The 57,671-nt window shown below is 33.1% G+C and carries 58 protein-coding genes, 1 pseudogene and 1 riboswitch (1 of these 60 running past the window's edge); of the genes and pseudogenes, 18 read left to right on the top strand and 41 right to left on the bottom strand.

The window, feature by feature from the left end:
* The 5 genes from RH915_RS07330 to RH915_RS07310 form a co-directional block, all read right to left on the bottom strand.
* Positions 1-563, bottom strand: partial view of a ParA family protein gene (locus RH915_RS07330; RefSeq protein ID WP_310478972.1) — the 5' portion only. The gene continues 184 nt to the left of window position 1, outside the view; the window shows 563 of its 747 coding nt (coding positions 1-563); it begins with the start codon at positions 561-563; its stop codon lies off the left edge, out of view.
* A 129-nt stretch (positions 564-692) separates the two neighbouring features.
* Positions 693-1,397, bottom strand: coding sequence for an OmpA/MotB family protein (locus RH915_RS07325; RefSeq protein WP_310478970.1), 705 nt, complete (start codon positions 1,395-1,397; stop codon positions 693-695).
* A 4-nt stretch (positions 1,398-1,401) separates the two neighbouring features.
* Positions 1,402-2,241 (bottom strand): motility protein A, encoded by an 840-nt coding sequence (locus tag RH915_RS07320; RefSeq protein ID WP_310478968.1) that lies wholly within the window; start codon positions 2,239-2,241, stop codon positions 1,402-1,404.
* Between the two features lie 21 nt (positions 2,242-2,262).
* Positions 2,263-3,300: a PTS sugar transporter subunit IIC gene (locus RH915_RS07315; RefSeq protein ID WP_310478966.1), complete on the bottom strand. Its 1,038-nt coding sequence runs from the start codon at positions 3,298-3,300 to the stop codon at positions 2,263-2,265.
* A gap of 74 nt (positions 3,301-3,374) precedes the next feature.
* Positions 3,375-3,461: riboswitch (glycine riboswitch) on the bottom strand.
* Between the two features lie 204 nt (positions 3,462-3,665).
* Positions 3,666-4,292 (bottom strand): CYTH domain-containing protein, encoded by a 627-nt coding sequence (locus RH915_RS07310; protein WP_310478964.1) that lies wholly within the window; start codon positions 4,290-4,292, stop codon positions 3,666-3,668.
* A 187-nt stretch (positions 4,293-4,479) separates the two neighbouring features.
* On the opposite strand from RH915_RS07310, the gene RH915_RS07305 reads away from it, so the two are divergent.
* Positions 4,480-6,138: a GGDEF domain-containing response regulator gene (locus RH915_RS07305; protein WP_310478962.1), complete on the top strand. Its 1,659-nt coding sequence runs from the start codon at positions 4,480-4,482 to the stop codon at positions 6,136-6,138.
* A 53-nt stretch (positions 6,139-6,191) separates the two neighbouring features.
* Here RH915_RS07305 and RH915_RS07300 read toward each other — a convergent pair whose 3' ends face one another.
* The 10 genes from RH915_RS07300 to RH915_RS07255 all read right to left on the bottom strand — a co-directional run bounded on the left by RH915_RS07300 (position 6,192) and on the right by RH915_RS07255 (position 15,600).
* Entirely contained in the window at positions 6,192-6,572 is a 381-nt protein-coding gene (locus tag RH915_RS07300) for a hypothetical protein (RefSeq protein WP_310478960.1), read from the bottom strand.
* 141 nt (positions 6,573-6,713) lie between these two features.
* On the bottom strand, positions 6,714-6,890 hold the full coding sequence (locus RH915_RS07295; protein ID WP_310478958.1) for a MarR family transcriptional regulator: 177 nt from the start codon (positions 6,888-6,890) through the stop codon (positions 6,714-6,716).
* Between the two features lie 115 nt (positions 6,891-7,005).
* Entirely contained in the window at positions 7,006-8,157 is a 1,152-nt protein-coding gene (locus RH915_RS07290) for a YibE/F family protein (RefSeq protein ID WP_310478957.1), read from the bottom strand.
* A gap of 427 nt (positions 8,158-8,584) precedes the next feature.
* Complete coding sequence (locus RH915_RS07285; RefSeq protein WP_310478955.1) at positions 8,585-9,079, bottom strand: hypothetical protein; 495 nt, start codon at positions 9,077-9,079, stop codon at positions 8,585-8,587.
* Positions 9,080-9,176: 97 nt separating this feature from the next.
* The gene (locus RH915_RS07280) at positions 9,177-11,657 is read right to left on the bottom strand and encodes a heavy metal translocating P-type ATPase (RefSeq protein ID WP_310478953.1); all 2,481 of its coding nucleotides are present in this window, start codon (positions 11,655-11,657) and stop codon (positions 9,177-9,179) included.
* Between the two features lie 17 nt (positions 11,658-11,674).
* Positions 11,675-11,818 (bottom strand): hypothetical protein, encoded by a 144-nt coding sequence (locus tag RH915_RS07275; RefSeq protein ID WP_310478950.1) that lies wholly within the window; start codon positions 11,816-11,818, stop codon positions 11,675-11,677.
* A gap of 151 nt (positions 11,819-11,969) precedes the next feature.
* A complete protein-coding gene (locus RH915_RS07270; protein ID WP_310478948.1) occupies positions 11,970-13,415 on the bottom strand; it encodes a sensor histidine kinase in 1,446 nt (481 codons plus the stop codon).
* Position 13,416: 1 nt separating this feature from the next.
* Complete coding sequence (locus RH915_RS07265) at positions 13,417-14,106, bottom strand: response regulator transcription factor (protein ID WP_310478947.1); 690 nt, start codon at positions 14,104-14,106, stop codon at positions 13,417-13,419.
* 131 nt (positions 14,107-14,237) lie between these two features.
* On the bottom strand, positions 14,238-14,612 hold the full coding sequence (locus RH915_RS07260; RefSeq protein ID WP_310478945.1) for a hypothetical protein: 375 nt from the start codon (positions 14,610-14,612) through the stop codon (positions 14,238-14,240).
* Positions 14,613-15,033: 421 nt separating this feature from the next.
* On the bottom strand, positions 15,034-15,600 hold the full coding sequence (locus RH915_RS07255) for a class I SAM-dependent methyltransferase (protein ID WP_310478944.1): 567 nt from the start codon (positions 15,598-15,600) through the stop codon (positions 15,034-15,036).
* A gap of 224 nt (positions 15,601-15,824) precedes the next feature.
* On the opposite strand from RH915_RS07255, the gene RH915_RS07250 reads away from it, so the two are divergent.
* Positions 15,825-17,330 carry a GerMN domain-containing protein gene (locus RH915_RS07250; RefSeq protein ID WP_310478943.1) on the top strand — a complete coding sequence of 502 codons (1,506 nt, stop codon included), beginning with the start codon at positions 15,825-15,827 and terminating at the stop codon, positions 17,328-17,330.
* A gap of 42 nt (positions 17,331-17,372) precedes the next feature.
* Here RH915_RS07250 and RH915_RS07245 read toward each other — a convergent pair whose 3' ends face one another.
* Positions 17,373-17,747, bottom strand: a complete 375-nt coding sequence (locus RH915_RS07245) for a DUF2188 domain-containing protein (protein WP_310478942.1) — start codon at positions 17,745-17,747, stop codon at positions 17,373-17,375.
* Positions 17,748-17,963: 216 nt separating this feature from the next.
* Here RH915_RS07245 and RH915_RS07240 point away from each other — a divergent pair, with 216 nt between their 5' ends.
* Positions 17,964-18,788 (top strand): YihY/virulence factor BrkB family protein, encoded by an 825-nt coding sequence (locus RH915_RS07240; RefSeq protein WP_310478941.1) that lies wholly within the window; start codon positions 17,964-17,966, stop codon positions 18,786-18,788.
* A gap of 47 nt (positions 18,789-18,835) precedes the next feature.
* On the opposite strand, the gene RH915_RS07235 is transcribed toward RH915_RS07240, so the two are convergent.
* The 3 genes from RH915_RS07235 to RH915_RS07225 are packed head-to-tail and all read right to left on the bottom strand — an operon-like array spanning position 18,836 to position 21,034.
* Positions 18,836-19,342 carry an RDD family protein gene (locus tag RH915_RS07235; protein ID WP_310478940.1) on the bottom strand — a complete coding sequence of 169 codons (507 nt, stop codon included), beginning with the start codon at positions 19,340-19,342 and terminating at the stop codon, positions 18,836-18,838.
* The gene (sppA, locus tag RH915_RS07230; RefSeq protein WP_310478939.1) at positions 19,343-20,335 is read right to left on the bottom strand and encodes a signal peptide peptidase SppA; all 993 of its coding nucleotides are present in this window, start codon (positions 20,333-20,335) and stop codon (positions 19,343-19,345) included.
* Between the two features lie 18 nt (positions 20,336-20,353).
* On the bottom strand, positions 20,354-21,034 hold the full coding sequence (locus tag RH915_RS07225) for a hypothetical protein (protein WP_310478938.1): 681 nt from the start codon (positions 21,032-21,034) through the stop codon (positions 20,354-20,356).
* A 174-nt stretch (positions 21,035-21,208) separates the two neighbouring features.
* On the opposite strand from RH915_RS07225, the gene sigY reads away from it, so the two are divergent.
* The 3 genes from sigY to RH915_RS07210 are packed head-to-tail and all read left to right on the top strand — an operon-like array spanning position 21,209 to position 22,447.
* Complete coding sequence (sigY, locus tag RH915_RS07220) at positions 21,209-21,748, top strand: RNA polymerase sigma factor SigY (RefSeq protein WP_310478937.1); 540 nt, start codon at positions 21,209-21,211, stop codon at positions 21,746-21,748.
* Positions 21,745-22,170, top strand: a complete 426-nt coding sequence (locus RH915_RS07215; protein ID WP_310478935.1) for a hypothetical protein — start codon at positions 21,745-21,747, stop codon at positions 22,168-22,170. The genes sigY and RH915_RS07215 overlap by 4 nt, the downstream gene beginning before the upstream one ends.
* The gene (locus RH915_RS07210) at positions 22,163-22,447 is read left to right on the top strand and encodes a zinc-ribbon domain-containing protein (protein ID WP_310478933.1); all 285 of its coding nucleotides are present in this window, start codon (positions 22,163-22,165) and stop codon (positions 22,445-22,447) included. The genes RH915_RS07215 and RH915_RS07210 overlap by 8 nt, the downstream gene beginning before the upstream one ends.
* Positions 22,448-22,536: 89 nt before the next feature.
* On the opposite strand, the gene RH915_RS07205 is transcribed toward RH915_RS07210, so the two are convergent.
* From RH915_RS07205 to RH915_RS07195, 3 genes are read right to left on the bottom strand one after another with little or no spacing between them, the layout of a single operon-like run.
* A complete protein-coding gene (locus RH915_RS07205; protein ID WP_310478931.1) occupies positions 22,537-23,307 on the bottom strand; it encodes a hypothetical protein in 771 nt (256 codons plus the stop codon).
* The gene (locus RH915_RS07200; protein WP_310478929.1) at positions 23,294-24,220 is read right to left on the bottom strand and encodes an ABC transporter ATP-binding protein; all 927 of its coding nucleotides are present in this window, start codon (positions 24,218-24,220) and stop codon (positions 23,294-23,296) included. Before RH915_RS07200 ends, RH915_RS07205 begins: the two co-directional genes overlap by 14 nt.
* 34 nt (positions 24,221-24,254) lie before the next feature.
* The gene (locus RH915_RS07195) at positions 24,255-24,461 is read right to left on the bottom strand and encodes a PLDc N-terminal domain-containing protein (RefSeq protein ID WP_310478927.1); all 207 of its coding nucleotides are present in this window, start codon (positions 24,459-24,461) and stop codon (positions 24,255-24,257) included.
* 159 nt (positions 24,462-24,620) lie between these two features.
* Between RH915_RS07195 and RH915_RS07190 the strand changes: the two genes are divergently transcribed.
* Genes RH915_RS07190 through RH915_RS07180 form a run of 3 tightly spaced genes read left to right on the top strand, consistent with a single transcriptional unit; the run spans position 24,621 to position 27,309 of the window.
* Positions 24,621-25,166, top strand: a complete 546-nt coding sequence (locus tag RH915_RS07190) for an RNA polymerase sigma factor (protein ID WP_310478926.1) — start codon at positions 24,621-24,623, stop codon at positions 25,164-25,166.
* Position 25,167: 1 nt separating this feature from the next.
* Complete coding sequence (locus RH915_RS07185; protein WP_310478925.1) at positions 25,168-25,512, top strand: hypothetical protein; 345 nt, start codon at positions 25,168-25,170, stop codon at positions 25,510-25,512.
* Between the two features lie 15 nt (positions 25,513-25,527).
* Complete coding sequence (locus RH915_RS07180) at positions 25,528-27,309, top strand: carboxypeptidase-like regulatory domain-containing protein (protein ID WP_310478924.1); 1,782 nt, start codon at positions 25,528-25,530, stop codon at positions 27,307-27,309.
* A gap of 729 nt (positions 27,310-28,038) precedes the next feature.
* On the opposite strand, the gene RH915_RS07175 is transcribed toward RH915_RS07180, so the two are convergent.
* Complete coding sequence (locus tag RH915_RS07175; protein ID WP_310478923.1) at positions 28,039-28,665, bottom strand: response regulator transcription factor; 627 nt, start codon at positions 28,663-28,665, stop codon at positions 28,039-28,041.
* A gap of 30 nt (positions 28,666-28,695) precedes the next feature.
* Positions 28,696-29,760: a sensor histidine kinase gene (locus RH915_RS07170; protein ID WP_310478922.1), complete on the bottom strand. Its 1,065-nt coding sequence runs from the start codon at positions 29,758-29,760 to the stop codon at positions 28,696-28,698.
* Positions 29,761-29,922: 162 nt separating this feature from the next.
* Here RH915_RS07170 and RH915_RS07165 point away from each other — a divergent pair, with 162 nt between their 5' ends.
* The 3 genes from RH915_RS07165 to RH915_RS07155 are packed head-to-tail and all read left to right on the top strand — an operon-like array spanning position 29,923 to position 33,135.
* Complete coding sequence (locus tag RH915_RS07165; protein ID WP_310478920.1) at positions 29,923-30,855, top strand: ABC transporter ATP-binding protein; 933 nt, start codon at positions 29,923-29,925, stop codon at positions 30,853-30,855.
* 11 nt (positions 30,856-30,866) lie between these two features.
* The gene (locus tag RH915_RS07160; RefSeq protein WP_310478918.1) at positions 30,867-31,982 is read left to right on the top strand and encodes an ABC transporter permease; all 1,116 of its coding nucleotides are present in this window, start codon (positions 30,867-30,869) and stop codon (positions 31,980-31,982) included.
* Positions 31,969-33,135, top strand: a complete 1,167-nt coding sequence (locus tag RH915_RS07155; RefSeq protein WP_310478916.1) for an ABC transporter permease — start codon at positions 31,969-31,971, stop codon at positions 33,133-33,135. Before RH915_RS07160 ends, RH915_RS07155 begins: the two co-directional genes overlap by 14 nt.
* 81 nt (positions 33,136-33,216) lie before the next feature.
* Here RH915_RS07155 and RH915_RS07150 read toward each other — a convergent pair whose 3' ends face one another.
* The 3 genes from RH915_RS07150 to RH915_RS07140 all read right to left on the bottom strand — a co-directional run bounded on the left by RH915_RS07150 (position 33,217) and on the right by RH915_RS07140 (position 35,721).
* Positions 33,217-33,894, bottom strand: a complete 678-nt coding sequence (locus RH915_RS07150) for a hypothetical protein (RefSeq protein ID WP_310478915.1) — start codon at positions 33,892-33,894, stop codon at positions 33,217-33,219.
* Positions 33,891-34,880 carry an alpha/beta fold hydrolase gene (locus tag RH915_RS07145; protein ID WP_310478913.1) on the bottom strand — a complete coding sequence of 330 codons (990 nt, stop codon included), beginning with the start codon at positions 34,878-34,880 and terminating at the stop codon, positions 33,891-33,893. Before RH915_RS07145 ends, RH915_RS07150 begins: the two co-directional genes overlap by 4 nt.
* Positions 34,881-35,034: 154 nt before the next feature.
* Positions 35,035-35,721 carry a hydrolase gene (locus tag RH915_RS07140; RefSeq protein WP_310478912.1) on the bottom strand — a complete coding sequence of 229 codons (687 nt, stop codon included), beginning with the start codon at positions 35,719-35,721 and terminating at the stop codon, positions 35,035-35,037.
* A 189-nt stretch (positions 35,722-35,910) separates the two neighbouring features.
* Here RH915_RS07140 and RH915_RS07135 point away from each other — a divergent pair, with 189 nt between their 5' ends.
* Positions 35,911-36,570: a TraX family protein gene (locus RH915_RS07135; protein WP_310478911.1), complete on the top strand. Its 660-nt coding sequence runs from the start codon at positions 35,911-35,913 to the stop codon at positions 36,568-36,570.
* Between the two features lie 26 nt (positions 36,571-36,596).
* Here RH915_RS07135 and RH915_RS07130 read toward each other — a convergent pair whose 3' ends face one another.
* The gene (locus RH915_RS07130) at positions 36,597-37,646 is read right to left on the bottom strand and encodes an HD-GYP domain-containing protein (protein WP_310478909.1); all 1,050 of its coding nucleotides are present in this window, start codon (positions 37,644-37,646) and stop codon (positions 36,597-36,599) included.
* A 368-nt stretch (positions 37,647-38,014) separates the two neighbouring features.
* On the opposite strand from RH915_RS07130, the gene RH915_RS07125 reads away from it, so the two are divergent.
* The 3 genes from RH915_RS07125 to RH915_RS07115 all read left to right on the top strand — a co-directional run bounded on the left by RH915_RS07125 (position 38,015) and on the right by RH915_RS07115 (position 40,200).
* Positions 38,015-38,257 (top strand): helix-turn-helix domain-containing protein, encoded by a 243-nt coding sequence (locus RH915_RS07125; RefSeq protein WP_310478907.1) that lies wholly within the window; start codon positions 38,015-38,017, stop codon positions 38,255-38,257.
* 137 nt (positions 38,258-38,394) lie between these two features.
* A complete protein-coding gene (locus RH915_RS07120; RefSeq protein WP_310478905.1) occupies positions 38,395-38,550 on the top strand; it encodes a helix-turn-helix domain-containing protein in 156 nt (51 codons plus the stop codon).
* 39 nt (positions 38,551-38,589) lie between these two features.
* The gene (locus RH915_RS07115; protein WP_310478903.1) at positions 38,590-40,200 is read left to right on the top strand and encodes a hypothetical protein; all 1,611 of its coding nucleotides are present in this window, start codon (positions 38,590-38,592) and stop codon (positions 40,198-40,200) included.
* A gap of 69 nt (positions 40,201-40,269) precedes the next feature.
* Here RH915_RS07115 and dcm read toward each other — a convergent pair whose 3' ends face one another.
* Positions 40,270-42,339, bottom strand: a complete 2,070-nt coding sequence (gene dcm / locus RH915_RS07110) for a DNA (cytosine-5-)-methyltransferase (RefSeq protein WP_310478901.1) — start codon at positions 42,337-42,339, stop codon at positions 40,270-40,272.
* 1 nt (position 42,340) lies between these two features.
* A complete protein-coding gene (locus RH915_RS07105) occupies positions 42,341-42,559 on the bottom strand; it encodes a helix-turn-helix domain-containing protein (RefSeq protein ID WP_310478900.1) in 219 nt (72 codons plus the stop codon).
* Positions 42,560-43,023: 464 nt separating this feature from the next.
* Between RH915_RS07105 and RH915_RS07100 the strand changes: the two genes are divergently transcribed.
* Positions 43,024-43,641 (top strand): DUF3267 domain-containing protein, encoded by a 618-nt coding sequence (locus RH915_RS07100; RefSeq protein ID WP_310478899.1) that lies wholly within the window; start codon positions 43,024-43,026, stop codon positions 43,639-43,641.
* A 234-nt stretch (positions 43,642-43,875) separates the two neighbouring features.
* On the opposite strand, the pseudogene RH915_RS07095 reads toward RH915_RS07100, so the two are convergent.
* The 7 genes and pseudogenes from RH915_RS07095 to RH915_RS07065 all read right to left on the bottom strand — a co-directional run.
* Positions 43,876-43,995 (bottom strand): annotated as a pseudogene (locus RH915_RS07095) (phosphorothioated DNA-binding restriction endonuclease); the annotation flags it as partial.
* Between the two features lie 138 nt (positions 43,996-44,133).
* Positions 44,134-44,451, bottom strand: coding sequence for a nucleoside triphosphate pyrophosphohydrolase (locus RH915_RS07090; RefSeq protein ID WP_310478897.1), 318 nt, complete (start codon positions 44,449-44,451; stop codon positions 44,134-44,136).
* Between the two features lie 205 nt (positions 44,452-44,656).
* Positions 44,657-45,346, bottom strand: a complete 690-nt coding sequence (locus RH915_RS07085) for a protein kinase domain-containing protein (RefSeq protein ID WP_310478895.1) — start codon at positions 45,344-45,346, stop codon at positions 44,657-44,659.
* A 150-nt stretch (positions 45,347-45,496) separates the two neighbouring features.
* Positions 45,497-46,282: a hypothetical protein gene (locus tag RH915_RS07080; RefSeq protein ID WP_310478894.1), complete on the bottom strand. Its 786-nt coding sequence runs from the start codon at positions 46,280-46,282 to the stop codon at positions 45,497-45,499.
* Positions 46,283-46,750: 468 nt separating this feature from the next.
* Positions 46,751-49,291, bottom strand: a complete 2,541-nt coding sequence (locus RH915_RS07075) for a PAS domain S-box protein (protein ID WP_310478892.1) — start codon at positions 49,289-49,291, stop codon at positions 46,751-46,753.
* 131 nt (positions 49,292-49,422) lie between these two features.
* Positions 49,423-50,496, bottom strand: coding sequence for a diguanylate cyclase (locus RH915_RS07070; protein WP_310478890.1), 1,074 nt, complete (start codon positions 50,494-50,496; stop codon positions 49,423-49,425).
* Positions 50,497-50,569: 73 nt separating this feature from the next.
* A complete protein-coding gene (locus RH915_RS07065) occupies positions 50,570-50,998 on the bottom strand; it encodes a chemotaxis protein CheW (protein ID WP_310478889.1) in 429 nt (142 codons plus the stop codon).
* A 163-nt stretch (positions 50,999-51,161) separates the two neighbouring features.
* On the opposite strand from RH915_RS07065, the gene RH915_RS07060 reads away from it, so the two are divergent.
* Positions 51,162-52,853, top strand: coding sequence for a methyl-accepting chemotaxis protein (locus RH915_RS07060; RefSeq protein ID WP_310478888.1), 1,692 nt, complete (start codon positions 51,162-51,164; stop codon positions 52,851-52,853).
* 163 nt (positions 52,854-53,016) lie between these two features.
* Here RH915_RS07060 and RH915_RS07055 read toward each other — a convergent pair whose 3' ends face one another.
* From RH915_RS07055 to RH915_RS07040, 4 genes are all read right to left on the bottom strand, one after another.
* Positions 53,017-54,804 carry a diguanylate cyclase gene (locus RH915_RS07055; protein WP_310478887.1) on the bottom strand — a complete coding sequence of 596 codons (1,788 nt, stop codon included), beginning with the start codon at positions 54,802-54,804 and terminating at the stop codon, positions 53,017-53,019.
* A gap of 157 nt (positions 54,805-54,961) precedes the next feature.
* Positions 54,962-55,873 carry a cysteine synthase A gene (cysK, locus tag RH915_RS07050; RefSeq protein ID WP_310478886.1) on the bottom strand — a complete coding sequence of 304 codons (912 nt, stop codon included), beginning with the start codon at positions 55,871-55,873 and terminating at the stop codon, positions 54,962-54,964.
* Between the two features lie 11 nt (positions 55,874-55,884).
* Positions 55,885-56,868, bottom strand: coding sequence for an ABC transporter substrate-binding protein (locus tag RH915_RS07045; protein WP_310478885.1), 984 nt, complete (start codon positions 56,866-56,868; stop codon positions 55,885-55,887).
* Positions 56,869-57,283: 415 nt separating this feature from the next.
* Positions 57,284-57,671: transposase (locus tag RH915_RS07040; protein WP_310478884.1), on the bottom strand; the 388-nt coding region annotated here is incomplete at its 5' end.

Below are 57,671 nucleotides of genomic sequence, written 5' to 3'. Positions count from 1 at the left end.
ATAACTTTTGCATTTGTTTCAAATTGTGTTAACAAAACACCTAATATTTTTAAACTTGGATTATGTTTTTCTTGTATGTCTGAGATTGTATCAAGTAGATAGGAAAATCCATCAAGGGCATATTTATCAATACGTATTGGTATAATTATATCGTTACTTGCAACTAGTGCATTCGTCGTTATTATATTAATTGCAGGGTCGTTATCTATTAAGCAATAATCATAGTTATCCTTAACTTTGTCTAGGGCTTGGGCTAACAGCGTTGGATTTTCTCCAATTTTTGTTTCTGCTGTAATATACCTTATATTACTAGGTACAATATGTACGTTTTTAACATTTGTTTCTAGTATAACATCTTCTATTTCAGCTTCTTTCAACATAACCTCTTGAATACAAGGGGACTCAGTGGCATATAGACCAAATCCACTAGTGGCATTTGCCTGTGGTGCATTATCTACTAATAACACCCGTTTTTCCTTAGAAGCTAGTATCGCTGCCAAACTGACAGTTGTTGTGGTTTTTGCAACTCCACCCTTTATATTATAGATACTTATTGTTCTCATTTAATCTACCCCCATGACAAATTAGTTAAGACAATACCCCGATTCTATAATTAATTTAACGTTTAATTGCATAGTCCTAATTGTATATATTTTAAAATTAATAGAAAATATTATATAGTGGAATTAACACTAGTTTACTATTGTTATTTCTATTCTTCTATTTCTAGATCTACCTTCCGGTGTCTTATTTGTATCTATTGGATTTTGCTCCCCATAACCACTAATAGATAGTCTATTTTCAGACACATCTTTATGCTCTATAAAGTATCTAGCAACATTTATGGCTCTTGCAGCAGAAAGTTCCCAATTCGACGGATATATAGGTGTATTCATTGGAATATTATCTGTGTACCCTTCAATAATCACGTTATTATCTATCTTATTAAGCTTATCCCCAATTTTATCTAATACCTTTAAGCCCTCATTAGAAATATATGCTTTTCCACTTGAAAAAAGTATATTATCTTCAAATCGAATTAAAAGGCCTCTTTCATTTTGTTCTATTTTCACACTATCTATTAAATCATTCTCTCTTAGAAAAAGAATAAACTCCTCGCTTGACTGATTCATATCTTCTTCAATATTTGTTAAACCGAATAACTTCTGCGATAGTTCTTCATTCTCCGAACTTAATTCATCAACTTTATCCGATAAGTCATCAACTTCATTTGCTAAAGTATTCTTCACTTGGGACAGCACACTATTTTCTTCTGCTGTTAAGACAAAGAATATAATAAAAAAACATAAAACTATAGTAATCATATCACTATAAGTAATAATCCAATTATTTGATAACTCTAGCTTATAATTTTTTTTATCTTTTTTCTGCTCCATATCATTAACCCCTTAAAAAGTCACCAAATGTTTCTGATTCTATTGTCTCAATCGTCCCTCTTTTTTTACCTGGATATAATAATCGCTCTTCTTCCTTTAACATAACATTCATTTTGTCAAAAACATTCCGTGCTGTATCATTTTTTGCAATTAATAATACACCTTCCGTTATAATTTCGTACTGTAACAAAATTTTATCTATATAATTTTGCATTCTTACCATTAGTGGCATAGCAACAAAACTTGCAATCATACTACCATACAGTGTACTTACTAAAGCTGATGCCATATTATCCATTATTAAATATGGTTGATCGATGCTGCCGAGCAGGCCAATTAACCCCACTAGTGTGCCTATTAGCCCTAGGGATGGTGCTACGTAGGCAATCATTTTTATCACATTGTATGATTTATACAAATTTGCTTTTCTAGCTTCCATATCTTTATCTAGTATATCTGAAATAACTTCAGGCTTTTTATAATCATTTAATAGAACCATTGCATCTCTTAGAAAAATATTCTTTTCGTTTTGAATATCCCCTTCAATCGAGAGTACACCTTCCCGCTTTACTTTGACCGCTAAGTTGTATACCCTAAAAACAACAGCGCTATAGTCCATTTTTTTTGTTAGACTTGCTTTTATCATTTTAAAAGTATCGATCAATACTTCTAATGGGAATCCTATAAGACATGCAATAAAAAGTCCCGTAAAAATAATTTGTAGCGCTGTTACATTCAATAGTGCTTTTAAGGATATGCCTCCGATTAATCCATGTATCAGTACAATAACACACAAAATAATAATAGATATTTTTATTTTTTCACGATTAAAATTAAGTTTCATTTTTGTTGCCTCCGTTAGAATTTACTTTGGCATAATTGTATCATATTCTAAAGGCTTATTGTTATCCTTCTTTAGTTTATTGTTTCCAAATACGTAACTCCCAATTAAACCACCTATTATTCCTCCTGCAACTGCAAAAACAATTGCCCCCAACACATTTAATGGCGGATTAAAACCAAAAGGCGCTAACATTCCTGGAATAGGTGATGCTGTTCCAGGTGCATTATTAATAATTCCAAAGTATGCTGCCGCAATGCCAGCTAACCCACCACCTAAGAAGTTGCTAGAATAAACCGGAACAGGATTGGCAGTAATAATGTCTGCTTGTGTTAAAGGTTCTAACATTACAGCGATTACATTACTAGAATCCCCAAGTTTTAATCTTTTGAAAAGAATCCCATTTGTAAAAGACCCACCAACACAAGCTATAGCAGCTATACCCATAGCAGGTCCTTGTAAAGCTAGCATAGCTGTTAAAGCCATTGAGCTAAGCGGCGAAGTACACATGACTTTAATTATTCCTCCAAGAAGAAATCCCATTAAATATGGTGACTGCTCTGCAGCTAATGAAATCATTCCACCGATATTAACTAGCGTCGCATTAACCAAAGGATCTATTGTAAAAGCCACTAATCTTGCAAATGGAGCAATTAAAAGCGCACCAACAATTATATCTAACCCCTTTGGCAGTTTTTTTTCTAAAATTGGACTGATTAATCCAACAAAGTACCCCGCAATAAATCCTGGTAATATTCCAAATCCACCTAATGCAGCCCCAGCAGTTACTGCAAATATCGGGTTAGTTCCCATGTTTAATGCTACTAGAATAGTTGCCGCTACGCCTCCCATACTACCTGCTACGTTTCCTACCTCACCTAAAAAAGTTAAGTTTAAAAAGTCACCATTTATATACTTATGGATGGCTTCTATTAAAAATGTCGCTACGGCTGCCCCAGCCAATCCCGACATTGCTTTACTACCCTTTGGTGCCTTAAGACTAAATCCAGAAAATAATATCAATATTAGTACAAGCAGACTCATTCCTTTTAAAATTTCCACTTTAAATTCCCCCTTTTATTATTCATTTTAAAAACCAAAAAGGACAAGGAGTAAAAAGCATCATTAACAAATGCTTTTTACTCCCTGTCCTTTTTATCTGAAAGTTTCCCATTATTGGTTGCTTCGTCGATGTCCTTACGGATCTCTCCAGGGTTGTGTTGGACCATTGTACTGGAACCTGAAAGCTTCAAAAACTAGTTGAGCGTACTAGTTTTTTTTCTTCTACGGTAATCCTTAAAAGGATTTCTCCAATGATCTTCATCCACCAATATTAAGTTATAAATTTAATTATATTAGCCAGTAAATCAATTTAATTAATCAGTTTATTTAATTATAAAATATAACTTCTTCATTTTCAATCACTACTATATATTACCTGTTAACAGAAGTCCTCTATAAAATTTGCTTTTATCTTCTTTAACCAGACCATATTTATTAATTAATCGCTCACTCACCTTAAGCAAATCTTCTATCTCACCAGACTTAAGTTCTAACTCTACTTCTGCAATGGGTTCTCTTTTATCCCCTGCTACTATTTCTCCGATATCTATTGCAAGCTCAATAAGTGTTTTTCCTATATTTAAATCTATTGTTTTTCTTGTAAATATCGTACGAAACAATTCAATTAAACTATGATCACCTAAAGCATTCTTCAGATCTATATCAATTCCATGATCCACAAAATAATCTAGTCGTGGTATCGGCTCGTTAATATTAACATTATACTCTCGTCTTTCATGCAAACCGTCCTTAGATACCCCTCTTGTTTTTACAGTAGCAACCCAACGTTGGTCTTCTTTTCTTATGCGGTAAGCATACCCTGATTTTTGAAGTTTTCCATGTACTGAATCTAAATATATTGCTTCAAAATCCTGTTCTTGTACTAAATTTGATTCCGCATAATATAATACAAAAGAATCTTTTAAAATTAATTCTACTAAACTCATTTTTGGCAATGTTAACTTTATTTCCACTTCATTTTCTTGTTTCATTTACATAACCTCTCTTCCTTATACTTTCTAAAATATAAAAAACAACTGATTGTTAAGCCTGTACTGCAATTAATATAAATTATTGCCATAAAAATTATTTTTTTGTAAATATAACATTTTTCTAATGAAATTAAAATCGTTTTATAGTATGATTAAATAAAATATTTTTATTGGTGGATGATAGAATATGAACACAACGAATACAACGAAGAATAATACATACAATAGTGACGTTCATGAGGTTTTTTCGGAAATTTTGTCAAACCTTCTTGATTTCACTCTTTATGGTGATGTAAACTTTTTGAACGAAATAAAACAACAATTAAATACAATATATAAAACAGCATCTGGACTAGGAATCGCAAGGTTAACTAACCTTTGTGATGAACTTATTAGTTTAGTAGATACCCTCGATACAAACTTTAATAGAAATAGTCCTATGGCCTACGACCTATTATTAACACTTTCAAAAATCAATAAAGAGATTAATGAGACCATGCATTACTCATCACGAAAATTCCATGATTTTCCTCAGCCTACAAATGGTGATTGGGAAAAATCCAGTTGGGTTCAAGAGTATACAAATATGACATATTCAGGAACGATTTTATTAGTAGATGATGATTTATTATTATTAGCTATCCTAGAAAAAATCTTTAGAAAAGAAGGCTACCATGTCCTTGTTTCTTCAAAATCTACTGAGGTTCTTGAAATTATTAAAGAAAATGCAATAGATATCGTGCTTTTAGATTTGATTATGCCCGAGAAAAATGGTTTTGAAGTTTATAGTGAAATTAAAAGTGAAAAACCAGATATTGCAGTTATCTTCTTAACTGCTAATACTAAAATGGAGGACAAAATTAAAGCTTTAAAAGCAGGCGTAGATGGTTATATCACGAAACCATTCCAAGAACAAGAAGTTATCGCCAATGTTGAAAGTATTCTTAAAAAAGGGAATTTGCAAAAGTCAGTTATAGAAGATTCTTTGACCGGCGCATACACTCGTAAGTTTTTTAAACGTCGATTCGAGGAAGAACGTAAACGATTCGTGGAAAAGGGTTCTCATTTCTCTATTGCATTTTTAGACATTGACCATTTTAAAAAAGTAAATGATACTTTTGGCCATATTATAGGAGACTATGTTCTAAAAGGCTTTGCACAAGAGATTAAAGACCGAATTAGAGATTCGGATGAACTTTATCGTTTTGGTGGCGATGAGTTTTTAATCCTTTTTAAAGATACCCTTCAAGAGGACGCATATATGGTACTTGAAAGAATTCGAGAGCATATTGAAAATAAAACCTTCACCTTTGATAACAAAGATCTTTCTATAAATATCTCCTTTAGCGCTGGCATTAGTATGATTCAGGAGAACAATGATGATATGGAAACCATTCTTGACAAAGCGGACAAAGCACTTTATAAATCAAAGGAGTCCGGCAGAGGCCAAACAACCCTAAATCAATCTGACACCAAACCTATTGGAAATAATAAAAAAGTACTAATTGCTGAAGAAACTAGCATAGTGGGCAATTTAGTGAAGTCCCGATTATCTACATTAGGTTACCATGTACAATTTGCTCCGGATAAAGAAAAACTATTTGGGAAACTTGAACAATATAATCCTGACCTATTACTTTTCGATGTTTCCCACTCAGATTTTGAAAATAAAGATCTTTTAGGAGATATACTTCGTGAAAATGATGATATGAAAGTAATCATTTCTTCATCTAAAATAGATGATCAAGAAATAAATCAATATCTTAATTTAGGTATTAATGACTTTGTTAAAAAACCATTTTCGTTACAGGATCTTGAACAGCGAGTAAGACGACTATTACAATAGTTTTATATTTTAAATCTAAAGGGAATGCTACGCATTCCCTTTAACATTATCTTCTATTCTTTTTCATCTTCTGTACTTTCAAAAACATCTTCATTTTTTAGTATAGTGTATAAATAGTCAAAAATTACAATAGCAGAAAGAATGGTAATACCAACATTTAATAATTTAAAGTCATAATAAATATTAAAGAACCCCAAACCGCATATGAAAGGAATAGCAAAAGAAATTTTTGTTTCTCTTTGGGTTAAATATTTAATTAAAATAAGTAAAAAAGTAATAGCAAAAAATAATGCACCTAGTATCCCTGCCACCTGTTTAGTATTTGTAAATTCAGGGTTAATTACTTTGAAGTCCATAAGTCCAAATAAAACAAGTAATAAAGCAGTCACTCCTAAAATTGCAATAGAAACATATTTAATGTATTTATTAACCATATTCATTCTCCTTTCTTCAATATATTTAATATATTCCCTCTTGTCTAACTAGCAAAACAAAATTCTACATAGATTTATATATTATTTCTAAACGAATACAAAAATACCCTTTTAAAATTTGAAGGGTATTTAGTATTTCATCTAGTTTTCCTTATAATAACACCTTTTTGGAGAAAATACTTTCTCCTCTTTTTTTAGTTTCTTTATTGCTTTATCAACCTCAGCTTTTTCTATCCCTGCTTTTTCTGCAATCTCAGCAGATTTCATCGGATCAGCTGACTCACTTAATGTCTTTAAAACCAATTCCTCATTATTCAAAAATGACCATCCTCTCTGATACGTACTTTAAGTTCTAGCAGCTAATAAAAGCCACAATAATTTTATATCCACAAAATTAAATTTTAGACAGTCATTTATTCACATTTTTTGTGTTTTATTCCACATCTGCATTTATTTTGTCTTTAGCTTTATTTTTATTGATTAACAAACCTGTAAGCACAGCTGTAATCGGTACGCATAGTACCAAACCAATACTTCCGGCTAAAGCTCGTATAATCTCTGTAGCAATTAAATCCATATTTATAATACTCATTAAAGATTCTTGATAGGCTGTGAATAATAATAATAGTGGGATTGTACTACCAGCATAAGCTAAAATTAGTGTATTTGCCATTGTCCCCATAATATCTTTTCCTACATTCATCCCTGATAAAACCAATTCTTTTGTAGTCAATGTAGGATTTGCAGATCTTACCTCTTCAATTGCAGAAGCAATTGACATACCAACATCCATGATTGCTCCTAAAGCACCCATAATAATACCAGCAAATAGTAGTCCATTAAAGTTAAACTCAACTTCTTGTGGGATATACATTAGCATCATCGCTTCTTGAGAAGATAATCCTGTTAATCTTGCATTTGTTCCCACTACATACGCAATTATTCCAGAAACTAAAACACTACAAAAAACACCTATAATAGCAGCTAAACTTTTGCGGTTCAACCCACCTACTACAGTAATTGTAATAACCGTTATTACGATAGATATACCAACAGTTAATAAAATTGGACTGTAACCAGCAAGTAACCCTGGTAGTAACACCTTCAAAATAAGACCGACGGTTAGTGCAAGTGTCAGTAGGGTCTTTAACCCTTTCAAACCACCAATTATCAATAATAGGGCTACAAAAATTGCTAATACAATTTTTATATAGCCTTCTCTAGCATATTCTGCTATATGAGCATCTATTTCATTACCGCCACGCTCGTCAATTGCTACTAGAACATTGTTTCCTGCTTCAACAGGTACATCGTAGCCGATATCACCGGTAAGGGCATGTACCGTTTCTACCTGTCTTCCTTTATATTCACCGGATAAAATTTCAACTGTAACAATCATTGTTTCTTGAAAAAAGTCACTACCTAAAATATCTAAATCTGTATCTCCTGAGGTTGGCTGCACACTCAAGACTTTCGCCTTTTCTATAACCTGTTCATAATCTACATCCTGCCCCATAGCAGTATAAGACATAGCCAAGCTCATTAATATTGTTAGTATAAGAAATAATCCAATTCTTTTCCTCATTAGTTGACTCCTTTCTAGTGACCATAAATATATTACAGTAATATTTGCACATATAAATATATTATACACTACTCTGTTCCCTATTTACAGTCATTAAGATAGGTTTTTGTCCAATAATGTCGATGAAAAGTTTTACAATATCCAATAATAATAACAAGTCAAAAGTCAAAACCGAGATCCTTCGCGAACTCAGGATGACATTGCTTGTCATTCCCCTCTGTGTAAGCGACTGACACGAAACTTCTCTTCGGTCATCTGCTTGCACTCTGCGTAAGCGACTGACACGAAACTTCTCTTCGGTCATCTGCTTATGAACGGCAGTGAAGAATCTCGATTTTAAACGTTTCTTCCACAGGCTCAGGATGACAATTCATCGTGTCTCACTACATAAAAAGACCATGGTTATAAACCATGGTCTAAGTAAAATCTATTTTTTTATTTTTGTAAATAATATGGCTCCTAAAATAACAATCGCTCCTATAACAATGTATAATGTATATCCCCCAGCCTCAGAGTCCTCTTCTTCCTCTTCTTCAGGCATTGAGATGATACTAGCTTCGTCTTCACCAGTCTCAATATCATCACCCACGACATTTTCTTCAGTATCAACTGAAACAATTTTTGCTTCACCCTCACCAATTTCTATATCCTCTCCAACCACTTCATCGGTGGATATAATATTGTATTCTCCATCATCTACAATAGCGTCTTCTTGTGGATTTTCACGCTCAATGATATCTTTTTCTCTTCCTTCTACCACATTCTCATCATCTTCAGGTAAAATTAGTAGTTCTCCTTCTTTTACTTCATCACTAGATACAGGAGTGTCTCGTTCATCTGCATAAGCAACGGTTTGAAACATCATTAACACTAGCGCAAATACAATAAATATAACACTGAATTTCGATTTTTTTAATATCATATAATCATCCCTTTCTTATAAATTTGTTTCTTTATTATTTTAGACGGGAATAATTTAATAAAGTTCCATAAAAACTTTGTTTTTATGGAACTTTATACTATGACTTATACTGAGGCTCTATATTCACTTTCTTTAATCTTAAGGAATTATAAACAACGTTTAATGAACTAATTGACATGGCTGCAGCACCAATCATTGGATGTAGCAACCCTAGCATTGCCACTGGTATTGCAATGGCATTGTAAAACCATGCCCAGAAATAATTTTCTTTAATTTTTCTAAAGGTTGCTTTAGAAAGCTTAATCGCTGAAATAATACCTCCTAAATCTCCTCTAACTAAGGTTACGTCAGCGGCTTCAATTGCAATATCCGTTCCTGTACCAATAGCAATCCCTACATTTGACTGTTTAAGCGCTGGTGCATCGTTTATACCATCTCCAACCATTGCAACGGTATCATATTGGTTTTGGAGTCTTACAACCTCATCTACCTTACCATCTGGAAGGACCTCTGATATAACGTGACTAATTCCAACTTTTTTACCAATTGCTAGGGCAGTTCGTTTATTGTCCCCTGTGATCATTGCAGTTTTAATTCCCATTTTTTCAAGCTCAAGAATTGCTTCTATCGACTCTTCTTTAATTGGATCTGCTACTGCAATAATCCCTATTAACACATCATCCTTAGCAACCATCATAGCGGTTTTTGCTTCTTCTTCAAGATTAACTAAAGATTTCTCAAAGGATGCATAATCCACTTGATTTTCTTCCATTAATTTTCGATTACCAACAAGCACTTTATGGCCATCAATGTTACCAATAACACCTTTCCCTACAATTGCATTAAATTCTTTTACCTCACCAAATTTAATCCCTACACTTTTTGCTTTTTCAATAATGGAGTGGGCCAATGGATGCTCCGATGCTTCCTCAATTGTCCCAGCAAAGTATAATAAAGTTTTTTCATCTACTTCATCCCCAAGGGAAATGTCAGTGACTTCAGGTTTTCCTTTAGTAATTGTACCTGTTTTATCAAAGGCAATTGCTTTGATATCTTTAAAGGTTTGAACCGCTTCACCATTTCTAATCAAAATTCCTTTTTCTGCACCAATACCACTACCAACCATAAGTGCTGTAGGTGTTCCTAACCCAAGTGCACATGGACAAGCAATAACTAGTACTGCTGTTGCTGTAACAAAAGCTGTTGTTAGGGGTGTCATGTCTGGATTAACCCAAGGAAGATAATTGGCTCCCCAAGCCATAATACTATGATGAAAATCTGGAAAGACATTAAAAGATATAAATGTACCTAAGGTAAGGACCATAATAATTGGTACAAAGTATCCAGTTATACGATCTGCAAACTCCTGTATTGGAACCTTTGACCCTTGACATTCTTCTACCATCTTTATAACCTGAGATAAGAAGGTATCTTTACCTACCTTCGATACTTTAATTTTTAATAATCCTTGCTTGTTTAATGTGGCACCTATTACCTCATGGTCTTTTTCTCGTTTAACCGGCATAGACTCCCCAGTAGCCATTGATTCATCAACCAAACTTGATCCATCAACAACCACACCATCTGTAGGAATCTTTTCCCCAGGCCTTACAACCATAATATCTCCCACCTGTAGATCTTTTACAGGTACTTCAACTTCTTCTCCGTCAATTATAATTTTAGCCGTTTTTGCTCCCATTTGAATCAACTTTTTAATTGCTTGAGATGCTCTTCCTTTTGCTTTTACCTCTAAATACTTACCAACTAAATGGAATGACATAATAGTCGTTGCCATCTCTATAAAAGTTTGGATTGGTAAAAACAATCCTAATAAACCAATTAAGTATGGCGGTAATGAGCCTAAAGAAACCAACACATCCATATTCGGACTCTTGTTTTTTAGCGCTTTAAAACTCGCTTTATGCACTGGCAACCCAGTACCAAATATAATCGGAATACCTAGCACCGCAACAATTGGTAAATAAAATGGAACTGGTGTTATGAACATATGCACAATCATTAATCCCATAATTGCAGTAGTGAATGCTACGGATGTTAGCATCGTTTTCTTTGCCTTTTGTACCTTTACTTCATCTTCGTCAACCTCTTGTTGATCCGATTCCTCATCTATCATTAAGTCAAATCCGATTCCTGAAACTTTTCTTTTCATATCAATTAACCTAATTTTTGCAGGATCATATTCTACGCTCACTTTTTCTACGGCTAAATTAACGTTGGCTTGTACAATACCCTCCATTTTGTTTAAGGTTTTCTCAACATTGTTTGCACAGGAACTACAAGTCATCCCCTTTAACTTTAATGTAACCTTTTCTATTTTATTTGCTTCACTTTCTACCTTTGCACCATATCCTAAATCCTGTAAGATATCTGTTAACTGATCAAGGTTTACTTTATCTTTATCATATTCAACTTGTGCTTTCTCTGCAGCGAAATTGATATTTGCTTGTTTCACACCTTCGGTTTTGTTTAGCTTCTTTTCAATATTTAAAGCACAACTGCTACAGGACATACCCTCTATATTAAAAGTCGTTTTATTTGTTTTGTTTTCGTTACCCACTAGTCTCCCTCCGTTCGTTAGTTATCTTTTTTATTTTGATCCTCTATTGAACAACAACTTGAATTGTTAGCGTCACTGGATGATTTACCACAACAACCGCCTCTTCGCATTAAAAACATAATCCAAGCTGCTACAAATACAACAAACAGAATATCAGTCATCATTTTTCCTCCTCACTTATATTTACCCTTTTAAGAGGAATTATAATCTTTTATATACCCCTATGTAGTATATGATACCCCCTATAGGTATAATTGTCAAGGAACGAAATAAAGCAGCTATTGTACTATTCACCCAATAGCTGCTTTATGCTTAAGATTTATTTTTAGGTAAAATCACCTTAAATGTGGTTCCTTTTCTATGGGTACTAGTCACTGATATACTACCTCCATGGGCCTCTACAAGACGCTTGGAAATTGATAACCCTATACCAGTCCCCCCTGTTTTCCTATTTCTTGATAGATCCCCTCTGTACATCCGTTCAAAAATATAAGGGATATCCTTTTGTTCTATTCCAATACCTGTATCTTTAATTGTTATAATTATATTTTCTTTTGCTTCTTGTAATTCAATATCTATCTTGCCCTTTTCCGGTGTATATTTTAATGCATTAGAAAGGAGATTAATAACAATTTGCCTAACTTTATTTCGATCTGCTTGAATTGTAATATCACTTCTAATATCTACTTTCAATTCTAGGGATTTTTCCTTTATTTGACTTTGAAATCCTTGCATAACCTCGTTTAAATCCTTTGATAAATTATAATGTTCTAAATCTAGTTTTAGTTCATGACTTTCAATATGATTTAAGTGCTTTAACTCATCAACTAACTTAATTAAACGAACCACCTCATTTTTACAAACATCTAACTTTTCTTTTGATGGCTCCCATACCCCATCCCGCATTGCTTCAACATGGCTTTGTAAAATAGTTAAGGGTGTTCTCAGTTCATGGGATATATCAGAAGTCAACCGTTTTCTAAGTTGCTCTTGCTCTCTTAAAGAACTTGACAGATGATTAATGGATTGGGATAACTGTTGAAGCTCTAAAGTATTGTTGGATGTTGCAACTTTCTTATCCCATTTACCTTTTTTCATGTCATTAGCAACTTCAGTCATTTCTATAATAGGCCTTGAAAAACGATTTGTTATTCCAAATCCTATTAGAATGGCTACAAATATGGATATAACAGCTGCATAAAAAATTGTATAGTTAATCCCGCTGGTAAATGCAAGCTCTCTTTCAGTTATTGCAAAGGGTCCTATATGCCCTAACTCAAGTCTGCCAATAATCTGATCATCAGCTATAAGTGCATATTGATCAATAACATAATTTTCTTCCCGCAATTGTTCTGGTCTTAAATGATGGTGAGGATGCCTTCTTCTATGCCAATTTCCAAAGAACCTATGTCTTCCTATTCGCCCCATCATCCATTGATGCTCTCTAAGGGTATCAGTGGGCATATTTTTCTCCATTAAAACATTTTCATTCCGGTCTCTTATTGTAATATCAAATTCATCAATATAGGCTGATAACTCAATATTTTTAAGTGCACCAGCTTCCCATCCGTCATTAACTTTATAAACCTGTTCTATCATCTCAATTAAATGCTGTACTTTATTGTCATGTTCTTGAATCATATACTGATCAAATTCTGTAAATAACCTCATATTAATCAAAACACTAATTAATACGATTGTTATAATCGCACCACCAACAATAAATAAAACCAATCGAGTTCTTAATTTTAATAACAATTTATTCACCTACAAACTTATATCCTGCACCATATACAGTTACAATATATTTTCTTTCTTTACTCTCCGTTTTTTGTCTAATGTTTTTAATATGGGTATCAATCGTACGCTCATACCCTTCATAATCATAACCTAGTATTTTTGTTACTAGTTCTTCACGACTAAAAACCTTCCCAGGATTTTGTGCTAACAAAGCAAGTATCTTAAATTCTGTATTAGTCAATTCTACTAATTTTTCTTGTTTAAACACTTCCCTACGATCTATATGAATTTTTAAATCTTTATTGTTAAAAGAAATAATATTGGCAATAATTCCTTCATTTCTATGCCGACGTAAAATTGCTTTTACCCTTGCAATAAGTTCTTTAGGACTAAAAGGTTTAACTAGATAATCATCCGCACCTATGTTCAAACCATAAACTCGATCTTCTTCCGCAACTTTTGCCGTAAGCATTAAAATAGGTACCTGTGATTGTAACCGGATTTTTTGACACACTTCTTCTCCAGACAAATCAGGAAGCATTAAATCTAAGATAACAAAATTCACTGTAGACTGCTCAATTTCTTTCAAAGCCTCTTTTCCATTAGTAGCTAAAGTAACTTGATAACCCTCTTTTTCTAAATAAGCTTTTATTACATCAGAAATATGATTTTCATCCTCTACAACTAACACTTTAAGTTCTTGGTCCATCAACCCACCCCTTCTTATTAGAGAAAAAACATTTAATATTTATCATTCAAATTAACCCTTTGTAACTTTTAAATTAAATAAAAATGTCCAGTATATTTATTTATACTGAACATTATACCCTAGTTCATTGACTAGAAACCCATCATTCTTCCTCTAGTATTAAAATTACCTCTTCTGCCACCCATCATTCTACCTGGCATAAAACCTCGTCTTCCATAACCTTCTTCTCTCATAAATTCTTGCATACTTTCAAATTCTTCATCGGTCATATTGATCATATAATCTCGCATTCCTTCAATATCACCATTCTCCATAATCTCTGCCATTTCATCATAGCCATTTTCTCTTAAGCGATCTTGCATATAATCATCTTCAAAACAATGATTATAAAAACCTCTGTTTCCTCTCCCTAAAAAGTTAGTGTCACTATCTTGGGCATAAGCTACAGTCCCAACCCCTAATGCTGCGATCACTACTCCCAACGTTAGTATATATCTTTTTTTCATCTTTTTGTCCTCCTTTTATTTAATAATGATTGTAAATTCATTATAGTAAAAGACTTTGTAGAAATTATGAAGATTTTTAAATAAGTCAGGAAATTGCAAAGTTACATCATTAAAGGTTTATATAGAATAAATATACAAAATAGCGACTAAGGTCGCTTTCGCTAGGAAACCCTAGGTTTCCTTCGACAACAGCAAAGCTGTCTGAGCACCTTCCTGAGTACGGGTAGGGGATTTCATCCCCTACAACCCCTATTCATATAGCAAGAAAATACTATTTTCTTACTATATGAATGTTACCTGAGGTCGCGCCTCATTTGTTGACTTGTATCATTATATTCTCCATACCAAACAAGTCAACAAATTCGAAGCAGGGAAGGTATATTTTTATATTTATTCGACTAAATTTAGTTATGCAATTTCCTCAAGTTTTTCTACACTTATAAATAAAAGCTGGTGGAATATTAAATAGCTGAAAGTCTAACTTAACCGAAGGGTACAGCTCTCTAAGGACTTTCAAGTGATTTAAAGAGTATTGAAAAGTTCTAAATTCTCCTTCTTTACTAAGCAGGTCAAAAGTATGGTACATAATTCTATGTCCCATATCTTTGGGTAATACAGTAAAAGGTAGACCAGATATAACAAAATCTATTTGTTCTTTCCCTTTTTCTCTTAAATAATGTTTAACAAACTCAGCACTATCGTTAATCACCCACGTATTGTTCTCCTTTGATTCAAACTTTTTTAAACTTTTGTATAGTTCTTCATTCAACTCAAAGGTCATAAATAATGCGCTTTTCTTTTTTCTTTTTATAATCTCTTTTGTAAATACACCTGTTCCTGCACCATATTCTACAATACAATCAGCGCTTTTAAAATCCATTTCTTTTAACATACTTTTACATAAAAGTCTTGAACTAGGCGTTACTGATCCCACAGACTTTGGCTCATGTATAAAATTTTTAAGAAACATTTTATATTCATTTCCCATTTCATCTCAACTCCTAATATTTTCACACTTATATCAGAAGTTTTAACCCTTTAAACTTTTTTATACTTAGGGTACTGTTGTTTAAGTATTTACAGGGCGTATTTTTTTCCTCATAAATTGTTAAAGCTTTCTTTAAAAGTTCTTTACATTTCTTCATTCAGTTTTAAAACTACTATCCTATACTATAATCAAACAAATAAAAAATTTTGAAGGGAGAAATTAAAATGTTAAAAAAATTAGGTTTATGTTTATTAATTTTTACAATGATGATATCCATAATCGCCTGTGAAGTAGGTAATCCTAAACCTTATCCAGAGGAACCAAATCATGATCACACGCCAGAAGAAAATCAATTAAGTAGCGTTTCTCTACACTATGTAAAAAAATCATATCTTCAGAGTGGGGATTTAAGTCAAGGTATAACTACCCCAGTTGAAAAAGAAATCAATTTGGATAATCGTCCAATCGAAGAAGTAATCTTAACTGAACTTCAAAAACAACCCGAAGATAACACTTTAGTTACAGTAATTGATAACTTTACATTTTTAGGTGTCACGATAAAAGATAATACCGCCCATGTGGATATTGATAGCACAAACCTACATGGTGGCTCTTTAGAAGAAACATCCGGTATCACTCAAATCGTTTTATCATTAATTGAATTAAATCATATTGATAAAGTACAATTTTTAGTAAATGGGAATAAACAAGCATCCCTCATGGGACACTTTGATACCTCAAAACCTTTAAGCAAAGAAAATATTATGTTAGATCAGTCAAAAACAATTGACACCACTACAGAAATGTCACAGCCGTCTGAACCAAAACAACCAACCCAGCCAAAACAACCGACTAAACCAGCAAGTACTACCGAACAAAAACAGAATGTAACCCTATATTATATTAATGAAAAGTATGTTTCTACAGGAGATGAAAGTTTAGAAAAGACAGTCTCGGTTAAAAAAGCCCTAAACCCTGGTACTAAATCTATTGAACTAGCATTATTAAATGAACTAAGAAAACATCCATCAAATGGAATAACTACTATGTCAAATTTAGAAATTTTAAACGCTAACGCATCAAATAAAATAGCCAACGTAAATATCTCTAGTAAAAATCTTGAGGGGGCTTCATTAGATGAAAGATTGATTATTACCCAAATAGTATATACCTTAACGGAACTTTCTAACGTCAACAGTGTGCAAATATTAGTTGATGGCAATAAAAGAGAAACTTTAATGGGGCACATCAATATCCAAAATCCTTTAACTAGAAAGGACTTAACTGTTACAGCTACAGAAAATCCGATTGAATTATTTGATATAAATATGTATTACATGAATAAAGAATATCTGGAAACTGGAAATGAAAAATTACCAAAGATGTCCACAATACGTAGAACCTATTCTCGCGGCGCTTATTCCATTGAAGCAGTTATTCTTGCAGACCTAAAGAAGCAGCCTTGGAACAATAGTCTAGTTACCACTTTAGAAGATATAGAAATAATTGACGTAGAAACAACAAATAAGCTTGCAACAGTAAATATTGCAAATAAAAACTTAACCGGAAGTTCCCTACAAGAATCCGCAGTAATAGCTCAAATTATTTTAACCTTAACGCAACTGCCAGAGGTTGATCAGGTACAAATACTTGTAGATGGGTCTAAACAAGAAACCCTTATGGGACATATTGAAATATCAAATCCCCTTAGTCCTAATACTATCCATTAAGACGAAAGGATCAGTCAAATTTTTGACTGATCCTTTCTTATATTAAAGTGTTCTTTCTATGGTACCATCCGATCTATGGATAATAATATTAACATGTTTTTTCCCAACGATTTCTCTAGCTTTGTCTTCCGCTTCTTTTTTTGTTTCAAGAATATGACTTGCCCGATCCGCATTTTCCTTTTTTATCGCCCAACCATCTCGATGGGGGATCAAATGCATGTCATCTTCAGTATGTTTAGAAAGTTTTTGTTCCTCAACCCCTGCCCATCTCTTTGCCTGAGCGATCGCAATAGGAACTGCATTACCTTCCCCATAACCTTCTTCTACTAAGCTATTTGCAATTTCAATTGCTTTATCCCTTACCTTTTCTTCCAAATTTTTTAGTGCATCTGGATAATTATTTTTATCCCATGCCATGAAACATCACGTCCTTTCGTTTTTTTAATTTGCTAAAATGTCTCTTATTTAATCCATACCCAATAAAAATTGTACAAAACATAAGTAAGTGTACGAATGACTTGTCTTTATAAAGGATTAAGGATTATATTAATGGTTAAAGGGTATAAGTTATTAAAGTATGCTTAAATATCATATAGATTTCATACAATAGTATTATTAAAGGAGTTATTTATGATGATCTCAAATAAACCTAAAACATTTATGCTTCACTTAATTAAACAAGTACAACAAAATGAGGTAACTGCATTAGCAGCGCAAATAAGCTATTACCTTTTACTTGCTTTTTTTCCTTTTTTGATGTTCCTCATTACTTTATTAAACTATACCCCTTTAACAGACCAAGCAATGCTGGAGCAACTATCCCTAATTTTACCAGACCAAGCCTACAAAATGGTCATCGATATCATTAATGAAACAGTACGTGCTGGAAACGCCACACTATTGTCGATTGGTGTGATCGCAGCAATTTGGACTTCGTCTAAAGGTACAGCCTCTGTCATTCGTGCTATGAACAAGGCTTACAGAGTTGAAGAAGATCGGCCATTTTGGAAAACTAAAGGCATAGGCATTATATTTACGCTATGTTTGGCTTTTGTTATTTTATTTTCTTTAGGATTACTGGTTTTTGGTCAGGTGATCGGTGACTTGCTTTTTTCATCAGTTTGGATGACAGATATATTCAACCGGATATGGGCATTGGCCCGCTATATTATCCCAATCATTACTCTATTTGCAACCTTTGCCGCCTTGTATCGCTGGGGTCCTAACCATAGATTAAAATTTCGAGATATTTTATTAGGAACGTTCTTTTCAACCATGGGCTGGATTATTGCCTCATTAGGGTTTTCATTTTACGTAAATAATTTTGGAAACTTTGCCCGAGTATATGGCAGTATTGGTGGTATGATTGCCCTTCTATTATGGCTTTATATTAGTAGCATCATTACGCTACTAGGCGCAGAAATTAACTCCGCTTATACAACTTTGTACAGAAAATAAAAAGATTAGTTCCTTGTTATTAAGGAGCTAATCTTTTTTGTCTTGAGTTAGTTTACACTTCTAGGTGGCACCCGAAAACTCATCTGACTTGCTAACAACACATTTTCAGTCACTACTGAAGTATCCGTTAATAAATCGGCTACATGTTGCTTTTTTTTCGTAAAGGGTAGGGTAATATACAAGAAGAAATATGTTCTAAGCAAATATCGTCCAAACAATTCTCTAATAATTACCGTATACCATGTTAAAGATTCTTCTTTGAAGCAAACAACCCTTAATCCGAAAACCATTTTCCCTAGGGTCTGCCCCTTATTGAGCTTCGTCATTAAAATAAAGTACGCGTAGAAAATAATTGCTTGTAAAACAAATTCAGGAGTAAAACCTAAAATCCTATTATTTAAAGGTATGATTGTAAACAATGGATTCAATAAGATTCTTTGAAGACTTCCAACCACAATCATATCAACAATATAAGCAAAGCCTCTCATCCAAAAGCCAGCATAAAAAAAGTTAGGATACTGATGATATAAATTTGTATTAATTGTTTTTTTCATTTAAAATCCTCCGTATAAATACATAAGTCTTGGTGTATTCCCGTTATCATATAAATGAATCATACTACCGATCTTTTCTAATGGATTTGCTTCTTTTTTAATAAATGAGGTCATTCTATAATCTAACATATCAAAGAAAGAACGGTTTCCGTGTTTATAGGCAAACACCTCTGGGGTATCTAAGGCCAGGTCAGTCTCTAGTGCCTTTACAACATCATCAAAATAACCAATCTCATCTATTAAGCCTACTTCTTTTGCTTGCATCCCATCATAAATCCTACCATCTGCCAGCTGTTTTACTCTTTCTTCACTCATTCCTCTACCTTTTACGATCACATCAACAAAACGATCATAGCTGTTATCAATTAGTCCTTGTAGCACATTCTGCTCATCCTCCGTCATGGCTCTAGATATTGAACCAATATCTTTGTACTCACCACTTTTAATCGTATTATCCGTAATGCCATATTGCTCCATTAATCCAGCAAAATTCAAACTAGACATTACTACACCAATAGATCCTGTTATTGTCTCTTGCCCTGCAAAAATCTTATCTGCATCGGCGGATATGTAATAGCCACCACTTGCAGCCATATTACCCATTGAAACATATATAGGTAACTCAGTTTCCCCTCTTAGCTCTAGCATCTTATCTCTAATTTGGGCACTTTCGTATACGCCACCTCCTGGAGAGTTGACTTTTAGAATAATTCCTCTAATTGTAGGATCTTCTTTTATCTTATCTAAATTACTTAAAAATTGAGTATGATTATATCCTTCATTCCACAAGAAGCCTGCACCTGTATCAGCAATGGCGCCATTGACTTCTAATACCGCAATCCGATTTTGATGATCCCCACTTTTCACAACTACTTCCCCTGTTCCTACATCCCACCGGTTTGAAAATAGTCCTCTTGATTCCCCACTAGCCATTAGGGACACCATAAATAAAAATACGGATACACCGACAGCCACCCATCTTTTTGTGTTCATATCCAACCTCCTTAAATTTTAGTTATCTGTCTTAGATTTTGACTTGTTTTTAACATCATATTTAGCTAATACATTTTCTATTTCCTCTTTTTGCATAGGCCAAGCTTTAATTTCCACGGTATCACCAAAACCTAATAAGCTACTTTTTTTGTCTACCTTTAACTGCAATGTGTGGGGGCCATTCTTTCTTACAGTCGGCTCTACCCACATATATTCATCCACTCGCTCCCAATAAACAAACTGGTCTTTTAGTAAAATACCATCATCATACAAAATAGTTGGGATATCTTTAAATCCATCACTTCTATTCAATGCATAACAAACCATCCAAGCCCCAAAAACTACAGCTCGAAAAACGGTTTCTTGCGTATTATTTTCAAGTGCTTCAGTTACGAAGGGGAGTACAAACAATGAAACAGAAAACAATAATCCTATGAGCTTCAATAGTGCCCCTTGCATCCTTTTCTTGTTTTCCCCTTCTCCTTGAATAACCAAAGTTGGCCTTTCTTTTATTTCATCCATCACTTGTATCTGGTGTTTTTTTGATTTAATTCTATTTAAAATATTTGCTGAAGGAAGTACAATAATAATAGCAGCTATACTAGTACTACTGACCAACAATGCCAATATCCCTTCCAAAATTAATGAGAAATACCCCCCACCAAAATTTTCATCTAAGTCTAAAACATCTTCCCGCATATTCTATCACCCTGCCCCAATAGGAAATTTTTACTATATCATTGTAACATATTTTGAATATTTCTTCTAAGATTTCTTAATTACCTATCCTTACAATTACTTCCATGTTATACTTTATATAAATAATTTGAACTTTTTTTCTTTTTATTCGTTATATTTATAGGAGCTGTTGTGATGGAAGAACATATTTTAGTGGCCATGGCTCAAAAAGGGGACCGGGCTGCTTTAGAACGCCTACTCCAACAAAATTATGCAATTTTAAAGGGATATATGATCAAAATGACCTTAAAAGAAGATCTTGCCGATGATCTGACTCAAGATACCCTTCTAAAAGCGATGCTAAATATACAAAAGTATAAACCAACAGGAAAATTTTCCACTTGGTTAATTGCCATTGGAAAAAATATATATGTTGATAAATTACGGAAAGATAAGCGAATTGTCCCTCAAGAGAACCCTACGCTTAATAATGTTGATCTGGATTCGAATCTTGAAGAAAAGGTAATTAACAAAATAGAATTTGAAAAAATAAAGCAACATTTACGTTTACTATCCGAGGAAAAACGAAGTGTTTTTATTTTAAAACATTATTATGGTTACTCCTATAAAGAAATTGCAGAAATAGAAAAGTGTCCAATTGGTACAGTTAGATCTAGGTTGCACAATGCCATTAATCAGCTACAACAAATGCTTGAAGGGAGGGCTGTTAAGTGAACCCACAATGTAAAACCTATCAAAGTCAGTTAATCGATATACTTTATGACGAATCAGAACTTACAGCATCTATTCAGGAACATCTTGATCACTGCCCAGAGTGTGATCTTTATTGGTCAAAATTAATAGATACAAAAAAACAATTAGATCAACCACCTCTAGATGTTGAAATAGCATATAGTAAAATTCGACAGGCCACAGCCCAAGGGGAAGCAATTATTAATAAAAGAAAAAACCGAAAAGAATTAGGTCTATTCGTTGCAATTGCGATTTCCATATTTGCTTTCATTGGTTGGCTTTTTACCCAAGGCTATCAAAAAGAGATTATTTTGTTTCAATTGACAAGTACATTTGTTTTACCGATCATTGTACCCTTTATCGCAAAGCACCGTTATCAAAAAGGATGTGATTTGAATGATTGAAGAATTATCAGAAATTCCAGTTACATTGGGAATTTTAATCATAACACTACTTTTAATTCAGGCAACATGGATGTTTTATGATGCATCAAAGCGTGGGGAACCTAAATGGATCTGGGGATTTTTCGGCATGATAAATGTTCCCTCTAGTCTTATTATTTACCTAGTGACCACTAGAGTTATCATGAAAAAACAAACTTGTCCCCACTGTGAGAAATATATAGAAATGAAATCCACATTCTGTTCACAATGTGGTTCTAAAATAAACGAAAAGAATTAATCTGCTATCTAATTTAAAGGCAAGTCCATAAACTTGAATCAAAATAAAAGGCTAAAGAAACGTTTCTAGTTTCTTTAGCCTTTTTCTCTCTATGCAATCTCCATGTTTTCTACTCGCTTGATTGTACCAAATACAAATAGTCCGATCATCACAACAGTACTAATGAGTGTAATAAATAGATCATTGCTCATGGATAATTCAAACAGCCCTGCTTGAGAAATAAGATTTTGTGGCAGAAATTTTACTAAGTCACTGAAATTTGCTAGTAAAGGTATTAATATAAAGGTAATCACCAAAGTAGCTATAGCCCCAGCAACGCCTTTTTTCGTTAAACTAATTAAAAATATTAACAAGCTCAGGGCAAATATAAAGTATAGTGAAAATAAAGAACCACTCATTAAAATTTCAGCGATTGCTAAATCACTTGTTCCAAATAAAATGCCAGTGTAAAAGACATTTACCATAAAACATATGTTGATCACTAAACATAATACGATGCTGTAAAGTAAAAACTTAGAAAGTACGACATTTTTTATTTTAACTCCCTTTGAAATAGGAAGAATTAATTGCTTTTTTTGAATCTCATTGGCCATGATACTCATTAGTCCCAAAGTAACAATAATCATGCCGATCTGCGTCAAACTCCCCATATAGTTACGGAGCAACCCTTGTTGGGTGGTATCCATCATTTCTAACAGTGCAGGATCAATACCTTCACCCTCTAACATATAAGGAAGTAGCTTATACATAATCGGTTCCATAATCGCGAATATAAGAAAGGAAATACCAATAATTAAAAATTTAAAGGTTTTTATCCCCTCGAAAAACTCTTTTGCTAAATGTGCATTAAATATTTTCATGTTTTTTCACCGCCTTTATGAAGATATCTTCTAGACTTGTTTTTTTAGCTCGATATGAAAGTACCGGCACCTCTAAACCTGTAATCACTTTTAATAAGTTTTCTTTCGCCTGCTTCCGATCTTTTATAAAAACACTCAAAAATCGACCCTTCGTTTCAACCTTTTCTACCCACCAATTTTCTAATAGCGCACCCTTAACTTGTTCACAGTTTTCATCAAATTCTATCTCATAGATTGGTAAAACGTACTCCTCCATCAAGGTTTCTAAATCTTCTTCTAGCACCATTTTTCCTCCATGTAATATGCCAATGCGATCACAGGTTTTCTCCACATCACTTAAAATATGGGTGGATAGAAAAATAGTTGTCTTCGCATCCTTTAAAGAATAAATGATATCTAATATTTCTCGTCTGCCCTCCGGGTCTAATGCAGATGAGGGTTCATCTAAAAATAAAATTTTTGGTTGGTTGTATACAGCAACAGCTAAACCTAATCGCTGGCGCATTCCTCGAGAATAACCACCAATCCTTCTTTTTGCCCCTTCTTTCAAACCAACTAGTTCTAATAACTCATCATTGCGCTTTTCTATTTCTCCTTTAGAATAACCGCTTATTTTACCTATATAGGATAGATATTCTCTACCTTTCATATAAGTATAAAACTGAGGATCTTCAGGTAGATACCCAATCATCTCCATAATTTGCTGATGATTTTTTTTCATATCTTTTTGATCGATTAATATTTCCCCTTTAGTTGAATCAATCAATCCAGTTAATATATTCATTGTTGTTGATTTACCAGCCCCATTTTGACCCAGAAAACCATAGATTTCACCTTTTTTTACATGAAAGTCTATCCCTTTCAATACTTGATGCTGGCCATAGTTTTTATACAAACCTTTTACTTCAATCATGTTCTCATCTCCTAAAAATATAATTAACGCTTCTCTAATATTTTTTGTGACCAAAAATTAAAAATGATACTGGACCAATAAGAGAAAATACAATTATAATTGCAATCCAAGTTGCTTTTGTTAAATTCTGAACCCCATGTTTTAAAATTGATACGATACAAAATGCTTTTAATCCTAACTCTAAAAGAATTACTGGCATCAACAACATAATTATTTGCATTGTACTTAAATCATTAAACATTTTTACCCCTCCAATATTTTTTATTATTCTTTTTATAACTTTAACGTCTTGGCTCATCAAAAAGTTCATTATATTTTTAAAAATAATTTGTTAAAATTTAAAATTTATGAGACCATTACTTTACTTATGTGTCTAATAGGTAAGAGAGGATGTGATAGCATGGGCTATTCTGAGGAGGAAATAACGAAGCTTTTAAAAGATCAATCGGATTTAGCATTTAATGCCTTTGTAGAAACTTATAGTAATCAGCTCCTCAGGATTGCCTATGTTATCCTAGGAGACAAACAGCTGGCTGAGGACATTGTGCAGGAAAGCTTTTTAGCACTGTATCAGAATATAAACAACATCCGGGGCGATAGTACCCTAAAGACTTGGGTCACCCGGGTAACCATTAATAAGTCAAAAAATGTTATTCGTCGAAATAAATTTAAAAGTCTTTTTATATTAGATAAGCTTTCCTTAAAAGATCCTTCTCCTTCTCCTGATGAGGCACTAAACTTAACGGAAAGAGAAAAACATATTAAAACCTTATTAATGTCCTTACCTCTAAAATATAAAGACGTCCTTTATCTACACTATTATGAAGAAATGAAAGTAAAAGACATTGCCAAAGTTTTAGAAATTAGTGAATCGGGAATAAAATCACGGCTTCAAAGAGGACGTGAGCATATGAAAAAATTATTACAGGAAAGGGGTGCCTATTGAAATGAATAATAAACAAAACCTTAAGGACGAACAATTTAATCGTTTAATTAAAGAAACATTTGAAGCATCTGTTGCTTCAATACATGTAGACGATTCATTTAAAAATAAGTTATTAAGTATCCCCCAACAGTGTAAAAAACAGTCTGCTTGGTCTAAATTTCTTGAGCGAGAAATTACGCTCCCCCTGTTGCCCCTTTCTGCTTTTGCTGTAATTTTAATCTTTGTATCAACAATGACCTTAAGCACCTTTATTTTGCCTGGTGAGTTACCGGAACCTGAATTTGAGATTATAGAAAATTATCATCAATTCATAAGTTACGAAAATACATCGCATTTAAATAATTAATTGGAGGTGAAACTTTTGAAGAAAAAAATTAGAATAAAAGTTAAACATCTACTTGGCTTTGTGGGTATATCCCTCGCATGCCTACTTCTAACCTATGTGTTTTTACCATTTGCCATGTTTGCCATAGCTGAAAGGCATGAATATAAAGGCAATACAATTGCTGCAACCGTATACTATGATAGAATGAATCAGTACTTTCCTAACCATGGGAAAACAGCCCAGGCTTTAGAAAGGGCAGCACAACTTACCACGACGAAGAACTTGTTGATAATTTCATCTGTTGGCTATGGTCCCGGAAATGCATTATTAAGTCAGGGGCTAATAAGTGAAAAATCCGTACCTTACTACGAAGCATTGGCAGAAAGGTTTCCAAACACTTTTGAAGGTAATCGTGCCATGACACAACTGGCCCTACATCAGATTAGAAGAGAAATTAATGACAATAATGTTGAGGCGGCATATTCCCTTATGGAAAACCACTATGAATACTTATCCGATGATTCTACTGCTTATAACGATCCCACTTTACTGTTAGAATCCGTTACATTCCTAAAGGGAAAAGGTTTTTATGAGGAGGCAATCAAATTTCTAAGCTTTTATGTAGAAAATGATTCACAAAATGTAAAAATCTATGAAACCCTAGGTGATCTATATGCTATTGTGAACCATGAAGAAAAGGCCCTGCACTATTATACTGAAGCAATTAATGCGTTAGAGGAAATAAGAGAATTTGATACCCATTATATTGGGCAAGAAGATGGCACCACAAAACGATATACCGAAGTAGAACTGGAAAAAATATATGATAAAATCGAAAATCTTTCAGATACCCAATTATATAATGGGAGCATAACAGGACAAATCACCCTCAGAGAAGATGTATTTAAAGGCGTTAACGTATTTTTACAACCGCAAAAACACCAAAACATGAGGATTTTCACTCCTGTTTCAGGGGAAAACCTTTGGTCTATTAGTGATGATCATGGTAAGTTTTCTTTTAATAATTTGCCTCCCGGTAGATATAGCTTAGGTTTTGTACTTGATGTACCAGAGGTTGGTGATGTAGTACTAAAAGGGGGATTGCTTCCAGGACCGGATATTGAAGTTAAAGAAAATGAAAACCAACATCTAGCCTTTGAACTAGTAGATACCATCACTCCTTTATCACCACTAAATAATAAAAAGATAACTGGGGACAGTATTCATTTTAGTTGGGAGCCCTTTGAAGATGCAGCCTACTATACTTTGGAGTTAGGTACTTATAGTAAAAATGGCACCTACTCAAGACGTTATTCAGATTACAAATTCTTTACTAACGAAGCTACACTAACGATTGAAGAGCTAACTACCCTGTCATCAAGCATTATGGCCTTTGAAGAAGATGGTCCTGACCCGGATTTATTTTTAGGCTTTACCCACCCAAAAGGCAAATACTTTTGGGGCATTGCTGCCCACGATGAAGATGGTCATATTCTAAGCTCTTCACTAGGCTATATGAAAAGTCAAAATACGGACTTTCATTTTGAAGACAGAGCCTTAAGAATGGGTGACCAATATATTCTGCAAAAGAAATTTCTAAAAGCAATTGAAGCTTATGAATCGGATTTAAGTGAAAACCCTAATGATGTTTATGCCCTAACCCAGCTAGCAAAGCTCTACGGTTTTACCTATGGAGATGAAGATCTTTATCCCTATGCAGATTTAAACAAAGCAATAAAATATTATGAAAGACTTTATGAGATTACCAAAAACCCGGCACTTTTATACATTATTGAAGACCTTAAAAAACAAAGTTGATAGCTAGAAACAACAAAAACTTCAGGATAAGCTTTAGCTAGCCTGAAGTTTTCTGTTCTCTGACAATAATTATTAATATATAGTTTCTATTTCATTATCTATTATCTAATAAACTGGTAAAAGCAGTGATATAATAGTATAATATGGTATATACTACGATCTGTTTTAATATTTTAAGGAGGATACCCATGGACCGACCAAAAAAAATGATACCTTATCTATTACTATGTATAATTATTTTCTATATTTCTCCTTTATTACCAAAAACAAAAGATGCCTTAGTTATACAACTTATTTTTATATTTCCAATTACAAGCTTTTTCATTTCACTGATATATGCTCTTAAAAATAACACAAGTATTATTTTCTCATTAACAATAGGTGCTCTCTTTTTACCCACTCTATTTATTTATTATAATTTAACTGCCTGGATCTATGTTCCAGCCTATACTCTTTTATCTTTTATCGGAGTTAACCTAGGTAGATCGATTTCCTTATTTATAAAATCAAATAGTATTGAGAAATAATAAAATTGTCTAAGAAAACTAAAGAATAAACTAAACTATTAGATGCGATCAATCAAAAAAGGATGAGCTAGAGAAACTCAAGTGCATCCTTTTTTCTATTGATTTTATTATGACCTTTGCTCCCCTTCGTCCTTTGAACTACAACAGCCCTTTTTCTCTCCTTTAAATAAGTAAGCTATTAAACCTAAACCCTTCCTTCCCCTTATACTAAATGATTAAAATAAAATATAGCAAGCTGGGTCCGATCTCTTAATTCAAGCTTTTCTAAAATTATGCTTATGTAGTTTCTTACTGTTCCTTCACTTAAAAATAGTTCCTTTGCAATCTCTTTGTTTGAAAGCCCTTTAGAAACCAAAGAAATAATCTCAAATTCCTTTTCTAAAATCCCATAGTCATGATAATCTTTTTTACTTGTCTTATTGGACATAACTGACGGTAACTTATTAATGATTTCCTCACCGAAAACATTTTGTCCAGAATAAACCGCATTTAGTGCTGGTATAATGCTGTTGTAATGCTGTTTTAAAATGTATCCTTTAGCGCCGATCTTTAGAGCCGTAATGATATACTCATCATCTGCAAAAGTAGTTAAAAAAAGAATTTTTGCCTTGGGGTAACTATTTAATACTTCCTCTGCTGCTTCTAGTCCACTCATGCCGCCCATTCTAATATCCATTAATAGAATATCCGGTTGATGGGCTTTATAAAGGTTTATCCCCTCTTCCCCACTACTTCCTACTGCCAACACTTCAAAACCCTCATTCGCTTCTATAATCGTTTTTAATGATGATGAGACGAGGACATCATCGTCTACAATTACTATTTTCATATAATCCCTACCTCCATCTAAGATTAAACGTTATGGTTTCATAAATGAAATAAATATTTTAAATCCTCTAGACTGATCAAAATTGACGATTCCCTTTAGTGATCCTACCCGCTGCTTAATACTCTCAAGACCCATTCCTTTAAAGCTTTCTATATCCCCATGCTTATTACCATTATCATAAATAATTAACTGAAAAAGCTTAGGATGTTCATATAAACTTATGGAGACATGATCCGCATTAGAATGCTTCATAACATTTGATAAAGCCTCCTTGACGATTGCAATAATCGCGTATTTTGCTTTTGCTGGCATATCCCCAGTGACTTCGTAATTTAATTTTGCCTCACAAAATGTAAAGTTTTTAATTAACTTATTAATCTCTTCATAGAGGTCAATAGAGTGATCGTGAAGGTCATGAACGCTTCTTCTTATGGAATTCATTCCCTCATTTAAAGTATCTTTTACGACTTCAAGGCTTTTTACCGTGTTTTCTTCCTTACTTACAGCGGTAATGGCACCTATTTGTAAAATAGAGCTTGAAAGCAGATGCCCCACATTGTCGTGTATTTCCCGTGCGATTCTATTTCTTTCGTTTAATGTTGCAAGATTCAGCTCTGCATCTTGTTTAGTAACCAGCTCATTGATCTTTTTTTCTAAAGAAATAGACAGCTCCGTCAAGTAATCTCTTTGACGAATATAATCATCCCTAAGCTTTTTTTCATTAGTGGCCTGTACTTTTAAAAGAAATACAATACTACCCACAACTAATAAAATCCCAATAGTCCATGAAGATAGTTCGTTTAAATGTAATCCAAATGGAATTAACCCTAGTAGTATGATCCATTGGTGTTTTGTTTTTAATAAATCATAACCGATTAAAGGTAAAAAGAATACAAACGGACAATAAAATACCGAAGTGATTAAATAAGCTATAAATAAAGTTTTAGCCAATTTGTCGTTATTGAAATATTCTAATAATCCACTAATCCCTATTGCTACCGCCATAGCAATAATTCCTTGATAAGGCGTAAATTCAAGCAAAAGCACACCAGTTGTGCCAAAAAAAATAATAATCTTATTTAAAATATTGCCCATAAGCATCCCCACTTGCGTTATTTTTATTTCATTATATCAGAACATGGACTATTAGCAATATATGGTTTTATGACATTTGTCATGTTAAAGTTATGACAATTAACACTGACTAACTGCAAAAAATTTTAATACAATAAGACTATAAAGAGAGGAGAGGATAACATGATAGTAAAAATTGATAATTTAGTAAAACGATATGGAGATCTAATTGCACTTGATCATTTAAACATTGAAATTAAAGAAGGTGAAATTTTTGGTTTGCTTGGACCAAATGGTTCTGGAAAAACAACAGCAATAAATTGTCTATTATCCCTATTGAAATTTGACAAAGGTTCCATCAAGATCTTTGGTAAAGAGATGAAACCATCGGCTTACGACATTAAAAGAGACATTGGAATCGTAATGCAAAATGTAGCGGTATTCGACGAACTCACTGTCTACGAAAACATCGATTACTTTTGTGGGCTTTATGTAACGGATAAGAAAAAACGTAAAGAGCTAGTGGAAGAAGCTATCGAATTTGTAGCATTAAAAGACTTTGTTAAGTTCTATCCCCCAAAATTAAGTGGCGGCCTTTTAAGAAGACTCAACATTGCCTGTGGTATTGCTCACAAACCAAAGTTAATAATATTAGATGAGCCAACAGTTGCCGTTGACCCTCAAAGTAGAAATAACATTCTTGAAGGCATTAAAAAACTAAACGAACAGGGTTCAACAATCATTTACACTTCTCATTATATGGAGGAAATTGAGCAGCTTTGTTCAAGACTTGCTATTTTAGATAAAGGAAAGGTTATTGCAACCGGAACAAAAGAAGAAGTAAAAGGCATGATCTCCCTCGGAGAGAAAATCGTTGTAGAAACCTTTAATATAAGTGAAGATCATTTAAGTAAAATCCGTGAAATTCCTAATGTAACCGATGTTGAATTAAAGGAAAATATTTTAACCGTTAAACAAAAAAGTGGTGCAAGTAACCTTGTGAATATTATGCACTATATTGCAGAAAACGATATTAGCTACGGTAAAATTTACTCAGAATTACCAACACTAAACGATGTATTCCTTGAAATAACAGGAAAAGAATTAAGAGATTAAGGAGGTATACTATGTCATTTCACATTTTTAAATATAGTTTTAAATCCCTTATTAAAGATAAAATGGCTTTATTTTGGATGCTTTGCTTCCCCCTTATTTTAGCTACATTTTTTAATTTAGCATTTACAAACCTCTCTGCTATTGAAGGCTTTGAAAAAGTTGAGATTGCCATAACCACTGATCATACAATGCCAGAAGGACTAGAACAGGCCATGGAGGAAAGTAATCTTTTTACCCTATCTCACATGACAGAAGCAGACGCAAAGGAGCAATTATCGGAAAGTGAAATTACAGGATATCTAAAATATACAGATGGACTGGAACTTGTTATATTAAATACTGGTCTTAACCAATCTATTGCAAAAGTATTTTTAGATAATTACGTTCAAATATCTACAACTATTTATAATATTATAGAAGGAAATCCGCAACTAATTCAAACAGGTTTCCTTGAGGATCTAGATTTTAGCCAAGGCTTTACAGAGGAAGTGCCTGTAAATAATTCTTTAGATATGCTGGTGGTACACTATTATGCACTTATAGCGATGACCTGCTTATTTTCAGCGGTTGCTGGATGTTTTGCCACTGCCCTTATTCAAGCAGACCAAACCCAACTAGCTGCAAGAATTAATGTTGCACCGACACATAAACTAAAGGCTTTTTTATCCATGATCCCTGCTACAATCCTCTTTCAGTTTATGTCTACAGTTATTTTACTCATTTACCTTACACAGATATTAAATGTTAATTTTGGCGATCAAGTCCTTTACATCGTTCTACTATGCCTAGTCGGTTGTTTTACAGGCACCATGTTTGGTGCAATGTTTGGGTGCCTTACTAGATTTAAAACCGAAGTTAAAGATATGGTTGTATCCAATATTATTATGGTAATGTGCTTTTTATCTGGATTAATGGTTTTACAGATAAAATATATCATTCAGGAAAAAGCCCCAATTTTAGGCTATATTAATCCTGCAAACCTTATTACTGACGGACTTTATGCGCTTTACTATTATGACACTTATGAAAGATATTTCTTTAATCTTACCCTGCTAGGTAGTCTCGGCATAATCTTTTGTGCGATTTCAATCCTGGTTTTAAGGAGGCAAAAATATGCAAGCATTTAAAGCTTTTTATAAAATTGTACCACGAAAATTTCTAGGTGTTTTTATGGTCTATACAGTAATATTTGTTGGCCTATCAATCTTTTTTTCAAGGAGCGGAATGCCTCAGGTGGAGGATGCATTTGAACTTTCCGAGGTTAGTGTCTCTATTATAAACGAAGATCAGTCCCCATTAGCTAATGGACTGGAAAGTTATATTAACAGCATTGGAAAGCCAGTAGAAATTGAAAACGATGAAGAAAGCATTAAAGATGCACTTTTTTTCCGACAGACACAATTTATTGTTACTATTCCTGAAGGATTTCAAGATAGTTTTGCAACCTCGGAACATCAAAAAATTACTACGATGGCCGTGCCTGATTCAACAAGTTCAGCCTATGCAAAAACAATTATTGATAGTTATTTAAACACAGCAAGGTTATATATTTCAGCTAATCCAGAAATGCCTGTAGAAGAGATCCATGAAATGGTTCTTAAGGATATCTCAAAAGAAGCAGACGTCTCTTTCCTTGATAGAGCAGTTGCTAATGGCAATGGCATGGCAAATTTAAACGGTTATTTTAACTTTTTTTCCTATATATTACTTGCAATGCTAATATCCATGGTAGGACGAATTATGTTGATCTTCAATAATAAAGAAATTAAAATGCGTAATTATTGCGCACCTGTAAGTATTAAAAACTATAATTTACAGCTCGTTTTAAGTAACTTATCTTTAGCTTTTGTTATTTGGTTAATCTTTGTTGTGTTAGGATTTAGAATCAACGAGGGTACCTTTGGCCAAACTGGTTCATTTTTATTTATCGTGAATACGTTTGTCCTAACCATTATTTGTTTAAGTATAAGCTTCCTTGTTTCAAGCTTCGCAACAAAAAATTCAATAGACCCAATTGGAAACTGTTTATCCCTTGGATTATCCTTTTTAGGTGGATCCTTTGTACCTCAAGCGTTTCTAAGTGACCAGCTAAGAATCATCGGCATATTCAATCCAATATCCTGGTATGTAAGGGTTAACGACGCAATTGGAAACCTTACTAGCATTACACAATCATCACTACAACCAATTATTTATGGCATACTCGTTCAGTTAGCTTTCGCAGTTGCTTTATTAGCCATCGCACTAGTTGTCATTAAACAAAAACGACTTTCACATTAATACAAAAACATATTTAAAAGAAAACAGAGAAAAGCAGTTCGATTTATATGAACTGCTTTTCTCTAGTAATTACTTAATTACTTATACTATATTAAAATCAATTAAGCTTGAATTATCTTTTCTATTAACAAAATACTCTAGAAAACTTGAAAAATGCTCTATTACAATCTCTCTTTGCTCTAAAACAATTCTTTCTTTATCTTCTGAAGTCATGTTCGGCACCTCTAACTGTTTTAATAGCGCCATTTGGGTTTGTATTTCTCGCCCATTTTCAACCTCTATATCATATAGGGTTGAAAGAAACGGCGTATCAAATGCCATGGTTTCTGGAAACAAAGAAATAAATCTTATTTCCGTTTTAAAAGCATGACTTAAGGCTAAATATCGAAAAAACCAAGTATCCTTATCAAACATACTCATCATATATGTCGGCAAGTTAGCTTTTGACCATATTTTATAGTTAAACTCATTGCCCTTTAAATACACCTGAGGATTTAAACTCCACTGGGTCGCTTTCATTAATAGCGCATATAATTCACTATCTTTAAAATACTGTTGATGCATTTTTCGGTAAGGGTCCCAATCCATAGGCTGAAATTCTATCTTAGATAACACCAATACATTGGCAGCTTTTATCCCAGATAAAAATAAGGTAATCAATGTTTGGTCATCCTCAGTTAATACATGATTTGCAAAATATTGCTCACTTTGTTCTTTTATCTTCCTATATTTTTCTCCCGTATCCTGAATCGTAATCATCCCGCTTCCCCTTCTTTCTGAATATTTTCCTCATTTACTTCCTCATCTGCTTCCTCATCTTCCTCTATTACCTTCGGCACAGGAATTGCCCTTAAATAATCTCCTTCACAAGGATACATCAGCTTTTCAGACTCCGGATCGTCCGTTGCAATCCACACAGATTGGTCCCCTTCCCAATTTTCCCCCTCAACTGCTTTAATAAAGTAATCGATCATTCTACAAGTAATTTCAGGTATTTCAATTGTAAAAGCATGGCACACATGCTGCATAAGTAACAGCCTAGAATTTTTAATATGTTTTCTCAAGGTTTCATGACAACTACGGGGTGTTAAATAATCGTATTCTCCATTCATAATTAAAGTTGGTGCTTTTATATCCTTTAAATCCGGTGTAAACCCTTTAAAGTTATTCAAAGACTCCATCATGTTTTGAATACCATATAGATCATTATAAGAAAAGCTAGACCTTACTAAAGTTGGTAATTTTTCTTGATTCTTGTCCATCCAGTCGGCTGAAAAATTAAACATCGTAAACAGTTTGATTAAGTACTCAAATCCGGCCTTAACCATCCCTTCAAAAAGAGTTGTCCCCTTTGTATATAGTAGAGTGTCCATTTCACTAAAAGTACTCATAGGAAGAATTCCCTTCGTTCTTTCTGGATACTCAATGGCAAAACGAAGGGTAACAACACCACCAAAAGATACGCCGGCAATATAGACCTTATCTAAGTTTAAATGATCTAGTAATCCAGATAGCACTTTTTGGTTATCTCTGAAATCAATAAATAATGTCGGCTTAGTCGAAGCACCTTGTCCCATTAAATCAAAAAGTAAAACATTATAGCCCAGACCATTGAGATGATCCCGATAGTATTTCCAATGCTGTATACGTTGTGTCAAACCATTAATAAAGACAATGGTTGGTTGTCCTGGTTTTCCAACAAAGTCATAATTGATTTCTCCATTTTTGAACCGATATGTTGCCATGGTCCTCCCCCTTTACATGAATAAAGCACTTTAACTTTAAATGGTATTACTATGTGCTTTTATATTTTGACAATATATATGCACAATCCTTTAATGGTATGACAATATTTTGTATACAAGCTATTTTTTAGTTAAAAATTAAATTAATATACCCCTAACCGCTTTCTGCATCCTTTTCTTCCCTATAGGCTACCATCACTTCACTAAAAATCTCCCCACCGGTAGGCGGTGTATAGGTAATCGCATTTGCACCAGCTTCAATGGTTTCTGCAATGCTTTCATCCGTTGGCCCTCCGGTAGCAATAATCGGAAAATCTGGATAAGACTTGCGTATCTTTTTTACAATCTTTGCTGTATCTGCCCCACCGGACACATTCAATATTTTAACTCCAGCCTCAATTTTCTCACGATAATTATCGTGTTCCGACACCACTGTCAGTACAATTGGAATATCAATTTTGTCCCTAATATCCTTAACAGTCTCCTGATCAATCGGTGCATTAACTACTACTCCATAGGCTCCTTTTAACTCCGCCTGTAGGGCAATATCCGCAGAACGATGCCCAGTAGTAACACCACCACCAACACCACAAAATACCGGTACGGATGCCACATCTAAAATAGCCTCTGTTATAGATAGCTGTGGCGTAAAAGGATAAACCGCAATAACTGCATCAGCATTATTGTTTTCAATAACTGCCACATCAGTAGAAAATAGCAAAGACTTAATCCGGGTCCCTAAAATCTTGATGCCACTGGCGCTATATATAACCTTGGGCATTTCAACAATTCTTCCTCTAATCTCTACTTCCACTTCCGGAATCACTTTGCCCACCTTCATCATCTCCCTTTTTATTACATAGACCATTAAAGTCTGTTATTTTACATCATTTTTACCCCACCAGAAAAATAATAAACAAAGGGAGGATATCATGACCAATCCAACATGATTAATGATTGCTTTTAGGTTATAATTACAATAAATGTAGAAAAATACTTTAATAACTATGTACTAAGGAGAATCATTTTTATGGATACAGCCCAACCCCATAACACAGATAATAGAACCGATATACTCAAATTAATTGCAATCATCACAATGCTTATCGATCATATCGGTGCCCTTTTATTTCCCGACATCATTATATTTAGAATAATAGGTAGAATCGCTTTTCCTATTTTTGCATATCACCTTGTCATTGGCTATAAAAATACGGCTAACCTAAAAAAATATGTCCTAAGACTTAGCCTATTTGCAGTAGTTTCACAAATACCCTTCACTTTTTTTGGACGAGGTCTAAACATCTTTTTTACTTTACTCATAGGGATTCTAGCAATATATCTATACGAAAAAAATAGGAGAGGTTTATTGATGTTACTGTTCCTCTCCATTCCTTTATTTACTTATTTTATTATTTACTTCGACTACGAACTCTATGGTGTTTTAATGATTTTATTGTTTTACATATTTTACGAGGATCAAAACAAAACCATTTTAAGCTTTACCGGACTTACATTACTCTATTGTATAGACATTAATCATTACATCCAAATGTACGCCATTTTTGCATTGCCGCTATTTTATACCGACTTCAAAATTAAAATAAGATTAAGTAGATATTTCTTCTATGCCTTTTATCCTGTGCATATTACGGTGTTATTAATAGTGGAGAGGTTGTTTTTTTCTTAAAGTACTTACCTGATTATTTAATCAACCTATTTTAAGACCTCATTAATAAAAACAGTTCTTTCCCGACCAAGATCGATATCCTTTGGCTGAGCTAAAGGTCTATTTACACGATTATAATAAATTCGAACAATTGGTCTTGGACCTAAATTCTTTCTTACATTAACGACAACACCAACTTCACCGGTAGAAAGTCGAACTAAAGAACCTAAGGGGTATACAGATAAATTTTCAGTGAATACACAAGTTACTTTTGCATCAAAATAATAATTTCCGCCGCCATATAAAAACTCAATGGCCTGATGATGAGGATATTTTTCAAGTCTAATTAATCGGTCATAATTTTCGCAAACAGAAATAATACGTGCCCCTAAGGGGATATCCTTTCCTTCTAAACCATTAGGGTATCCACTACCATTCCAATTTTCATGATGGGATAAAATCATATTCGTTATATCCTCGCCCATACCAACTTCTCTTGTTATATAGTAGCCATATGTAGGATGCTGCCCCCAAGCACTTTCTTCTTGTTTATTTCGTTTTTTACCATTCAGTAAATAAGGCGTCTCTCTTAAGCCGACATCATGTAGTAATCCAGCTATGCCAACGTTATAGATCTCACTTTCTTTTAAATCCATGGCTCCCTCAACCAATAATGACATTACACAAGTAGCTACGCTGTGTTTATACAAAAAGTCATTATCTATTATTTTCATCTCCGCACAAAATTCAAGGATTTTATCATTCGTTGTAATCCGTTGCGCAATTTTTCTCACTCGCCTAGACACATCTGCCATTCTGTTAGATGTATTTCCTTCAACAATATCCGGTGCCAATCTAGTAATCTCATCTAACAGCAGTTTCTTTAATTCCTTTCTTATTGAATCAATAGGATCAACAGACAAAGTAAACCGGTCAACAACAGATACAACTTTAATGCCCCTTTTTCTAATCCCTTTAATCCTAAAATCCGTTAATTTAGTCCCCTGACCTAAAAGCACTTCATTCGTACTTGGACAAATAACCGGCTCCGAAACAACCATACCCTCTAACAGAGCAGATACATTTAACCTATTCATTCTCCCCCACCTTTCTTTCGTTTCATACACATAAATTTCAGCTTGTTATATCCTATTAAAATTTAGAGACAACAAGTACACTTTTTTATGTAAAATTTATTTGCGTGGATAAGTGAGAGATAGTGAATTGAAAAGCGAGATAGTAACTTGTTGCTACTATCTCGCTTTTTTGTACTGTATAATATAATTTAATTCATTGTTTAAGGTCTGTAACTATATCTTATATCTTAATATACATATTTAAATTAACTTTTTTACATATATGTGTAGAAAAGTCACTGTCTCGGTTTATCCCTGACATGTCACTTATTGTATGTAGACTTATTTCCTACAACAGTTATACAATTTAAATTGGAGGTAAAAAAATCATGATGGAAAATTATAATATTAAAATTTTATTTGGATCTAATGTTAGAAAATATAGATATGATAAAGGAATTTCTCAAGAAAAATTAGCTGAACTCTCTGGGTTACATAGAACCTACATAAGTGATGTTGAAAGAGGATGTAGAAGTATTTCACTAGATAACATAAAAAAAATTGCTAGTGCTTTAGAAGTCAAAATATTTAAATTATTTGTTTTCAATGAGGAGACCGATCATTATGATTAGGTTTTCCAACCCTAGTTCCGATATTGTAACTTTTATTAGAATATTTAAATCCTGCATTTACAACTTAAATAGAGCTATTTTTCAACTCCCGATAACGTGAAATAAAGTCATGGTTGGAAGTTATTGATTGATGTGGTGTGACTAAGCAAGATCTTCTTAAAATTACAGGGCTTAGCTCTGCTTCAATTGCTAAATTAGGTAAGAGGCAGAATATTAACACTGATGTGCTGATTAGAATTTGTAATGCTTTAGATTGTGACTTGAACGACATTGTTGAAACTGTTCGTAAGTAAAATAATGCATAATATTATCTTATGTAAAGGAGAGAACTAATGGAAATGATTAGAGTTGTAGGATCTAACCCACATGGATTTAAGAATGAAGCACTATTAGCTTATGCGATAAATAAGAAAAAAATCTCACAACTACCGACTAACTTAAAAAAATTTGTCGAGTATATTTGTTATCACGAAAATATTCAAATTAAAGAAAATGAAGTTGTCTTTTCAGAAAAGGTGAAAGGTCAAGTCAAGGAAGACATTTTTATTAAAATAAATAATCACCGTGTCGGTGTTAGCGTAAAAATGGGATCTGGAAATAGCGTTCATCAGGAAAAAATAGAAAGTTTTATTAATTGGGCAAATTCAAATACTGATATTACTAATCAAGAAAAAGACGATTTAAGATTAATGGTTTGGGCAGATGGAACTACAGATGGCTCTGCACCTATTATTAAAGATGAAAAAGGCTTTGTGATTGGACGATTTGGGGTTAAAGACTTTATTTCTAAATATCCTTTAAGTTTTGAACGCTTAAACAACTTTTTTATTCGCAATAAAAAAGCAATTATTTTGCGAGCTTTATTTGATGGAAAAGGTGCGGGACCAGCTGAATATTTATACAAAGGAACCCTCACCTCAGGAATTTGGATATCAAAACAAGAATATATCAAACACTTCATAGAAGTTGATACTACTCCTTCTACAACTCGACCACTTTGTGGAAATTTGTCCTATCAAGCTTATAATTCTAGTCTTAAGGCCACAGAATCTGGTGAAAAAAAGCGTGGAGATATACAATTCAAATACGGAGACATGGCTAATGATCTTGAAAAATATGAAGCTAAAATTAATATCCCTGCTAATTATGGTACAAGGGAAGGCGACATTGAAGAACTTAATTTATCTAAAATTATGAATAAAAATCAAAATTTCCCATTATGGTCATATTTAAAAGAACGTTTAGACTTTTCAGACTCTACTTTCCATTATCTAGTAAAAGTAGATGGGAAAAAGTACTCACAAAATGCTCAAAAGAAAGTTAGTTGTAAATCAGATAATTATGTAATTGAAACTGATTCAGAAATAGATAGAAATTTATTGCTTCAAAACGAGTACCAGCTCTCAGAAAATTTATTAGAAAAAATTGGGCAATATAGACTAATCCCAGGTTCAGGTATCTCTGTCAAAAGAAGAAACTCATCTAGTTACACTATCACAAAGATGTCAATTACAAATTTTAAGTCGGCTTTTCTACCATACTTAAAAGATATTGATTATTTTATTGCTGCCATTATATTTTATAGCACAGAAAGACAGGTGCATTTAAACAAAAATATAGCACAGGATTTAAATATGAATGAAAATAATTTTATAAAATTTTTCAGTGAGAATTTCCATGCGCAAATAAAAAATCTATATGATTATGAAGCTTTATCGGAAATTACCACAATTTCAAAACAAATAATAAAAGAAACTATTGAAAAAAACAAGACATTGAAAGCCAATATTTTTTCAGGTAAGGGTTGGTTCGTGGATCCGTATTATATAAACTTTGTCTTTGTTAATAGTTCATTTTCTGATGATGTTTATATTCCATATCATATTGATAATGGTTCTGGCCGAAGTAAAGGAAAGTATTACATCACTTTTAAGCCACAATAAATAAAGATGATGAATAATAATCGTATTGGATATTATTCATCATCTTTTTATTTAAATATTGAATTTTACCTATATGTTAGATTTTTGTAATTTATCAACCAGGTTTTTAGCAATTTGTTCAATTACTGGAACTACAATGCTATTTCCAATTTGTTTATATGTTTGACTGTAATTTTCTTTAATTTTATAATCTTTTGGAAACCCCATTATTTGAAGACACTCACCCGTTGTAAATTTCCTATTCTTTCCATAGATCACAGGTACATTATTTCCACCAGTCCCCATCTTTGCTGTAAGACAAGGAGAAATACCATTAGCGCTGAACGAAACTTTTGATGGTCTAATATTATTTGCAATAATAGGTTCACCATCAATAATCTTATCCCCTGTTTTTTTCTTAAACTCATCAATATGTAAATTCATATTATTTATAGCTATACTTGACATATCATATTCTGTACCTACAGAATCCTCAATAATATCACTCAAAAATAAATTAAGAGGTTCTTTAGTCGGGAAAATCTTCTCCAAATTTATACTTCCGTATTTATCACTGTCTACCCCTACACAATACCATCTGTTTCTATTTTGTGGAACTCCATGATCCTTAGCGTTTAGTAGCTTCCATGCCACCCTGTAATTCAATTCATTCAAAATATTTAAGATAGTATTTAGCGTTTTTTTACCATCGTGACTAACTATCCCGGCCACATTTTCTAAAATAAATGCTTTTGGTCTCTTATCCTTAATTATTCTAGCAATTTCAAAAAATAAAGTGCCTCGAGCATCTTCAAATCCAAGTCTTCTTCCAGCTAGAGAAAAAGGTTGGCAAGGGAAACCAGCACATAAAATATCATGTTCGGGAATCATTTCTGAAGTTATTTGGAAAATGTCTCCTGATGGTTCTTCGCCAAAATTATTCTGGTATGTTTCACGAGCGTATTTATCAATTTCACTTGAAAAAACACATTTGCAGCCGTTTCTTTCTAGAGCAATTCTAAATCCACCGATTCCCGAAAACAAATCTATAAATGTGAATTTCTCTTCATACGGCTTATTTGGGGGAAGCGAAAGGAAATCATATAAATGATTAAAAATCTCTCTAATAACTGGGGGGCTTACAGCATTTCCAGATTGTTTATACAATTGAGTATCACTGACTTTAGCATTTTTAAGATTACAAATAAATTCTTCATCAAAGCCTTGGATTCTTAGATTCTCAATAGGGGTAAGCTTTCTTATTCTCAAGCCGTGATTAGTGTTAACTAAAATTTTAGTTGTATCCGAGCGAGCCAAGACTGTTGGAGAAATTCCATTTACAGAATGTACCCTCCGTTGACGTTCCTGATCATTGTGAACTTCTTTTGGCAAGTCGAATAACTTAATAATCTTTCTATTTTTAGACTCATTGGAGTACTCTACACTATCTAAAAATTTAAATATTTTTTCAGTGTTAAAGTAATATTTTTCATCAACAACCTGCTCTAAAATATCCTTAATTACTTTATTCGATTTAACTTCTTTTAAAGTATCAAAAAAATTAAAGCTATGAAAGTCCATATCATTTAGTTCTTGTTTCAATTTATCTATTTTGATACTTCTAAAATCTTTATTAAATTTCTCCACCGGGAAATCTTTAATACCTATGATATAAGTTCTATTTCTATTTTGTGGCACACCCATTTCAGATGAGTTAATTACAGTAAAATCTATAGTATAGCCTAATTCATATAGTGTAAATAATATTGTTTTTATGGTATTAGAATGGTCGTGATTTATTAAGTTTTCAACATTTTCTAAAAACACCACTTTGGGCTTTTTCTCTTGCAAAATTCTACCTACGTCGAAAAACAATGTACCTCTAGTGTCTTTAAATCCTGCTCGCTTTCCAGCAATGCTGAATGCTTGACAAGGAAAGCCTGCCATCAAAATATCATGCTCAGGTATGTCTTTTTCATCAATTTTTGTGATGTCTCCATGTAAATTATGCCTTGGATAATTAATTAAATATGAATTTTGGGCAAATTTCTCAATTTCTGAAGCGAAAACTACTTCACCGTCTATCTTGGAGGAATCTAAACCTTGTTCAAAACCTCCAATTCCTGAAAATAAACTTACTACTTTATATCTACTAGTCACTCTATTTTTTCTCCTCATCAATCTTAATGTGTTCAATAATGTCTTCAACATTACACTCTAGGCAATTACAAATCCTATCCAATACTTCCATGCTAATATATTGATTTTTGCTTAACCTAGAAAGCGTCTGATTGCTAATCCCTGTTATGTCTCTTAATTGTGTCTTATTTATTCCTTTATCTATGGCTAATTTCCACAAACGATTATAAGATAATGCCATCATATACCTCCCGGTAGAATAAAATTCTCTCTAAATAGAATAACATAACTCCAACTCATTTTAAAGTAAGTATAGTCCATAAAATTTACCTTTTTCGAGCGTCGTACATCCCCACTTGGGTACTTTTTTTATACTCGTTTTTGAAGTCAATACTAAAGCTCCCCTATTAGGGACCGTTAGGATCTACACCGTTAAATCTGGTCTTTTTCGAGACCTACAAAAATTATAGTGCCAGAAAAAAATTAGATAAATCAACCGTACTCAAGGTGTAACCAAAATGGGTCTTGTCCACACCGTCCCGGTTTATTTTCTTTGACAAATAACCGGCTCCAAAACAACCATATTTTATTTAATCTATTTGCTGGAAAAACTATTTTAAAAAAATTGAAAGTGTATTTGTATAAAGGTATAATTATCCATAATAGTTTGTTTAGTAGCCAAAAACACATATAAGGAGCAATTAAATGAAATTAAAGTGGAAGGGGCGATATAAGGATCCGTCTCAACTTGAAAAGGGAAATTTGCCTGAACATGCAATCAAATTTAATGAACCAGATTCTCTGGGGAAGTTTAGTTTAGTATCGGGAGTTTTTGTTATTCCGATATTTATAATTGGAGCACTTACGACTGTTATAAAGACGGGAATAGAAGGGGCTTCTCCCAATGTAGGGCTAAATTTTTATGCATTTATAGCATCATACTTTGCTATTGGCGTGCATGAGCTACTTCATGCCATTGTATTTCCAAAGGATGCAGAAGTAGAGCTATGGTATGCTCCAAAAAATTTAGCTGCATTTGTACACTCGACGTATCCAGTTTCTAAAAGAAGGTTTATTTTACTGTGTTTATTACCAAGTTTAGTTTTAGGTTTTTTACCACTGGCTGTATGGGTCTTTATTCCTTCTTATTTATCTATTGCAAACTTTATTTATTCATTTGCTATATTTGAGTTATTGGGGTGTACGGGTGATTTTTTAAATGTTTATAATACTTATACCCAAATGCCAAAGGATGCAATGACACAAGCCTCGGGTTTTCATTCTTATTGGTATGTTGAGTGGGAAGAAGTTGCTGAGGGATAGGTAAATATAAAAAGCGAGATAATAACTTTTGTTACCGTCTCGCTTTTTTGTACTGTATAATCTAATTTAATTCATTGTTTAAGGTTTGTAACTATATCTTATACATATCTAAATTTACTTTCTTACATATATTAGTGTAAAAAAATCACCGTGCCGGTTTGATTTCCATTTAAAACAACACAGCTCTAAAACTCGTTCCAGGCATGAATACAACTACCTAATGTTTCAATACCATTTAAAAACCAGTTGTCCTAGTGCATATAGAATCAGTAGTGGTTTGTGGGGTGCCCTTTGATCTCCTTTTTTCCAGATGCTTAGATTTTCTATTCTGTTCTTTAATTCATTAGCATTCATATACATACTCCCTCATTATTGTTAAAATGTCTTAATTACTTATTTATAAATCTATAATTTCTATAAACTGGTACTAATTTCCTCTAACTATTGTTTATTTGCTCAAAATAAAACAAGCCAAAATGCATCTTAGCTTGTTCATTCTTTTACTTTTATTAACTTAATCCCTTTTTCAAAGCCGCCTCGTTCTTCTTTTTTCTTTAATCTTATTACTTCTAGTTCTTTGAAGGTTGTCCCTCTGTACTGTAAAATGCCATGGATCACTTCTAGTATATCTGCAAGTTCTTCTAAGTCTCCACTTTGGAGAAATTCTTCGACTTCTTCTTGTAGTTTTTGATTCAATAAGCTTTGTAGTTCTTGCCCTGCTACTTGTGTTGTCTCGCAGGTTTTTTTATGGTTTTGTATTATTTCTGGAATGCGGTCTCTAACTAATTTGTTATATATCTTTTCTGCCATGTTGACCTCCTTGTGCTTTCATTGCTCTTTATAATTTCTACTTTAAGTATATATCTCCTTTTACATTTATTATTAAATTAAATCTATGGATTACAAAATGGTTTCATTAAAAGTTATTAGTCTTATATTCCTATCTTTTTTATCATTCCCTTATCCTTCACAAGTTCTGATTGTTATGTTTATTATTTTATACAATATAGTAATTTTAATAGTTTAAATATTTTGTTTTACAGCCTAACAATGCTTGCATAAACTCCTTAGCCGATGGATATTGGGCTTCTTTTTCTTTATTTAAAGCGCGTAATATAACAGACTTGATTTCCTTATTTCGAAATACTGCCTGTTCTGGTGATTCTGGTACGATGCCATTGGTAAGATAGATATACATCATTGCCACGTGGCCTATGTCCTTTTGTATTGAATTTTTTTCATTTATTAGTCTTGTGGAATTAAAATCGATTATTTTAATCTTCTTCGGACTGCCAGCAATAATCATTGTGTTTTTTGGTTTTACGTCCCAGTGTACATATCCACTGTTGTGTAATTGCTGTAGTCCTCTTAGTGTATTAATAACTACTTCTAGACTAAATTTTTGGTCGTGCTTTTTTCCTCTATAATAGTAGTCGCCTCCTAAAACTCTACCATTTATATGCTCCATAACAAGATATGCTCTATTTTTTTCAATAAAGAAATTATAGTAATGGGGCAAATAATCAGACTCCTGGTAAGCCCGCATCACTTTCGCTTCCTTAGCGGCTTTTAATGGATCTGTCATTATTTTTATGGCTACGCTTTTTTTATTAATATGGTCATAGCCTTTATATACACGGGAATATGCTCCTTGGCCTATAGGTGCTAACTTGATGGTATAGTTTTTTACTCGAATCTCTTTCACGTGCCAATCCCCCTTCTTTACTTACTTCAAGGTATGTTTTTATAGGGATTTTGACACACTGGTGTGGTGCTTAACTTAACAAAAATCACCTTATGGTGTCAGATTTTTATTTTAAATCTTACACCATAAGGTGATTTGTTTGCATACTATTTAATTTGCTTCAAGCTTTAGGGTTTCTTCTTTATCATTCCACAGTAAATGAATGGTTACATTATCATCTTCTTTGGGAAAGTTAATGCGCTGTGTAAATGTTAAATTTTTGTTTACTGTACCATCTTCTAGTAGTGGCTTGTTTATTTGTCTTGTTTCCGTGTCATCGTCTTGAAAAGAAACGGACCACTCTAAATGGGCTATTGTTTCATCTCCTTTATACTGTATCAAAGGGTATATCTTGCTGAATTTCTCTGTATGTTCTTCTCCTTCTTTATCAAACCAGTTATATTCAAAGTAATGAATTGTATATTCTACATCCCAGTACGCTCCCTGTGCTGTAAATAATAGCTCATTTAAATCGTGAAGTTTTTCAAATACAACTTTTTCAACTTGGTCGACGGCATTAAAAAATGTACTTTCTTCAGCTTCACCTAGTTCACAGACGATCACAACATTTTTTGCAGCAAACACATAGGTTGTTTCATTTTTAATGTCGGAATATGTTATTGGGAAATCTTCTTTTCTTTCCTCAATCGTATCAAAGGCATATATAAACAATTCATGATTTGTATTATTAATGGTAAAACTTTCAGGCGAAATTTTTACATCAGTAAAAGGACTTGTTGCTTTTGTTTTTGTAATCTCTATGCCTTCACTTTCAATCATATTTATTACATTGCTTTCTGATAAGTGCTGATCCGTAGTATTAGTTGTTTCGCTATTACATCCTATTAAGAATATAAACATACTAAGAAGTACGAATAATGTTTTTCTATTTAACATAATAACCTCCTGAATTTTTAAAAATAATCTGACTGTTAGTATACTATTTACGAACTTATCATTTCATTCTGATTTTGTCAAATTATTACAGTATTTAATCTTTTCTAAAGGTTTTATCGTATTTCACCCGCTATTTTAAATGAGGAAATTGCATAATTCCATTATTAAAGGTTTTCTTAGAATAAATATACAAAATGTTACCTGAGCTCGCGCCTCATTTGTTTACTTATATCATTGTATTTATAGCGAAAAAACAAGTCAACAAATTCGAAGCAGGGAAGGTATATTTTTTTTATTTATTCGTCTAAATTATGCAATTTCCTCAAATGATAAACTCGCGATCCTTCATTTTATTCAGGATGACAAAATTAAACTTTCTTAGCAAAAGATAAAGGAACTTATTCATACTAAGTCTTTTATCTTAATTAATTCTTTCCTTAATTAATTCTTTCTTTTTAAATATTATCTTTAATCTAATACTTCTTTTACAAAGACTTCAACAATCTCTGGATCAAAAGCTTTTCCAGCACCTTTTTGTATTTCCTCTATTGCTTCTTTTTTTGTATAAGCGTCTTTGTTTTGTTTATGTGCTACAAGGTCTGCAAAGGTATCGGCAACTGCTAAAATTCTAGCATTGAGTGGTATTTCTTCTTTTTTTAATCCCTTTGGATACCCGGTTCCATCGTAGTGTTCATGATGATGCAAAACATCCTCTGCAAAAATCGTATATTCATTTGATGAGGTTAAAATAATGTAGCTTACTTCTGCATGGCGTTTAAACTCTTGCCAATCTGCTTCACTAAAGTTTTCTTTTTTATAGCCAGCCTGTTGATGAATAATGTGGTCTTCTATTGCAATCTTACCGATATCATGAAGTTTCCCTATCATTTTTAATTTTTCAACTTCTTCTTCCTCTAACTCCATTGCTTTACCGATTTGTCCACTAAAGTATGCTACGTGCTCTGCATGTTTCTTTTCATGGGGGAATTTTTTAAATAATTGTTGCTGAATTTGTTCAATTACTCTATTTCTTAAATCTACTTTGTTTTTAGTTTTCTTTTTATACATATATGTTTCTGCTTTTTTTAATAAGTCGTTAAGGGATTGATACTTTCTCTCTTTCGTTTCATAACCATAGGAAACAGTAACATCGATCCCCTCTACTTTTTGCTGTTGTATCTGTTCAAAAATTCGATCCATTACTTTTTGCACATGTTCTGAGCTGGTTTTAGGTAACAGAATAATAAACTCATCGCCACCTACCCTTGCGATTACATCCTCTTGTCTGCAAACGGCTTTCATCGCCTCTGCTACTTTTTTTATTAACTCATCTCCTACTTCATGACCAAAGGCATCATTCACTAGCTTTAATCCGTTCACGTCAATCATAACCATACTTAATGGTAAATTGTCAGGATGATCTAGTCTTTTTATTTCTGTTTCAAAATAACGTCTGTTATAAAGACCAGTAAGATGGTCGTGAAAGCTTAAATGTTGCATTTGATTTTCAATCATCTTTCTTTGTGTAATATCTATATCAATGCCTCTATAGGCCACAAGGTCTCCATTAATATCTAAAATTGGAAATCCATTTGTTAGAACCCACACTTCTTTATTGTTTTTATTCCGTAGCTTTTGCTCATAATCTTCGACTTTTTCTTTATTGTTTATAACAGAAAAACCCATCTTTTTTCTTTTGTCTTTTTCTTCTTTGGGAACAAAATCATAAAATGTCATTTTTCCGATTACTTCTTCCGGTTCGTATCCGTAAACTGTTCGCACTACATCATTAACGTATGTATACACCCCATTTGTATCCATTTCCCAGGCTACGGAGTGACTAATTTTCGCTAATTGCTCATACCGTTGTTGACTTTCTTTTAGTGCATCTTCTGCTTCTTTTTTTTCTGTAATATCTTCTAAGGTTCCCATCACACCATATACGTTATTTGCTTCATCATACAATGGTATTTTCGTTGTTTTGATCCATAAGTCATTGCCTTCTTCGTCAATATCAAACTCCTCTGAATTAATTTTAGGTCGCTGTGACTCTATGACGGTGTAATCATCTAACCGATAAAAATCCGCTATTTCTGTACTTGTTAGATCATAGTCTGTCTTTCCTACAATATCTTCCGGTGCATCTATGCCTACGGATTTAGCAAACTTTAAATTACAGCCTAAATATTTTAGGTCTAAGTCTTTCCAAAAAATTTGGATTGGCATTGTATCAAGTACCTGTCTAAGTATCTGTTCTGAATAGGCTAGTTTCTCTGACAAACGAATTTTTTCTGTTATGTCCCGGGCGGCGGCATAAATAAAATTGTCCTTTGAGTTTGAACGCCACTCTATAGAACGATAGTTCCCGTTTTTACATCTAAATCTGTTAACAAAATTCAAAACTTTATTTTGGTTCTTTAGGTGTAACATTGCATTTTTGGTTTTTTCTAAATCCTCTGGATGGACTAGATCTAAATATTTTGTTTCTTTTAATTCTAAAATTGTATACCCTAATGTATCTTGCCAAGCTTTGTTAACTTTTATAAAGTTTCCGTTAACATCAGCTATGCACAAGAGATCTAGATTTACATGAAAGAAGTTTTCTAACTGTTGTGTTTGATCATATAAATTTTTTTTAAGATTTTCTTGTTCTGTTATTTCGATAAAATTAATAACAAAATGGTTCTTTTCCGGGGAGTACACTTGGGTTTTATACCATTTGCCTAAGGTCTCTGAGTATTGCTCAAATTCCCCTCTTCCCCCGTTTATCCCAATGTTTCCAAAATGACTAATAAAATTAAAAGTATCCTGAGTCATCTCTGGCAACACTTCTGTTACCCGTTTTCCGATAAGATTTTCTGCTTTTAATCCGGTATATTTTTCAAAGGCTGGATTCACTTCTAAAAACACATAATCACAGGGCTCTCCTTTTTCATTACGAATAACCCTGTTGTATGAATATCCTACCATAGAATGATCGATGATATTTTTATAGAAATTGTCTCCCATCTGTAACCCAGCTCCTTGTTTTATCTAATTGTTTTTCTTTATAATTACCCCCTACTAAATAACATGAAACAAAATAAGATTGTTTTATCTGTTTTTTTACTATTTTCTCCATCCATTGAATAAGAGGTGTTTTAATTAACGGTTGCTTCTATAAAAATTTTCACTAACTTTGGATCAAATTGCGTTCCTGAGCATCTTTGTATTTCAGCTAGTGCTTCTTCATGTGTAAGGACTTTCTTATAGGGTCTATCATTGGTCATGGCATCATATGCGTCTACAATAGCTATTAGTCTAGACAATAAGGGAATCTCTTCTCCTTTAAGCCCTTGGGGGTAACCCTGACCATCCCATCTTTCATGATGGGATAAAGCAAGGGGTGCTATTGGTGCTAAACTTGATACGGATTTAATGATACGGTAACCGATTTCGCAATGCTTTTTAATTTCTTCATATTCTTCTTTGGTTAATAACCCTGGCTTTTTTAAAATTTGATCTGGTATACCGATTTTGCCTATATCATGAAATTTTACTAGCAGCTTCAAATTTGACATATCATTAGGTAGCATGTTCATTTTTTCACCTATCTTTACAGCAACCTCTTCCATTCTTGAAACATGCTTACTTGTGAAAAGATCTCTTTCTTCTAAGATTTTCATGCTTGCTTTAACAATGTCATACCTGGTACTATTAATTGCACTTAACTTTGCCATATTCATATTATCTTCTGCTTCTTTGTAGATCACTCTTGGATGTTTTTCACTTGTATTTCCAAGGGCAAAGCCAATAGATACATTTAGCTTTACGTTAAAAACTTTCTGACTTAAAAATTTTTTTGTCATGCAATCTGTTATATTTTTCATTTCTAAGCCTTCTGCACCTTTAATGAGTATGGCAAATGTATCTCCTTCTATCCTAGCGATTAGGCCTTTATTTTGAAGCACCTCTTTAATGCAATGGGCTGTTGATCGTAATACTTCATCACCAACAGCACTGCCTAATGTATTGTTTATTAACTTCAATCCATCGATATCACAAATCATAATACCTATTTTTTCAGATGATTTTTTTCCTAGCTTTTCTATGAATTTTTCAAAATAAGTTCTGCTATGGGTACCTGTTAACAAATCTTTACTGCTTAAAAATAAAAATAGGCGTGCTTTTTTTATACTTATTTTATTTCTAACACCCTTAAATATTTTAGTCACCTGATCACCAACTTTTAAGATATTTACCTCATATTTGGTCACTTAAAAATGAGGTTCGAGCTAAGTGAAACATTTATATAAAATGAGCAATATCTAAAATAAAAATAAGTTTATTATTAATTTTTATAATTTCTTTACAATGACTTTTTTCACTGCTTGATATTACTAAATCGGATAAAGGCTCCGTATGTTCTTTTTTGATTTGCAGTACCTGAGAAGCATTGTCAACAATTAATCCAATGAATTGCTCATCTTTCTTAAAAATAATTACTTGGGCGTTTTTGTGTATTTCTTTGTCTTTTAGTTCAAACTTCTTTTTTAAATTTAAGATAGGAATAATATCTCCTCTTATATTAATTACGCCTTCTATATCTTCTTTTTTGTTTGGAATAACTAATACGTCTTCAAAATCGTTAAATCTCGTTATTTCCTGTATATAACCTATTTCTACACCATATTGCTGTCCATTTAATTCAAATATTACATATTGATTATTATGCATAGATTTAATCCCCTTTATTTCACTGTTTTTGCTACTAATATAGATATTTTTTTTGAAAAAGTGTCATTTTTTATAGTAAAAAGATTTATTTTTTTAGAACTAAAAAAAGGGCTAAGCATATGATTATATTGAGAAAAATGAGTTTAGTAAGGGGAGTGGTTAAATGAGAAATATAAAATTGTCAACCAAATTAATGCTTAGTTTCTTAGTTATTATATTAGTTTTTGTTACTGTGATCTCAGTAGTAGGGTTACAACTCAGATCTATTAATGAAAATAATGAACAGATGAAAGCCAATTCAGAACTAAACGTAATGGCACAGGAGATGGATATTTTAGTACAAAAGATATTTGTTCGTATTACGGAGTTTGTTCGTACAGATGATCCATCAAATCTAAATGATCTTGATGAATTTCTTCCAGAATTTAATGATAAACAAGCTGAACTTTACAAACATATATCAACGGAAAGAGAAGTGTCATTATTTAATGAACTAAAAGATTTAAATGAAGAATTTGAATACTTGTATTCCTATCACTTAATACCCGCTGTTGAAACAAAGGATATCAACAGTATTAATGCCATAATGGAGGATTTAGCAAGTTGTCGTATTAATCTAGACCATGTCCTTAATGATATTCAAAACATTAAAATGAACAATTACAATGAAAGTTATAATTTAGTAAGTGAGCGTATAGGAGCATCTCATTCTTTATTAATTTCTGGTTTGATTATTGCTATTCTTCTTAGTGTCATTATTGTATACTTTATTGTTAAGTATATAAAAAAATCTATTAACAGTATCATTCAAGTTACGACTGCAATATCTAAAGGAGACTTAACAGTCTCGCCATTAAATGCTTCTGGTAACGACGAGTTTTTATTACTAATGCAATCTGTTAATAAAATGTTAGTTAACACCCAGCGGTTAGTGCAGCAAATCCAAACTACTTCCGACAGTGTATCCACTTCTTCGGATGAGCTTTCTGCGACCTCACATCAGTTAGCAACTGCTTCTGAGGAAATTGCGAAAACGATTCACGAAATTGCTGAAAGTGCGGGAGAGCAGGCAAAAAATACTGAGGAAGGTGCCCACTCAATTGATAGACTAGCAGAAGATATACAAAAAGTTCTACAAGCATCATTAGAGCTTGATGAAATTTGCATAGAAACAGAATCTCTTAAAAACAAAGGACTTCAAGTCGTAAAAGATTTAACAGTAAAAACAGATCAAAATAATAAAGCTTCTGAGACAGTAGCACAAATCATTTTTGAAACGAGTGACAGTGTTGATGCCATAAGTAAAGCTGCTTCGTTGATTAATACAATTGCAGAGCAGACTAGCCTACTTTCCCTTAATGCTGCAATTGAAGCTGCTCGAGCTGGGGAGGCTGGAAAAGGATTTGCTGTAGTAGCAGGAGAAATTCGTAAGTTAGCGGACCAATCCTCTGATTCAGTGAAAGAAATTGATGATATTATAAAAAATCTACAAAATAAATTTAATACTGCTGTAGATGAAATGCAACAGGCTAAAGGAATTGTATCGGAACAGTCTCAGGCGGTATCCACTACTGAAAACATATTTAATGAATTATCTAAAGCGATAGAACAAAATGTCTCTAAAAATAAAGCCATTAATAGCCTTAGTAAAGAAATGGAACAATTAAAGAATACTATTGTTGGTACAGTACAAAGTCTAGCGGCCATCGCAGAAGAAAATGCTGCATCTTGTGAGCAGGTTGCAGCTTCCGCTCAGGAACAAGCTTCATCAGTAGAAAACATCACTGCTTCCAGTGGAAATCTTTCTGATCTAACAGACCAACTTAAAGCACTAACAGATGAATTTGAGGTTTAAATTTTAGCTACTATACTGTTGAATTTCACTACAAGTAAATACACTTAGGTACTAAAATTTAATAATATATAGCAGATGCTCCTCTTTTTTATAAAGGATTTTTAATAAACTTCCGTAAAAAGAGGAGCATTTTGTATTACTTAATTTAATTTTATAATATCATTTAATTTAATACCTCTTCTATAAAAACTTTAACAAGTTCAGGATCAAATTTTTTTCCCGATTCCTGCTTTAATTTTAAAATAACTTCTTCTTGTGTTAAAGGAAAATTATTATTAACAGTTGACGTCATTTTATCAACAGTATCTGCCAGTGCTAATATTCTTGATTTTATTGGAATTTCTTTTCCTTTTAACCCTCTAGGATAACCTTTACCATCGTATCTTTCATGGTGATGTAATACATCCTCTGAAAAAATAGTATATTCATTAGAAGAACTTAGAATAATATAACTCACCTCTGGGTGCCGTTTATATTCAAGTATTTCTTCTTTTGTAAAGTCTTGATTATTATATCTGAGGCTCCTGTTTACAATCTTTTCATCTATTGCAATTTTTCCTATATCATGAAGTCTCCCTAGCATCTTTAATTCGTTAATTTCCTGTTGCTCCAATCCTATTGCAGCGCCGATATCAGCACTTATTTTACTTACTTGATCTGCATGGCTTTTCTCATGGGAAAACTTAATAAAAAGCAATTCTAAGATGGATATTATTGCTTCATTTCTTATCTGTGTTTTTTTCTCAGTTTTCTTCTTGTACATATAAGTTTCTGCTTTTTTTAAAAGATCATTAATACTTTGATGGTTATTTGTTTTTGTTTCTGTACCTGATGCTATAGAAATATTTATTCCATTTATCTTCTTTTTCTGCAATCCAAGATGAATACTAGTTATCACTTTTTCTACTTCTTTAGCATTAGTTTTAGGCAACAGAACAATAAACTCATCACCACCTACTCGAGCGATAATATCCTCTTTTCTACAGGATTGCTTTATGCCTTCGGCCACTTTTTGAATTAGTAGATCACCCGACTTATGTCCAAAAGCATCATTCATTAGTTTTAGTCCATTTATGTCTATCATAATTATGCTTATTGGAAGATTTATCTCTTTATCTAATCCGTTTATTTCTTCTTCTAAAAATCTCCGGTTATATAACCCTGTTAAATGATCATGAAAGCTTAAGTACTTCATTTTCTCTTCTATTACTTTTCTTTCTGTAATATCTTCAAAGGTCCCCATTACACCGTACAATTTATTATGATTATCATAAATGGGTATTTTAGTGGTTTTTACCCACATAATTTCTCCGTCTTTTCCAATAACCTTTTCTTCAAAATTAATTTTCGGTTGTTCTGTATTAAGTACTTCTCTGTCATCACACCTATATGTTTGGGCAAAGTTTTTCCAACCTAATTCATAATCGTTTTTTCCAATGATCTCATTAGGGGAGGATAATCCTGCATCCTCAGCAAATTTTTTATTGCACCCTAAGTAATTTAAATTTAAGTCTTTCCAGAATATACGAATGGGTATAGTGTCCAGTATTTTTCTCAACATACAGCAAGGATTTTCTAGATTTTTTATACAACTATTATGATCTTTTCCTTTAATTATGGTAATAAAATAGGACATATTAATAAAATATACATTTATATCATATAAATCCCCTTTAATTTCTTGTTGATATTGTACCTGTCCACAGTAAGAACTCACTTCTTTTAATTTTTCTATTAAGTTTTTTTGATAATCATTAAATAGTTTTACTTCGGATTCTTTTTTTCCGATAATTTCACTGGATTGTATATTTGTAATTTTTTCAACGACCTGATTCATCTCTATATATTGAAAGTCGCAAAGTTCTCCATCTTTATTTAAAATAATTTTTTGATATAAATATCCAACTTTTAAGTGAACACCCTCGTCAATAAAATATCCCTTACACATCATAACGATTAAATCCCCTTTTTATTTTTATAATATGTCTAAATAATCTTATTGGGTATAAAAATAGTAAGATCTCTTATATAAAAATATAAACGCCCTTGTTGTAACAGATTCTTAATAATCTGCTACAACAAGGGCGTTTATCTAGTTTAATATAGATTTATAAAAATCCTGTGCTTAAGTAACGCTCTCCTGTATCGGGTATCATAGACAGTACCCTTTTGCCTGGCCCAAGTTTTCTGGCCATTTGCAGTGCAACAAAGGTTGAAGCTCCGGCAGAGATGCCGCATAGTATTCCTTCTTTTGTCGCTAAGTCTTTTGTTGTTGCAATCGCTTCTTCATCTGTTACATGTATAATTTCATCGAAAATATTCATGTCTAAGGTTTTTGGAATGAAGCCTGGGCCTGTTCCTATGATGTTATGAGGCCCTGGCTTCCCTCCTGCAATTACAGGGGAATTTTTTGATTCCACTACATATATCTTTAAATGGGGTAGGTGTTTTCTTAGTACTTCACCGGTGCCACTTATGGTTCCACCAGTGCCAGCTGTTGCAACAAAAGCGTCTAATTTTCTTTCCATTTGGTTAAGTATTTCAAGAGCTGTTGTTCTTTTGTGTATTTCTGGATTAGACATATTTTCAAATTGGTTGGGCATAAAACTATCTGCGATCTCTTTTAATAGTGATTGTGCTTTACGTATGCTCCCTGACATCAGTTCTTCCCCTGGTGTTAGAATGACTTCTGCGCCGTAGGCTTTTAACAGCTTTACTCTTTCTGCTGTTGCTGTTGCGGGCATAATAATAATTAATTTATAGCCTTTTGCTGCGGCTACCATAGCTAGACCAATACCAGTGTTACCGGAGGTTGGTTCTATAATGGTTGCCCCTGGCTTTAGGATGCCTTCTTTTTCTGCTGTTTCAATCATACTTAGAGCTGCCCGGTCTTTTACAGAACCACTAGGGTTAAAGGACTCTACCTTTACAAAAACATCGGCACTATCTTTATCTACCATTCTATTTAATTTTATAACTGGGGTATTTCCAATTAGCTCGGTTATATTGTTATAAATCATTTGATCTACTCCTATTCTAACCAAAATAGATTTTCTAAACTGGCGTCTCCATTAATGAATCCTAGATCTTTTGATAAGTCAGCAAATTCTTGTAATACATCTTTATCTATTTCACTTCTGTAGAACACACGGGCTAAGGATGTTTCGAAAATTTCTGGTGCAATGTCTTGATCTGTTATTTCTTTAATTTGGTTTCTTATAATTTCTATAGATGCTTCTTCATTTTCATTTAAATAGTTTATTGCTTGTTCATGTCCTTTAAGGAATTTTTCTACAATTTCAGGGTTTTCTTCTGCAAAGCTTCTTCTAGCTACTAGTACTGTTGCTGGTACATTTCCATCCCATGGTACTTCTGTAGCGTCTACTACGACTCTTCCAACACCTTCGGCTTCCATAATTGATGCCCAAGGCTCTGAAACTAATGCACCATGAAGCTGTTTCTGCTGTAGCATCCCTACATTTGTAGCTGGTCTTTGCGCTACTCTTTGTACTGTACCGCCATTTTCCTCTACTGCCATACCTTCTACTTGAAGCATTTTTCTAAGTAATAGGTCATGTGTACAACCAGTTGAAGCCGTTGCAATAATTTTTCCATGTAAATCTTCAACACCGTTATATTCTACGTCATTTCTCATCACTAACACGTTTTCTCCTACACTGGCGTTGGATAGTAGTACAACATCGCCTCCTTGTAGGTATCTATTAATCATTGGTCCTGGTCCAACGTAACCAATATCAATTTGTCCTGTTGAAAGGGCATCCATAAACAAGGAGCCATTTGGGAAGTGCATTGTATCTAAGTTTAATCCCTCTAATTCTTCAGCAAAAAATCCTTCTTCTATACCTACCATTGCCGGTGCATGGGATAGGTTAGGGAAATAACCAACACTTACTGTATCTATTTCTTTATCTACACTTGCAGTTGAGCATGCTGTAATCACCACAAGGGATAATATTAAAATACCAATCAATAAACTTACTTTGCTTTTTTTCATTGTCTTTCCTCCCTATATAATCTTGTTTTTTCTTACATTTACTCTTGTTTTCTTAGTTTTTTAAACTTGTTTTATTAACTTTAAAGAAACAGCGTCAGATAAGAGGACTGATAATTGTAGAATAATCCTGTTTTTGGGTATAGTAAACAAAACGTCTTTAAATTACATTTTATTTCAGCGGTGTATACCCACTTCCTCCATGGTAGCAAACCTCCCATGTCTAACAGGGTCATGCCCTCAATTCCTTCGTTCCGCTTATCCATGTATGGGTGTCTGTATGCTCCTTTACCGAGTCATGCTCTGATGGAAAAATTATTGACTACCTGCTGTTTCTCTATAATTGTAAGGAAATTGACTTAAACTAGGCGTTATTTCTAACGGACGCTGTCCTAATTCAAGTTCTTGTTGAACATAGCTACGCTGCTAGTTGAATGTTAGGTCTTTTGATGTCTGTTATAAGTCGTTGTGCACTATACTCTTCATTCTTTGTTAATATAGCAAACAAGACCCTTATCAGTTTACAGCATATTGCTATTATCGACTGCTTTTTCTTCAATGGGTTGTGCATTCTGGTTGTGTAATAGTGATGAATTGAGTTAAATTCTTTGTTTTTTCCTACTAGTGGCATGGCCGCTTGAAACAGTATGGCTCTTAAACGTTTCCTGCCACGCTTGCTAATAGTTGTTTGTCCTTTATGTTTGCCTGAGCTGCTTTCTTTAAGTCCAAGGCCAGCTAGTTTCTGTATCTGCTTGGGTGTGTCAAAGCGCCTTATATCACCCACTTCCCCTAGGAAGCTAGAGATT

It is taken from the genome of Serpentinicella sp. ANB-PHB4 (assembly GCF_031432315.1).
GTDB lineage: Bacteria > Bacillota > Clostridia > Peptostreptococcales > Natronincolaceae > Serpentinicella.
Note: the sequence above shows the minus strand (reverse complement) of the source record. Positions and strands in the feature narration are given on the sequence as shown.

Excerpts from the sequence above, each read along its gene's own strand:
- sppA (WP_310478939.1), bottom strand. The coding sequence starts at position 20,335 with ATGAACACAAAAAGATGGGTGGCTGTCGGTGTATCCGTATTTTTATTT.
- RH915_RS07100 (WP_310478899.1), top strand. The coding sequence starts at position 43,024 with ATGAAATTAAAGTGGAAGGGGCGATATAAGGATCCGTCTCAACTTGAA.
- RH915_RS07170 (WP_310478922.1), bottom strand. The coding sequence starts at position 29,760 with ATGGGCAATATTTTAAATAAGATTATTATTTTTTTTGGCACAACTGGT.
- RH915_RS07290 (WP_310478957.1), bottom strand. The coding sequence starts at position 8,157 with ATGAGGAAAAGAATTGGATTATTTCTTATACTAACAATATTAATGAGC.
- RH915_RS07060 (WP_310478888.1), top strand. The coding sequence starts at position 51,162 with ATGAGAAATATAAAATTGTCAACCAAATTAATGCTTAGTTTCTTAGTT.
- RH915_RS07065 (WP_310478889.1), bottom strand. The coding sequence starts at position 50,998 with ATGCATAATAATCAATATGTAATATTTGAATTAAATGGACAGCAATAT.
- RH915_RS07275 (WP_310478950.1), bottom strand. The coding sequence starts at position 11,818 with ATGACTGATATTCTGTTTGTTGTATTTGTAGCAGCTTGGATTATGTTT.
- RH915_RS07145 (WP_310478913.1), bottom strand. The coding sequence starts at position 34,880 with ATGGCAACATATCGGTTCAAAAATGGAGAAATCAATTATGACTTTGTT.
- RH915_RS07115 (WP_310478903.1), top strand. The coding sequence starts at position 38,590 with ATGGAAATGATTAGAGTTGTAGGATCTAACCCACATGGATTTAAGAAT.
- RH915_RS07165 (WP_310478920.1), top strand. The coding sequence starts at position 29,923 with ATGATAGTAAAAATTGATAATTTAGTAAAACGATATGGAGATCTAATT.
- RH915_RS07150 (WP_310478915.1), bottom strand. The coding sequence starts at position 33,894 with ATGATTACGATTCAGGATACGGGAGAAAAATATAGGAAGATAAAAGAA.
- RH915_RS07075 (WP_310478892.1), bottom strand. The coding sequence starts at position 49,291 with ATGGGAGACAATTTCTATAAAAATATCATCGATCATTCTATGGTAGGA.
- RH915_RS07160 (WP_310478918.1), top strand. The coding sequence starts at position 30,867 with ATGTCATTTCACATTTTTAAATATAGTTTTAAATCCCTTATTAAAGAT.
- cysK (WP_310478886.1), bottom strand. The coding sequence starts at position 55,873 with ATGATTTATAACAATATAACCGAGCTAATTGGAAATACCCCAGTTATA.
- RH915_RS07250 (WP_310478943.1), top strand. The coding sequence starts at position 15,825 with ATGTTAAAAAAATTAGGTTTATGTTTATTAATTTTTACAATGATGATA.
- sigY (WP_310478937.1), top strand. The coding sequence starts at position 21,209 with ATGGAAGAACATATTTTAGTGGCCATGGCTCAAAAAGGGGACCGGGCT.
- RH915_RS07135 (WP_310478911.1), top strand. The coding sequence starts at position 35,911 with ATGGATACAGCCCAACCCCATAACACAGATAATAGAACCGATATACTC.
- RH915_RS07255 (WP_310478944.1), bottom strand. The coding sequence starts at position 15,600 with ATGGGAAATGAATATAAAATGTTTCTTAAAAATTTTATACATGAGCCA.
- RH915_RS07225 (WP_310478938.1), bottom strand. The coding sequence starts at position 21,034 with ATGCGGGAAGATGTTTTAGACTTAGATGAAAATTTTGGTGGGGGGTAT.
- RH915_RS07205 (WP_310478931.1), bottom strand. The coding sequence starts at position 23,307 with ATGAAAATATTTAATGCACATTTAGCAAAAGAGTTTTTCGAGGGGATA.
- RH915_RS07105 (WP_310478900.1), bottom strand. The coding sequence starts at position 42,559 with ATGGCATTATCTTATAATCGTTTGTGGAAATTAGCCATAGATAAAGGA.
- RH915_RS07210 (WP_310478933.1), top strand. The coding sequence starts at position 22,163 with ATGATTGAAGAATTATCAGAAATTCCAGTTACATTGGGAATTTTAATC.
- RH915_RS07245 (WP_310478942.1), bottom strand. The coding sequence starts at position 17,747 with ATGGCATGGGATAAAAATAATTATCCAGATGCACTAAAAAATTTGGAA.
- RH915_RS07125 (WP_310478907.1), top strand. The coding sequence starts at position 38,015 with ATGATGGAAAATTATAATATTAAAATTTTATTTGGATCTAATGTTAGA.
- RH915_RS07300 (WP_310478960.1), bottom strand. The coding sequence starts at position 6,572 with ATGGTTAATAAATACATTAAATATGTTTCTATTGCAATTTTAGGAGTG.
- RH915_RS07265 (WP_310478947.1), bottom strand. The coding sequence starts at position 14,106 with ATGGACCAAGAACTTAAAGTGTTAGTTGTAGAGGATGAAAATCATATT.
- RH915_RS07260 (WP_310478945.1), bottom strand. The coding sequence starts at position 14,612 with ATGAAAAAAAGATATATACTAACGTTGGGAGTAGTGATCGCAGCATTA.
- RH915_RS07200 (WP_310478929.1), bottom strand. The coding sequence starts at position 24,220 with ATGATTGAAGTAAAAGGTTTGTATAAAAACTATGGCCAGCATCAAGTA.
- RH915_RS07190 (WP_310478926.1), top strand. The coding sequence starts at position 24,621 with ATGGGCTATTCTGAGGAGGAAATAACGAAGCTTTTAAAAGATCAATCG.
- RH915_RS07240 (WP_310478941.1), top strand. The coding sequence starts at position 17,964 with ATGATCTCAAATAAACCTAAAACATTTATGCTTCACTTAATTAAACAA.
- RH915_RS07305 (WP_310478962.1), top strand. The coding sequence starts at position 4,480 with ATGAACACAACGAATACAACGAAGAATAATACATACAATAGTGACGTT.
- RH915_RS07175 (WP_310478923.1), bottom strand. The coding sequence starts at position 28,665 with ATGAAAATAGTAATTGTAGACGATGATGTCCTCGTCTCATCATCATTA.
- RH915_RS07080 (WP_310478894.1), bottom strand. The coding sequence starts at position 46,282 with ATGTTAAATAGAAAAACATTATTCGTACTTCTTAGTATGTTTATATTC.
- RH915_RS07285 (WP_310478955.1), bottom strand. The coding sequence starts at position 9,079 with ATGATATTAAAAAAATCGAAATTCAGTGTTATATTTATTGTATTTGCG.
- RH915_RS07310 (WP_310478964.1), bottom strand. The coding sequence starts at position 4,292 with ATGAAACAAGAAAATGAAGTGGAAATAAAGTTAACATTGCCAAAAATG.
- RH915_RS07235 (WP_310478940.1), bottom strand. The coding sequence starts at position 19,342 with ATGAAAAAAACAATTAATACAAATTTATATCATCAGTATCCTAACTTT.
- RH915_RS07130 (WP_310478909.1), bottom strand. The coding sequence starts at position 37,646 with ATGAATAGGTTAAATGTATCTGCTCTGTTAGAGGGTATGGTTGTTTCG.
- RH915_RS07045 (WP_310478885.1), bottom strand. The coding sequence starts at position 56,868 with ATGAAAAAAAGCAAAGTAAGTTTATTGATTGGTATTTTAATATTATCC.
- RH915_RS07320 (WP_310478968.1), bottom strand. The coding sequence starts at position 2,241 with ATGAAACTTAATTTTAATCGTGAAAAAATAAAAATATCTATTATTATT.
- RH915_RS07155 (WP_310478916.1), top strand. The coding sequence starts at position 31,969 with ATGCAAGCATTTAAAGCTTTTTATAAAATTGTACCACGAAAATTTCTA.
- RH915_RS07325 (WP_310478970.1), bottom strand. The coding sequence starts at position 1,397 with ATGGAGCAGAAAAAAGATAAAAAAAATTATAAGCTAGAGTTATCAAAT.
- RH915_RS07090 (WP_310478897.1), bottom strand. The coding sequence starts at position 44,451 with ATGGCAGAAAAGATATATAACAAATTAGTTAGAGACCGCATTCCAGAA.
- RH915_RS07195 (WP_310478927.1), bottom strand. The coding sequence starts at position 24,461 with ATGTTTAATGATTTAAGTACAATGCAAATAATTATGTTGTTGATGCCA.
- RH915_RS07055 (WP_310478887.1), bottom strand. The coding sequence starts at position 54,804 with ATGATGTGTAAGGGATATTTTATTGACGAGGGTGTTCACTTAAAAGTT.
- RH915_RS07185 (WP_310478925.1), top strand. The coding sequence starts at position 25,168 with ATGAATAATAAACAAAACCTTAAGGACGAACAATTTAATCGTTTAATT.
- RH915_RS07140 (WP_310478912.1), bottom strand. The coding sequence starts at position 35,721 with ATGAAGGTGGGCAAAGTGATTCCGGAAGTGGAAGTAGAGATTAGAGGA.